The organism is Bradyrhizobium sp. 138 (assembly GCF_023074075.1).
In the GTDB taxonomy this organism is placed as follows: Bacteria; Pseudomonadota; Alphaproteobacteria; order Rhizobiales; family Xanthobacteraceae; genus Bradyrhizobium.
The window spans coordinates 395,576-453,042 of sequence record NZ_JADPKT010000003.1 but is presented as its reverse complement, the minus strand read 5'-3'; the positions used below and the strand labels follow the sequence as shown (position 1 = coordinate 453,042).

Annotated in this window: 48 protein-coding genes (1 of these 48 cut by a window edge); 29 read left to right on the top strand and 19 right to left on the bottom strand. The window is 62.3% G+C overall.

Annotation, left to right across the window (positions count from 1 at the left end):
• Positions 1-274: 274 nt before the first annotated feature.
• Together IVA79_RS03090 and IVA79_RS03085 are read left to right on the top strand one after the other, a co-directional pair.
• Complete coding sequence (locus IVA79_RS03090) at positions 275-1,165, top strand: hypothetical protein (RefSeq protein WP_247550302.1); 891 nt, start codon at positions 275-277, stop codon at positions 1,163-1,165.
• Positions 1,158-4,361: a DEAD/DEAH box helicase gene (locus tag IVA79_RS03085; RefSeq protein ID WP_247550301.1), complete on the top strand. Its 3,204-nt coding sequence runs from the start codon at positions 1,158-1,160 to the stop codon at positions 4,359-4,361. Before IVA79_RS03090 ends, IVA79_RS03085 begins: the two co-directional genes overlap by 8 nt.
• A gap of 982 nt (positions 4,362-5,343) precedes the next feature.
• Here IVA79_RS03085 and IVA79_RS03080 read toward each other — a convergent pair.
• Positions 5,344-6,180: a DUF1259 domain-containing protein gene (locus tag IVA79_RS03080; RefSeq protein ID WP_247550557.1), complete on the bottom strand. Its 837-nt coding sequence runs from the start codon at positions 6,178-6,180 to the stop codon at positions 5,344-5,346.
• An 83-nt stretch (positions 6,181-6,263) separates the two neighbouring features.
• Positions 6,264-6,497: a PepSY domain-containing protein gene (locus IVA79_RS03075; RefSeq protein WP_247550300.1), complete on the bottom strand. Its 234-nt coding sequence runs from the start codon at positions 6,495-6,497 to the stop codon at positions 6,264-6,266.
• Positions 6,498-7,085: 588 nt separating this feature from the next.
• Here IVA79_RS03075 and IVA79_RS03070 point away from each other — a divergent pair.
• The 7 genes from IVA79_RS03070 (at position 7,086) to IVA79_RS03040 (ending at position 15,349) form a co-directional block, all read left to right on the top strand.
• Positions 7,086-8,120, top strand: a complete 1,035-nt coding sequence (locus IVA79_RS03070) for a Cj0069 family protein (RefSeq protein ID WP_247550299.1) — start codon at positions 7,086-7,088, stop codon at positions 8,118-8,120.
• Positions 8,121-8,123: 3 nt separating this feature from the next.
• Positions 8,124-8,720, top strand: coding sequence for an ATP-binding cassette domain-containing protein (locus tag IVA79_RS03065; protein ID WP_247550298.1), 597 nt, complete (start codon positions 8,124-8,126; stop codon positions 8,718-8,720).
• Complete coding sequence (gene fetB, locus IVA79_RS03060) at positions 8,717-9,523, top strand: iron export ABC transporter permease subunit FetB (RefSeq protein WP_247550297.1); 807 nt, start codon at positions 8,717-8,719, stop codon at positions 9,521-9,523. Before IVA79_RS03065 ends, fetB begins: the two co-directional genes overlap by 4 nt.
• Positions 9,524-9,691: 168 nt before the next feature.
• Complete coding sequence (locus tag IVA79_RS03055; RefSeq protein WP_247550296.1) at positions 9,692-10,075, top strand: hypothetical protein; 384 nt, start codon at positions 9,692-9,694, stop codon at positions 10,073-10,075.
• Positions 10,076-10,126: 51 nt separating this feature from the next.
• The gene (locus IVA79_RS03050) at positions 10,127-11,818 is read left to right on the top strand and encodes an efflux RND transporter periplasmic adaptor subunit (protein WP_247550295.1); all 1,692 of its coding nucleotides are present in this window, start codon (positions 10,127-10,129) and stop codon (positions 11,816-11,818) included.
• 9 nt (positions 11,819-11,827) lie between these two features.
• On the top strand, positions 11,828-14,947 hold the full coding sequence (locus IVA79_RS03045) for an efflux RND transporter permease subunit (protein WP_247550294.1): 3,120 nt from the start codon (positions 11,828-11,830) through the stop codon (positions 14,945-14,947).
• A gap of 30 nt (positions 14,948-14,977) precedes the next feature.
• Positions 14,978-15,349 (top strand): hypothetical protein, encoded by a 372-nt coding sequence (locus IVA79_RS03040; protein ID WP_247550293.1) that lies wholly within the window; start codon positions 14,978-14,980, stop codon positions 15,347-15,349.
• A gap of 499 nt (positions 15,350-15,848) precedes the next feature.
• Here IVA79_RS03040 and IVA79_RS03035 read toward each other — a convergent pair whose 3' ends face one another.
• Positions 15,849-16,235, bottom strand: coding sequence for a hypothetical protein (locus IVA79_RS03035; protein WP_247550292.1), 387 nt, complete (start codon positions 16,233-16,235; stop codon positions 15,849-15,851).
• Positions 16,236-17,207: 972 nt separating this feature from the next.
• Between IVA79_RS03035 and IVA79_RS03030 the strand changes: the two genes are divergently transcribed.
• Both IVA79_RS03030 and IVA79_RS03025 read left to right on the top strand, forming a co-directional pair.
• Positions 17,208-18,197, top strand: a complete 990-nt coding sequence (locus IVA79_RS03030; protein WP_247550291.1) for a bifunctional DNA primase/polymerase — start codon at positions 17,208-17,210, stop codon at positions 18,195-18,197.
• Positions 18,197-19,258 carry an AAA family ATPase gene (locus IVA79_RS03025; RefSeq protein ID WP_247550290.1) on the top strand — a complete coding sequence of 354 codons (1,062 nt, stop codon included), beginning with the start codon at positions 18,197-18,199 and terminating at the stop codon, positions 19,256-19,258. Before IVA79_RS03030 ends, IVA79_RS03025 begins: the two co-directional genes overlap by 1 nt.
• Positions 19,259-19,863: 605 nt before the next feature.
• On the opposite strand, the gene IVA79_RS03020 is transcribed toward IVA79_RS03025, so the two are convergent.
• A complete protein-coding gene (locus IVA79_RS03020; RefSeq protein WP_247550289.1) occupies positions 19,864-20,379 on the bottom strand; it encodes a hypothetical protein in 516 nt (171 codons plus the stop codon).
• On the bottom strand, positions 20,376-21,716 hold the full coding sequence (locus IVA79_RS03015) for a site-specific integrase (protein ID WP_247550288.1): 1,341 nt from the start codon (positions 21,714-21,716) through the stop codon (positions 20,376-20,378). The genes IVA79_RS03020 and IVA79_RS03015 overlap by 4 nt, the downstream gene beginning before the upstream one ends.
• 807 nt (positions 21,717-22,523) lie before the next feature.
• Here IVA79_RS03015 and IVA79_RS03010 point away from each other — a divergent pair.
• Together IVA79_RS03010 and IVA79_RS03005 are read left to right on the top strand one after the other, a co-directional pair.
• Entirely contained in the window at positions 22,524-25,037 is a 2,514-nt protein-coding gene (locus IVA79_RS03010) for an Ig-like domain-containing protein (RefSeq protein WP_247550287.1), read from the top strand.
• A gap of 415 nt (positions 25,038-25,452) precedes the next feature.
• Positions 25,453-26,592 carry an amidohydrolase/deacetylase family metallohydrolase gene (locus IVA79_RS03005; protein WP_247550556.1) on the top strand — a complete coding sequence of 380 codons (1,140 nt, stop codon included), beginning with the start codon at positions 25,453-25,455 and terminating at the stop codon, positions 26,590-26,592.
• 42 nt (positions 26,593-26,634) lie between these two features.
• On the opposite strand, the gene IVA79_RS03000 is transcribed toward IVA79_RS03005, so the two are convergent.
• The gene (locus tag IVA79_RS03000; protein ID WP_247550286.1) at positions 26,635-27,360 is read right to left on the bottom strand and encodes an alpha/beta hydrolase; all 726 of its coding nucleotides are present in this window, start codon (positions 27,358-27,360) and stop codon (positions 26,635-26,637) included.
• Positions 27,361-27,495: 135 nt separating this feature from the next.
• Between IVA79_RS03000 and IVA79_RS02995 the strand changes: the two genes are divergently transcribed.
• Positions 27,496-28,476 carry a helix-turn-helix domain-containing protein gene (locus IVA79_RS02995; RefSeq protein ID WP_247550285.1) on the top strand — a complete coding sequence of 327 codons (981 nt, stop codon included), beginning with the start codon at positions 27,496-27,498 and terminating at the stop codon, positions 28,474-28,476.
• A gap of 1 nt (position 28,477) precedes the next feature.
• Here the strand turns inward: IVA79_RS02995 and IVA79_RS02990 are convergent, their stop codons facing one another.
• The gene (locus IVA79_RS02990) at positions 28,478-29,623 is read right to left on the bottom strand and encodes an acyl-CoA dehydrogenase family protein (RefSeq protein WP_247550284.1); all 1,146 of its coding nucleotides are present in this window, start codon (positions 29,621-29,623) and stop codon (positions 28,478-28,480) included.
• Between the two features lie 124 nt (positions 29,624-29,747).
• On the opposite strand from IVA79_RS02990, the gene IVA79_RS02985 reads away from it, so the two are divergent.
• Positions 29,748-30,425: an alpha/beta family hydrolase gene (locus IVA79_RS02985; protein WP_247550283.1), complete on the top strand. Its 678-nt coding sequence runs from the start codon at positions 29,748-29,750 to the stop codon at positions 30,423-30,425.
• Positions 30,426-30,428: 3 nt separating this feature from the next.
• On the opposite strand, the gene IVA79_RS02980 is transcribed toward IVA79_RS02985, so the two are convergent.
• A complete protein-coding gene (locus IVA79_RS02980; protein ID WP_346658142.1) occupies positions 30,429-31,403 on the bottom strand; it encodes a ketopantoate reductase family protein in 975 nt (324 codons plus the stop codon).
• A 152-nt stretch (positions 31,404-31,555) separates the two neighbouring features.
• Between IVA79_RS02980 and IVA79_RS02975 the strand changes: the two genes are divergently transcribed.
• Entirely contained in the window at positions 31,556-32,359 is an 804-nt protein-coding gene (locus IVA79_RS02975) for an enoyl-CoA hydratase-related protein (protein WP_247550281.1), read from the top strand.
• Between the two features lie 3 nt (positions 32,360-32,362).
• Here IVA79_RS02975 and IVA79_RS02970 read toward each other — a convergent pair whose 3' ends face one another.
• Together IVA79_RS02970 and IVA79_RS02965 are read right to left on the bottom strand one after the other, a co-directional pair.
• Entirely contained in the window at positions 32,363-32,635 is a 273-nt protein-coding gene (locus tag IVA79_RS02970; protein ID WP_247550280.1) for a hypothetical protein, read from the bottom strand.
• Between the two features lie 175 nt (positions 32,636-32,810).
• Positions 32,811-33,695, bottom strand: a complete 885-nt coding sequence (locus tag IVA79_RS02965; RefSeq protein WP_247550279.1) for a LysR family transcriptional regulator — start codon at positions 33,693-33,695, stop codon at positions 32,811-32,813.
• A gap of 111 nt (positions 33,696-33,806) precedes the next feature.
• On the opposite strand from IVA79_RS02965, the gene IVA79_RS02960 reads away from it, so the two are divergent.
• The 4 genes from IVA79_RS02960 (at position 33,807) to IVA79_RS02945 (ending at position 37,993) form a co-directional block, all read left to right on the top strand.
• Complete coding sequence (locus tag IVA79_RS02960; RefSeq protein ID WP_247550278.1) at positions 33,807-35,171, top strand: FAD-dependent oxidoreductase; 1,365 nt, start codon at positions 33,807-33,809, stop codon at positions 35,169-35,171.
• Between the two features lie 35 nt (positions 35,172-35,206).
• Positions 35,207-36,211: an ABC transporter substrate-binding protein gene (locus tag IVA79_RS02955; RefSeq protein WP_247550277.1), complete on the top strand. Its 1,005-nt coding sequence runs from the start codon at positions 35,207-35,209 to the stop codon at positions 36,209-36,211.
• Between the two features lie 191 nt (positions 36,212-36,402).
• The gene (locus IVA79_RS02950) at positions 36,403-37,176 is read left to right on the top strand and encodes an ABC transporter ATP-binding protein (RefSeq protein ID WP_247550276.1); all 774 of its coding nucleotides are present in this window, start codon (positions 36,403-36,405) and stop codon (positions 37,174-37,176) included.
• Positions 37,169-37,993: an ABC transporter permease gene (locus IVA79_RS02945; protein ID WP_247550275.1), complete on the top strand. Its 825-nt coding sequence runs from the start codon at positions 37,169-37,171 to the stop codon at positions 37,991-37,993. Before IVA79_RS02950 ends, IVA79_RS02945 begins: the two co-directional genes overlap by 8 nt.
• A gap of 150 nt (positions 37,994-38,143) precedes the next feature.
• Here IVA79_RS02945 and gtdA read toward each other — a convergent pair whose 3' ends face one another.
• Positions 38,144-39,184, bottom strand: a complete 1,041-nt coding sequence (gtdA, locus tag IVA79_RS02940; protein ID WP_247550274.1) for a gentisate 1,2-dioxygenase — start codon at positions 39,182-39,184, stop codon at positions 38,144-38,146.
• A gap of 86 nt (positions 39,185-39,270) precedes the next feature.
• Between gtdA and maiA the strand changes: the two genes are divergently transcribed.
• Together maiA and IVA79_RS02930 are read left to right on the top strand one after the other, a co-directional pair.
• Positions 39,271-39,903 (top strand): maleylacetoacetate isomerase, encoded by a 633-nt coding sequence (gene maiA, locus IVA79_RS02935; RefSeq protein WP_247550273.1) that lies wholly within the window; start codon positions 39,271-39,273, stop codon positions 39,901-39,903.
• On the top strand, positions 39,893-40,405 hold the full coding sequence (locus tag IVA79_RS02930) for a MarR family transcriptional regulator (protein WP_247550272.1): 513 nt from the start codon (positions 39,893-39,895) through the stop codon (positions 40,403-40,405). Before maiA ends, IVA79_RS02930 begins: the two co-directional genes overlap by 11 nt.
• 193 nt (positions 40,406-40,598) lie before the next feature.
• Here IVA79_RS02930 and IVA79_RS02925 read toward each other — a convergent pair whose 3' ends face one another.
• The 5 genes from IVA79_RS02925 to IVA79_RS02905 all read right to left on the bottom strand — a co-directional run bounded on the left by IVA79_RS02925 (position 40,599) and on the right by IVA79_RS02905 (position 45,896).
• A complete protein-coding gene (locus IVA79_RS02925) occupies positions 40,599-42,212 on the bottom strand; it encodes a benzoate-CoA ligase family protein (RefSeq protein ID WP_247550271.1) in 1,614 nt (537 codons plus the stop codon).
• Positions 42,209-43,348 carry an FAD-dependent monooxygenase gene (locus tag IVA79_RS02920; protein WP_247550270.1) on the bottom strand — a complete coding sequence of 380 codons (1,140 nt, stop codon included), beginning with the start codon at positions 43,346-43,348 and terminating at the stop codon, positions 42,209-42,211. Before IVA79_RS02920 ends, IVA79_RS02925 begins: the two co-directional genes overlap by 4 nt.
• Before the next feature lie 193 nt (positions 43,349-43,541).
• Positions 43,542-43,757 (bottom strand): hypothetical protein, encoded by a 216-nt coding sequence (locus tag IVA79_RS02915; RefSeq protein ID WP_247550269.1) that lies wholly within the window; start codon positions 43,755-43,757, stop codon positions 43,542-43,544.
• A 117-nt stretch (positions 43,758-43,874) separates the two neighbouring features.
• Positions 43,875-44,738, bottom strand: a complete 864-nt coding sequence (locus IVA79_RS02910) for a cysteine rich repeat-containing protein (RefSeq protein WP_247550268.1) — start codon at positions 44,736-44,738, stop codon at positions 43,875-43,877.
• A gap of 156 nt (positions 44,739-44,894) precedes the next feature.
• On the bottom strand, positions 44,895-45,896 hold the full coding sequence (locus tag IVA79_RS02905; RefSeq protein WP_247550267.1) for an NADP-dependent oxidoreductase: 1,002 nt from the start codon (positions 45,894-45,896) through the stop codon (positions 44,895-44,897).
• A gap of 211 nt (positions 45,897-46,107) precedes the next feature.
• Between IVA79_RS02905 and IVA79_RS02900 the strand changes: the two genes are divergently transcribed.
• Entirely contained in the window at positions 46,108-47,406 is a 1,299-nt protein-coding gene (locus IVA79_RS02900) for a dicarboxylate/amino acid:cation symporter (protein WP_247550554.1), read from the top strand.
• A 9-nt stretch (positions 47,407-47,415) separates the two neighbouring features.
• A complete protein-coding gene (locus IVA79_RS02895) occupies positions 47,416-48,375 on the top strand; it encodes an amino acid ABC transporter substrate-binding protein (protein WP_247550266.1) in 960 nt (319 codons plus the stop codon).
• A gap of 163 nt (positions 48,376-48,538) precedes the next feature.
• Here IVA79_RS02895 and IVA79_RS02890 read toward each other — a convergent pair whose 3' ends face one another.
• Positions 48,539-49,360: a RimK-like protein gene (locus tag IVA79_RS02890; protein ID WP_247550265.1), complete on the bottom strand. Its 822-nt coding sequence runs from the start codon at positions 49,358-49,360 to the stop codon at positions 48,539-48,541.
• A gap of 20 nt (positions 49,361-49,380) precedes the next feature.
• On the opposite strand from IVA79_RS02890, the gene IVA79_RS02885 reads away from it, so the two are divergent.
• From IVA79_RS02885 to IVA79_RS02870, 4 genes are all read left to right on the top strand, one after another.
• The gene (locus IVA79_RS02885) at positions 49,381-49,587 is read left to right on the top strand and encodes a hypothetical protein (RefSeq protein ID WP_247550264.1); all 207 of its coding nucleotides are present in this window, start codon (positions 49,381-49,383) and stop codon (positions 49,585-49,587) included.
• 157 nt (positions 49,588-49,744) lie between these two features.
• Positions 49,745-50,518 (top strand): ferredoxin--NADP reductase, encoded by a 774-nt coding sequence (locus tag IVA79_RS02880; protein ID WP_247550263.1) that lies wholly within the window; start codon positions 49,745-49,747, stop codon positions 50,516-50,518.
• A gap of 515 nt (positions 50,519-51,033) precedes the next feature.
• A complete protein-coding gene (locus IVA79_RS02875) occupies positions 51,034-52,659 on the top strand; it encodes an FMN-binding glutamate synthase family protein (protein ID WP_247550553.1) in 1,626 nt (541 codons plus the stop codon).
• Positions 52,660-52,747: 88 nt separating this feature from the next.
• Positions 52,748-52,987: a PilZ domain-containing protein gene (locus IVA79_RS02870; RefSeq protein ID WP_247550262.1), complete on the top strand. Its 240-nt coding sequence runs from the start codon at positions 52,748-52,750 to the stop codon at positions 52,985-52,987.
• A 22-nt stretch (positions 52,988-53,009) separates the two neighbouring features.
• Here IVA79_RS02870 and IVA79_RS02865 read toward each other — a convergent pair whose 3' ends face one another.
• The gene (locus IVA79_RS02865; RefSeq protein ID WP_247550261.1) at positions 53,010-54,305 is read right to left on the bottom strand and encodes a hemolysin family protein; all 1,296 of its coding nucleotides are present in this window, start codon (positions 54,303-54,305) and stop codon (positions 53,010-53,012) included.
• A 242-nt stretch (positions 54,306-54,547) separates the two neighbouring features.
• On the opposite strand from IVA79_RS02865, the gene IVA79_RS02860 reads away from it, so the two are divergent.
• On the top strand, positions 54,548-56,623 hold the full coding sequence (locus IVA79_RS02860; protein ID WP_247550260.1) for a HAMP domain-containing methyl-accepting chemotaxis protein: 2,076 nt from the start codon (positions 54,548-54,550) through the stop codon (positions 56,621-56,623).
• 153 nt (positions 56,624-56,776) lie between these two features.
• Here IVA79_RS02860 and IVA79_RS02855 read toward each other — a convergent pair whose 3' ends face one another.
• Positions 56,777-57,467 carry the 3' end of a carbohydrate porin gene (locus IVA79_RS02855; RefSeq protein WP_247550259.1) on the bottom strand. Its footprint extends 1,280 nt past the window's final position, so only the last 691 of its 1,971 coding nucleotides appear in the window; its start codon lies beyond the right edge, outside the window — the gene reads right to left on this strand; its stop codon occupies positions 56,777-56,779.

The window sequence follows — 57,467 nt, the reverse complement described above, 5'->3', positions numbered from 1 at the left end:
GTCCTCAATCGGACCAGTCGAAACCATCAGCTGCGGACCATGTCCATGTCCACGGCCCGGGAAGCCCAGCTCGGAGTAGCGCGGATTGGGCCGACGAAACGCCAGACTTCGTGCAGAGTAATAGAACTAACCGACCGAAGTGAGAAAGCCGGTCGGCGCGACGCCGCACACCGCAGAATAGGTTTTGTGCACTTCATGCTAGCGCAGTATGCGGTAACAAGGTTAGGTTGTGTGTAAGCTTGTTGGCATGTCGCTTTAGGAGACGTCCTGGGAAATGGCAGGTAGTGCGGGAGTTAAAGGCGCAAAAGCAAAAAAAGTAGGAAAGGCGAAAAAAAGCGCCTTGCTTACAGACGTTGTCGTTGTTGATGCGAATTCGACGGGCAGTAGGTGGACGGTACAAGACGCCAACCGGCTCGCGCGACTGATTGCGTTGATTGCGATGGGCCAGGCTTTGCATGCCGCCAAAATCATCGAGGACTTGTCGCCAACAGCTTCTGCTATCAGCGCCAAGAGCCTGACCGATGCCGCGAAACGGCAGCTCCGCATTGTCGGCACGACTCCAGAGCAAAAGGACTCTTCGCGCTGGAGACGAGACGGCTTCCTTTTCGAAGCGATTTCATGGATTGCGGCCCGCCAAGCTGGGACCGCCCGGATCTTTATGAAGGATCCGCACATCAAGGCTACAACACAGGGCATCGATGGCTTGATGATCGAGCTTGCGGCGTCAACGCCGGAAATTACATCTGCAACTATTTTCGAGGATAAATGCTCAGAGAATCCCCGGGCGATTTTTCGGGGGGATGTAATGAAAGCGTTTGCCGATCATCATAAAAACCTTCGCGGGCCTGAATTGGTGTCCGGTGCGTCAGCATTGATTGAGAAAAGTGGCGTAGATGGCACCGCGGCAGTTCAAGCAGCTTCGCGCGTACTCGATCTCGCTTACCGCCGCTATCGGGCAGCCTTGGCGATCTCCGCGGAGCATGACTCCGAAACGGGACGCGTCGCGCTGTTCAAGGGCTACAACAAGCTTAAGGGCATCACCGCGCAGCAACGCATCGGCGCGACCTTTGTCGTGGACGGTGATCTTCGTGATTGGTTCGATGATCTTGCGCAGCAAGCATTGACTGCTTTGGATGCGATGGCCAAGGAGGGCGCCGGTGTTTGATCCCGAAACCTCCGCGATGTTGCGATCGGCGCCGAGCCTTCCCGATCTCGACGCGCAAGACTTGCCGCGTCGGCTCACCCGCCACTACGCTCAGCTGATGTCTCTTCGCTTGCGCGGAGCAGCCGCAAGCGAGGCAAGTGATACCGACAATTGGCCGCTTGAAAGGATCGCCGATACCTATGAGGTAATTACCTCGGTTCACGACGATGCCAGCGTTAGGCGAGCATCCGCATTCGTGGCCGGAACGGCGCAGCAGATACTCGCACGGAAACAGTTACCCGAAGATGCTGTATTAAGACCTCACGTCGACCGCGAGCAAGTTGATCCCACGATTGCAGCGGCTTTGCTGTTTCTTGCTGCAGAGCAATACGCAGATGCCTATGAAGCCGCGACGCTGATCGGACGCGAGCGCCGTGACCAGGTTTACGAAGCGCGGATTATTGCTGATCACGTGCGCGATTTGGCTCGCGGAAATCTCGCGGAAATTATTGCTCGCGCCGGGCGATGGCGTCGGCCGCAGACACTCAACATCGAGCTGCAACGCCAAGCGCTGAAGGCTTTGCTCGAAGCGCTGATTTGTGGAATCGAGCTGCTCGCATCTCAAATTTTGTCGACGCCGGTCCCCGAGGCGACAGGCAGACGTTTCGACAGCCCAGACGCGGCGTTTCGGAAGGTGTTGGAACTTTCATCTCATTCGGCCGAAGGAGACGACACTCTTACGGGCGATCTCTTCACGACCTATGCGGGTCCGCGCCACCTGGCTTCGTTGCTCCTGTCGGCGAGCGACGGGATACGGGATGCGGCCTTAACGCGGCTGACGCCACCGGATGGCGCAGACAGCAATTTTTGGAAGAAGTGGCTACGTCATAGAGCCGACAGCGCGCCTTTCGTTTGGCCTAATCATCGTCAGGCAATAGCGGTTCATTTCTATGAGACTGGCAAATCGGCGGTAGTCGTTCTGCCAACCGGGGCCGGAAAAACCACACTCTCTTCGCTAAAAATTGCTGGTACCCTTGCTAGGAAGAAGAAGGTTGTCTTCCTTGCACCCACTCATGCGTTGGTCGAGCAGTTGACGCGCGATTTGCAGAAGATGTTTCCAAAGGATCTGCTTGGTTCTGTCGTGTCGAGCGACTTCGATCTGCTTATGCTGTCGGATACGCAGCTAAAGGAGATCGAAGTGATGACGCCAGAGCGGTGTCTTGCAATGTTGTCGTTCGCGCCAACCGTATTTGACGACGTCGGTCTGCTCGTTTTTGACGAATGCCACCTTCTCAGCCCGCAGTCCGGGAAGATTAGGAGGGCGCTAGACAGCATGTTGTGCGTGCTCGCGTTCAATCATGTCGTTCCCGGCTCAGACTTTCTGTTCTTGTCCGCCATGCTCAAGAACGCGGCGGAGTTTGCGGATTGGATAGCTGAGCTTACCGCGAGAGATTGCGTGCATGTTGATCTTCTCTGGAAGCCGAGCAGGCAAGCCCGCGGTGTTGTAATTTATCAGGACGACGAGATTGCTGCAGCTATAAGGGGTGCGCTTAAGATCCAGGCAGCGGGCGACAAGCAGGCTGGAAAGCGTGCCAAGGGCCTAAGGACCGCTGCGGCTGACAAACTAGTTGTTCAACCAGCTGCTATTTGGGGTTTGCAACATAATTGGCTAATCGAAAGAAGAGTGTTTTGTTCTTTCACGCCGCTCCTGAACTCGCGAGTGCGACTGACCGGCGAACTTCGTGGTAGCGGCATTCACCTGAAGCCAAACTCCAATAAAGTCGCTGCTGCAATATCGGCGGACGCGGCACGCAATGGTTTGAAAACCATCGTGTTTGTAAACACAAAGAATGATGCTGTGTCGACAGCCTCCGACATAGCGACAGCTCTCGGCAAGACTATCGCGCCGACTGAGGACGAACAATCAAAGTGGGATGCGCTTGAGCTGGAACTAGGTGACTTGAAGCATTCGCTTCTCAGCGGAGCCGTGGCAGCCGTTCCGCACAATGCTGCGATGTTTCGGTTGGAGCGAGAGCTAGCAGAAAGCATGTTCAGGCGCTCTGATGGGGCAACCGTCATCGTTGCGACTCCGACGCTTGCTCAAGGGTTGAATCTTCCGGCGCAACTAGCCGTCCTAGCTGGCGACAAGCGCGCTTCAGAAGAGGGCAGAGAGGATTTAGAGGCTCACGAAATTCTCAATGCCGCTGCCAGAGCGGGACGCGCCGGGCATTTAGCGAACGGTGTCGTTTTGCTGATACCTGAACCGATCATTTCATTCTCCAAAGGGAAGGGCTTGAGTCCTGATGTCATAAAAAAATTGCGCGCGGTGTTGCCAGAGAATGATCGCTGCGTGACTATTACTGATCCGCTGGAGGTTGTGCTGGATCGTTTAGCGGATGGAGAGAACTTAGATCGAGATGTTCGCTACACAATCAACCGCATGGCGCTTTTGCGTGAATCGGAAGACGAGGATAACGAGCCGTCAATGTTTGATTTCAAACGCTCCTTGGCCGCGTATGCGGCGCGCAGGGCGGCTGAGCAGAAGGAGTTCGACGTTAAAGTTGCGCTGATCAAGAAAGCGGTTGAAGACGATGTAGAAGATGGGATAGAGGGCACGGTTTTCGCCCTGGCGTCCAAAAGCGGCTTACCAGCTAACGTGCTAGTCAGGCTAAGGAGTCGAATCTCGAGCGATGCTGGAAAGTTGCCCACGACGATCCGTAGATGGATCGTTTGGGTATTCGCTTGGCTGAAGGACGACGAGGAGGTTCGTACGTTGTTGCTTTTCGACGTCGCGGGAGCCGCCCGGGCCAGTACCGGCAGGAAGAAGGCAGGCGTGGTCGACACCGATGTGCTGAATGATTTGCGTCCCGGAATTATCGCGTGGGTTAGAGGCAAGCCCATCAATGAAATCGAGGTTGTCCTAGGCGGCGATCCACACTCAGGATCAGCTCTGTCCTGCCCAAGGTCGCGCGAGATGATCGGGTCGGTGATCCCTAGGGCAATATCTTTCATTCTCAGCATCGTTTCATACACGGTGCTGGAGCTCGATCCGTTCTCTGAACAGGACGATTTGGATCGCGAGGTTGTTGAAAGCCTTTCCACCGCCGTTCGGCTTGGCTTCGATGATTTGGAAAAATTGAAGTTTGCCACTGACAACGCTGACAGTTTAGGGCGAGTGCAGGCGCATCTCGCTTGGACCAAAAGCAGCAGAGAATAGATTTGCTTACAGACGCCTATCGTCTCCATCCTCCGAAAAAAGCGTCCCGGATTGCCTGAGAAAGGTGGAAAGGTGGTCGGTGAGCGCGAGATCAAGATTTCCTGCGGCCCGCGATCCCGATATCGCTTGCGTCCGTCATCTCGAGCAGTTGCTTCGGATTGAGCAAGCTTGCCGCATGTTCATACGTTACTGGCGCAGATTTCATGCACCCGATTGGCGCCAGCCGACTGTAGAATTCCTCTTGCTCGTTCCGTTTTTCACGAGCTTCGCGGCGGGATCAGCGCTCGGAACTAGGCATTTTTGAACCGTGTAGAACGGCGCTGTCGCCGGAAGCGCGTGTTTCTGAAGACGCACTTGATAGCCTAACGCTCGAAAGTAACGAGCCAAGCGGCGGGCCGCGGCAAAAGTCATAGGTAATACTAGCACTCAACCTAAGATTGATAAAGCGAAATGTCCTATACCCTACCGTTACCCAATCACTTCGTTCCCAACAATTAATTGCGCTTAAACATATACTTGCAGGCATTGGCCAGCGGTTTAGCTAACCGCCGCTCGGGAGCCCCACAGGGCGGTTTTTGCAGGCACGCGGCGCCAGGGCAGCCAATGGGGCTGGTACAAGTTGGCGCCTCTACGGAGTCGCCCAAGGTCCCCTAGGAGCCGCCCAGTAATAGCGGTGACCAGACGACCCCTAGCTCTTCTAAGGTAACAAATTACCGTCAACGCCAAGGCCGGTACGGTTACCTCAAAGGATGGCTACAGCCCACGTCAAGATTTGAACAACTCAACATAGGCACGGCCGGCTTGCTTGGGCTGCAGGCCACGCGATTTTTCCGGCGTAGGGGGGCTCAGTCTCTAGGCTTTCCGACGACCTCTCCCATCATGCTTATTGCGCTTTCGCTGCCGGTCGGCTTGTTGGCATCTTTTCTTTCCCGAAACAGACTTCTCGACTGCGGAAAGTCTGCACGACATCTTTGCCGGCAAGTCAATTCCTAGTGCTGGCAGTTTTGTCGAGAGACGCGCGCAAACCCTCGGCGAGCTTCACGGCGTCGTCATTCGCCCAGAAGTGCATGAAGAAAAGCCGCGGCTGCTCGTCCAGCATGTGGCTGTGCAGCGCCGTCACCTCGATGCCGTGCGTCCGCAGCGCCAGGATGACGGGGTTGACCTCGTCGCTGGTTAGCACGAAATCGCCCGTGATGGCTGCCTTCCCGCCCCCGGTCGGCTGGAAATTGATGCCGATCGCGACGCCCATCGGGCCGACGGGCGTCAACGGCATGCCGTCTTGCGTGATCGGGTCGCGCCGCTTCACGTTGAACTGGTAGACGCCGCCGTTAACTTGGCCTTTGACACCGATGATCTGGTCGAGCTTCGCGGTGTCGAGATCGACGGCCGGTGGTTGGGCCACCGGGGCCGCGACCGTCAATGGCGTCTTGCTCTCGGCCAGCGCATCACGGATCGCCGAGGCCAGCTTGAGGGGGGCACCGTGGCCGGCCACGTGCATGTAGAACGTCGCCGGGCTCGCGCGCAGCAGATGATTGTGCACGGCGGTGATTTCGAGACCGCTCGCGATCATCTTCGCCATCACGGGATTGATTTCGGTATCGAGCAGCACAAGGTCGCCCATGACCATGGCGCCACCGTGTCCAGGTTTGAAGGCGACCCATCCGCCGAGCGCCAGCGAAGGCTTGATCGTCACGCCGTCCAGGGTCACCGAAAGGTCGCTACGTGGAAAGCCGTAGCGGTGGACGTCATCGGAGACCGCGGCCTTCCGGCCGAGGGTCTCGTCGACCTTTTGCCAATCGATCGCTTGCGCGCGTGCCATGTAGACGAAGGGCAAGTAGGCGAGAGCGAGGCCGGTCACGGCCAGGGACCAGATTCTGAGTTTCATCGTGCGCGTCCTCCATCTCAGTTTCGCTCTTTGATTTGGCCGCTGCTGTCGACGACGAGAGTCACCGGCTTGCCGTCCTTCACAGCCTTGGCCGTGATGCCCTCGGCGGTCGATTTGACGTCGGTCACCTGCGAGTAGCCGGCCGCCTGGATCTTGGCGACGAGCTCGTCTTGGGTCAGAGCGCGGGCAGGCGAGAGTCCCGCCGCAAGCGCTACGAAGAGCGCTGCCCGATAAATCGTCGATGTTCGCATGTCTGATCTCCTGGTTGTCCCAGCCCCAGAAGTAGTCCTGCTCCCGGCTGCACCTGACCTTGTTGGCCGGCGCGTCGTGCGATCTCTTGATCCTGTCGCGGCAACATCGGTCGTGTAGGAGGAAGACCTGCGTTCAACTGCGCGAGGGCGCCGTCGAACATGCGCGAAAGGCCACGACGCCGCGGTCAGGCCCGGCGTCGGCCCGGGCGCCGAGCGTACCGATCGACACAGTTTGTCGGGTGAAAGGTAGGTGCTCGATGCTGACACGCTGCGTCCTTGTTGATCAGGACGCGATTCTTGGGCATGACGCCTCGCGGGGAGATCGCATATCCCCGTGACCCGAATAAAATGCTCAGACCGCCGGGCTGTCAACCCGCGATCGCCTGGGCGCGTGAAACCGAACGTCACGAAAATTTCACCGCCGTCCGGAACGAAAGGACCTCACCGCTGGGTCAACGCGACGGGCAGGAAAACCGCCACTTGAAGGATCCGCGCGATCTCACGTAGACTGCCTGGGCGGGATCAAGCAGACTCCCGGCGAGACTTCGGTCCAAGCTCTGCGCAGCACGCAACACGTGGAGCTTGCGCATGGACACTGAAAGACATTCCTCTCCCCGACGTACGGTAGCCATCCTCTCGCGAGGAGACGCCGCCGCGCGTCGAGATGCCACCCCGAAAAGCGGCCGCTTCGTCGACGTCTTCGAAGCGCTTGCCGCCGTCGGCATCGACGGGCGTCCAGTGATCTACGACGAGAGTTTTGCGGACGCCGCGCGCGAACAACTGCTCTCAGCGGATGGAGTGCTCGTCTGGGTCAACCCCATCCAAGACGGCCGGAACCGGGCCGGTCTCGATGCCCTGCTGCGCGACGTCGCCGCGCAAGGCGTTTGGGTGAGCGCTCATCCGGACGTCATCCTCAAGATGGGCACCAAGGAGGTTCTCTATCGCACCCGGTCCATGGGCTGGGGAAGCGACACGGCGCTGTACCAGACCGCGGCGGCGATGCGCGCCGAGCTACCGGCGCGGCTCGCCTCGGGCCCGCGCGTGATCAAACGCAACCGGGGCAACGGTGGCCAGGGCGTCTGGAAAGTCGAGAAGCTGCCGACCTCATCCATGATCAGGGTGCTGGACGCGACCAAAGACACGCCGGAGGAACTGACGCTGGACGATTTTCTCCGCCGCTGTGCGGAGTATTTCGAGAACGGCAGCGTGGTCGACCAAGCGTTCCAGGCCCGCCTGGGCGAGGGCGTCGTGCGTTGTTACATGGCCGGCGATCGCTGCGCCGGCTTCGGTCACCACAAGGTCAAAGCCCTGGTGGAGTCACCGGCCGCACGAGCCGGGGCCGGCCCGCGGCTCTACACGTCGAACGCAGACCCTCGCTTCCAGCGACTGCGGCGGCTGATGGAGAACGAGTGGACGCCGCAGCTGACCTCGTTACTGGATATCGCGCGAAGTGACCTGCCAGCTATCTGGGATGCGGACTTTATGCTCGGCCCTGTCCAGCCCGACGGGAGCGACAGCTACGTGCTCGGCGAGATCAACGTCAGTTCGGTGCATCCGTACCCGACCGAGGCACCGGCGGAGATCGCCCGACGGGTTGCCGATCGCTTGCAGCTCAAGCTTTGACGCATGCTGACGGTCAGCAGGCTCAAGCGCTTGCACATCTCAGTGTCATTCGATCTGCAGGACGGCGAATGCGTCGCCCTGCAGGGGCCATCCGGGGTCGGAAAGACCTTGCTGCTTCGCTCGATCGCGGACCTCGATCCCAACGAAGGGGCGGTCAAGCTTGACGGAACGCCGAGGGAGGCGGTGCCCGCACCCGCCTGGCGAAAGCGAGTGACTTATCTCGCCGCCGAGCCCGGCTGGTGGTCTGACATTGTGCAGGAGCACTTCACGGCCTGGGATGATGCACTACCGCTGGTCATGCGTCTTGGCCTTCCGGACGACTGCGGACCTTGGCCGGTTCAGAGACTTTCGACGGGCGAGAGACAGCGATTGGGGCTTGTGCGGGGGCTGATGCTGCGGTCGCGCGTCCTGCTATTGGATGAGCCGACTTCGGCGCTCGACTCGGTATCCGCCGCCGCCGTCGAGGCTTTGATTGCCGAACGTGTCGCGGATGGAACGAGCGTCATCTGGAGCACCCACGATGACGCTCAAGCCCGCCGCGTCGGGTCAAGGATATTCGCGATGAGCCCCGATGGGAACATCAAGGAAAGCCTGCCGTGACCTACATCCAGCTTTCCTACGGCGATCTGATCCTACCCGCGCTCCTCGTCGTCATGGACGGCGTCCTGTCGCTTGTTCTCCGCCTCAAGCTCGAGAAGCAACTGGCCATCGCGACCGTGCGCATGGTGGTACAGCTCCTCCTCGTCGGATACGTGCTGACGTTCCTGTTTGCCGCGGTCTCGCCGATTTGGACCGCACTCGCCGCGTTCATCATGGTTCTCTTCGCCTCGCGGGAAATCGTCGCGCGGCAGAAGCGGCGTCTTACGGGTGTTTGGAAATACGGCCTGGGAGCCACATGCACGCTACTCGCCGCCGGTACCGTCACGATGTTCGCGCTCCTGACCGAGCTACGCCCCGATCCTTGGTACCATCCGCGCTATGCGCTGCCTTTGCTTGGCATGATGCTGGGCAACACCATGACCGGCATAAGCCTCGGCCTGGACGTGCTCACAAACAGCCTAGTGCGTGAACGAGCCGCCGTGGAAGCCTGTCTTGCGCTAGGCGGCACCCGACACCAAGCCCTTCTGCCGATCATACGCGACGCGTTGCGAAGCGGCTTCATGCCCATCATGAACAGCATGGCTGCCATCGGCCTCGTTTCCTTGCCTGGGATGATGACCGGACAGATTCTCGCGGGCGTCGAGCCGGTTGATGCGGTAAAGTATCAGCTGTTGATCATGTTTCTAATCGCGGGCGGGACCGGGTTGGGAACGCTGGCTGCAGTCCTGGGGAGCGCACACCTGCTAACCGACCATCGGCATCGGCTTCGCCTCGATCGAATATCTGCCGATGGGTCGGGCTGAATGCTGCTCTGTGCCTTCGATGGGAGTTCTAGTATGCGCCCGTGGTGCCGCGGCACGTCCAAGTCACGGACGCGCTGTCGTCTCCTTGAAAAACCTACCAAAATCTCTTAAATGCGGCCCGTGTCGCACGATCGTCTTCAACGCCTTCGCCATATCGCCAGAGCAATCATGTTCCTGGCGATATCGGCGTTTGTGCTTCAGGGCACCTTGATTTCGGTCTCTCAGGCGGAAGCTGTTTTCGGCGCCATACCTGAGCCGGCCGTGTCCTTGAGCGGCTCCGTGCATTTTCACGATCAGCTGGCGGGTCATGTCCATTCGCATGGCGGAGACAATTCGGAAGGCCATGTTCACGACGGTGCTGACCACGATGACGATGGTGGTCCGAGCCTGAGCTGGAACTTGTTCGGCACCTCCATCGCATCACCTGAGCCGCCCGCTCTGCACAGCCCGTTCGAGTTGCTTGGTCTCGTCGAATCGCCTGCCGTGCAGCCGATCAATGGCGTCAGACCCAAAGGTCTGATCCGACCACCGAGTACCCTCAGCATCGCGTAATTCGGGCGGCCCTCCGGCCGCCGCCGTTTCGCATGTCTGAAGGGATTTTCCATGTTGACGATACTATGCTGTCCGAAAGGGCGGCTCGCGCGGCTTGGGCTGGCGGTTCTTGCGTGCCTGGCGAGTTTGATCTTTGGGTGGGCCGGCTCCAGCGCGCATGAGGGGCACGACCACGGAGAGGTCAACAAAGCGCCGGTGGTGTCATCGGCATATCCGAGGGTTGCGGCGCGATCCGAGCTTTACGAGATCGTCGGGATCCTCCGGGACAACCAGCTTTCGATCTATCTTGACGATGCCGTCACCAACGAGCCGGTCTCGGATGCGACCTTGCAGGTGACGGTCGGCGATTCCGCCGCCGTCGAGGCCTCGAAGGCAGGAAGCGGACTCTACACATTTGCCATGCCTGGGCAGCCAGCCGAATCGGTGGAAGTCATCTTCTCGGTGTCAGCCCAAAAGGGCGACGATCTCCTGGTGGATTCACTGGCTGCGCCGCAGCCGGCCAGTCCGGCTCAAGCGCATGAGCGTGGCTGGCTTTCCTCCGGTCGTCTCGTGGCAGCGTTTGCCGTTGCTGCTGCCGGCTTCGGTCTGCTTTTGGGCTATTCACTACGGTCGGGCCGCAGACTTGCGGCAATAGTCTCGGCAGTGGCGTCGACCATATTCGTTGTTCTCGCCGCGACGTCGTTTGGCGAAAGCCAGACCGGTGCGAACTCCGCTGGTCCACCCGAAGCACCGGCGCTGAGCGATGCGCCGAGGCGTCTGCAGGACGGCACCGCCTTCGCCGCCAAACCGACCCAGCGGTTGCTTGATGTACGCACCGCTGTGGCCGAACCGCAGACGATCCGCCCCGCCGTCAACCTGATCGGCCGCGTCATCGCCGATCCAAACCGCAGCAGCATCGTGCAAAGCATCTACGGCGGCCGCGTCATTCCCAATGGCGGCGCGATACCGCGCATCGGCCAAACAGTCGCGAAAGGCGACGTTCTCATCCAGATCGAGCCGCATTTGCCGGTCGCCGACCGCACGACGATTCTCGAAAAGGTTGGCGAGATCGAACAGTTGATGGCGGTCACCGAGAACAAGCTCCGCCGGCTGCGGCCATTGGCCGAGCGCGGCGCGGTGCCACAAGGGCAGGTCAACGACCTTGAAAGCGAATTGGAAGGGCTGCGGGCGCGCCGCGAAACCGTTCGCAATTCCCGCACCGGCTTTGAGGAGTTGCGCGCATCCACCGATGGCATCATCACCGCGGCCAAGGTCGTGCCAGGGCAGGTGATTCAGCCGCAGGACGTTCTCTTCCAGATCGCCGACCCCGGGAGCCTGTGGGCTGAAGCGCTGGCCTATGAGGACATCGGGCTGCAGGCTCCTGAAGCGGCGACGGCGATCGCGCCTAACGGACAAACGATTGCGCTGTCCCATGTCGGAACGAGCCGCGCATTGCGGCAGCATGCGTCCGTCGTTCAGTTTGCCATCCCGGAGCCGCCGGCAGGCCTCAACATCGGCCAGCCCTTGAACGTGATGCTTCAGAGCGGCGCGTCCGTCTCCGGCCTGATCTTTCCACGCGACGCTGTCGCGCGAAGCAGCAACGGGGAGAATATTGTCTGGCTGCACACGGCCACCGAGCGCTTCGAGCCACACCCGGTACGGGTCGTTCCGGTGGACGCAGCACGCGTGATGATTGCATCTGGCCTCAGCGGAGGTGAGCGGGTTGTCGTCCGCGGCACCGACCTCATCAACCAGATCCGGTAGGAGCCGCGCATGTTCAAGCTCATCGTCACGGCGAGCCTGCGAAATCGCCTGTTCGTGCTGGCGGCCGCTGCCGTGCTTGTTGGTTATGGCCTGTTTGTCCTGCCGAGCATTTCCGTCGACGTCCTGCCCGACATCAACCGTCCGACCGTCAACATTCTGACCGAGGCCGAAGGACTGGCTCCTCAGGAGGTCGAACAGCTTGTGACGTTCCCGATCGAGACGTCGATGAACGGTATGCCCGGGGTCATACGGGTCCGCTCGGTCTCGGGTGTCGGACTCTCAATCGTCTATGTCGAGTTCGACTGGGGTGTGGACGTCTACCGCGCCCGACAGTTCGTTTCAGAACGGCTGGCGCTGATACGCGAGCAACTGCCCTCCGCCGTCAATCCGCAGATGGGGCCGGTGACGTCGATCATGGGCGAAATCATGCTGATCGCGCTGACCAGCGACGGCAGAGCTTCCCCCATGGAAGTTCGCGAGATCGCGGACTTCGTCGTCCGCCCGCAATTGCTCGCCATTCCGGGAGTGGCCCAGGTGATTCCGATCGGTGGAGAAGTTCGACAGTATCGGGTCACCCCGAACATCGCGACCATGCAGGCCCTCGGCATCACCCATGACCAGATCGAGCAGGCGGTGGCCAAATTCGGCACCAATAGCGGCGGCGGGTTCGTGGACCAGCACGGCCGCGAATATCTGATCCGCAATGTCGGCCTCACCAAGCAGATCGCGGACCTCGGCAACACCGTCGTTGCGATACAGGACAAGCAGCCAATCCTGCTCAAGCAGGTCGCGCAGGTGGACTTTGCCGCGCGCACCAAGCGCGGTGACGCCGGCTATAACGGGAAGCCGGCAGTCATCGTCAGCGTGATGAAGCAACCGGCGGCGGACACGGTCGCCTTGACCCGGAATATCGAGACGACGCTCGCGGACTTGCAGCGCACCATGCGGTCGGGGATCAGCGTCACCAACGTTCAATTCCGCCAAGCCACCTTCATCGAGACGTCGATCCACAATGTCCAGCGGGTCCTGGTCGAGGCGGCGATCGTTGTTGCGGTGGTTCTCTTCATTTTTCTGATGAATGGACGGGCGGCGTTCGTTTCGCTCACAGCCATTCCACTGTCCATCCTCGTTACCGCGCTGGTGTTCCGCGCCTTCGGGTTCACGATCAACACGATGACGCTCGGTGGCCTCGCCATCGCCATTGGCGAGCTGGTCGACGATGCCGTGGTGGACGTCGAGAACATTCTGCGGCGCCTGCGGGAGAATGCCGCCTCGGCCGCGCCGCGGCCCGTTCTTGAAGTGATCGCCCAAGCGAGCCAGGAAGTCCGCTCCGGCATCGTCTATGCGACGATGATCATCGTCCTCGTATTCGTCCCACTATTCGCGCTTCCAGGAATCGAAGGCCGGCTGTTCACGCCACTCGGCATTGCCTATGTGGTGTCGATACTCGCTTCGTTGCTGACGTCGGTAACGGTAACGCCCGTCTTGTCCTACTATCTGCTTTCCGGGCGAGCTCATTCAGGCGACCGCGAAAGTGCCGTCGTGCGAGGATTGAAGCAGGCGTACCGACGTCTGCTTGGCTGGGCATTCGAGCAGCGCGGACTTGTGCTCGGCTCAGTCGCGGTAGCGGTCGTGATGGCCTTCTACGCAGCGAGCCTCATGCCACGCAGTTTTCTACCGCCCTTCAACGAAGGGACGCTTGTTCTGTCGCTGCAATACAATCCCGGCATTTCGCTCGCGGAATCGCACCGGCTCGGGCTGCTGGCGGAGCAACTGATTGCAAAGGTGCCGGAAGTCAAATCCGTCGGCCGCCGCACCGGCCGCGCGGAGCTTGATGAACACGCCGAAGGCGTCCATTACAGCGAAATCGATGTCGATCTGGTTCGGTCGAAGCGCGACAAGGCAGACATTTACGCCGGCATCCGCGAAGCTGTGTCGGGATTGCCCGCGTCTGTTGCCATTGGGCAGCCTATCAGTCACCGGCTCGATCACCTGCAATCGGGTATCCGCGCCCAGATCGTGCTTAAAATTTACGGGCAGGACATCGAGATATTGCGCCGGCTGGCCGAAACCTCGCGCCAGCGCCTCTCGACGATTCCGGGGCTGGTCGATCTTCAGGTCGAGAAGCAGGTGCTCATTCCCCAGGTGCGGGTCCAGGTCGATTACGCCCGCGCCGCCCTTCATGGTTTGACGCCGGCCGCCATCACGCAGGCGCTCGATACGCTATCGAATGGCCGAAAGGTCTCCCAGATCGTGGACGGCAATCGCCGCTTCGACGTCGTGATGCGCCTTTCAGAGCAGGATCGTTCGACGACGGGACTGCAGAACCTCCTGATCCCGACCGGCCTTGAATTCGTGCCACTGAGCGCGCTGGCCGAAATTATCGAGACGGATGGTCCAAATCAGATTCAACGCGAGGGAACCCAGCGCAGAATCGTTGTTTACGGCAACGGTGACGGCCGCCGCGATATTGCCGACATTGCCGCCGACATTCAAAGAACCGTTTCGCAGCTCGATTTAGCGCAGGGCTACACTACGAACCTCGAGGGCGCATTCCAGGCGCAGCAAGAGGCTTACTGGCGTATCGGCACCCTGTCGCTTGCATCACTCGCGATGATCTTCACCGTGCTCTACAGCCGGTATCGATCGATTGCCCTGGCGCTCATCGTAATGGGCGGGATTCCAATGGCCCTGATCGGCAGCGTGGCTGGTCTGAAGATCGCCGGTCAACCGCTGTCGGTCGCCTCGATGATCGGCTTCATTACGCTGGCAGGCATCTCAGCGCGTAACGGCATCCTGAAGATTTCCCACTATATCAACCTGGCCATCCACGAAGGGGAGCTTTTCGGGACCGGCCTGATCCTCCGTGGCAGCATGGAACGCCTCAGCCCCGTTTTGATGACGGCACTTTGTGCGGGACTTGCGCTGACTCCGCTTCTGATCGGCGCGGACGAGCCAGGCCGCGAAATTCTGCACCCGGTAGCGGTCACGATCTTTGGCGGTCTGCTGAGCACCACGATCCTCGATGCACTCGTGACCCCCATCCTGTTTTCGATGCTCGGCAAAAGACCGCTGGACCGCCTTGTGTCCGAGCACGCCGCAACTCTCACCCATGCGGAAGCCTACTGATTCCGTATCACCCACCAAAGGAGACCAAGAATGCGAAAGTACCTCTTTTCGGCCATGATCACCTTGATCGCGGCCATGCCTCAACTTGCTGCAGCGCAGACCAAGGGCAGCAACGGCGGCCCGGTGGTCAAGTCCCAAGGCCATCCGATCGAGTTCGTTCGGAAAGGGCTGGATATCTTCTTCTACGTGGGAGACGACGACGGATCGCCGCTGTCCACAAAGGAGATGCATGGCCGCGCAACGATCCAGGACAGCGGCAAGACGGTCACAGTTCCGCTCTCTCCGGCCAGCCCAAACATGATGACGGGGAAACTTCAGGCCGAGCTCACGCCAAAAGCGGTCGTTGTCTTTTCCGCCAGTCTGCATGGCCATTCCCTGACGGCCAGATACACTGCGCAATAGAGCGGTTATTCTGAAGGGCCAAGCCCGTGCAGCTCAACATCAGCGGTTCAATTGCCGGGGATCCCATTGGCCCTCGGGTCGGCCGTCCAGCTTGGTATTGCCGCGCGTGTTTCAAAGTTGTTGCTCGCCAGCATCAGCCTATCTTCGTGCCGGCCTGGGCCTGGCCGGCGTGCACTTTTGCGCGGTCGGCCATTGGGCTCTCCGCACCTGAGGCTCCCCAAGACGCCACGACGTGCCTTAACTTGGGGCTTTTGTCATCTTCGGAGGTATCCTCCGTCCGCTGCTATTGATGCTCGCACTCGGCAGGACCCCGGCCGCATCCGGATCGTTGATGCTGAATCTCGAGAGCACCGCAACGATGGGCATTGCGTGGCTTGTCTTTCACAAACGTCGACAGGCGCTTGTTACTCGGCGCGCTGGCGATTGTCCTCGGAGCAATAACCCTGTCGCGAGACGGACAAGGCCTATCGTTGATATAAGCGCGGCACTGATGCGGCACTTAGCTAACCTGCCTCCGAGCAAAATCTGGCTTGTGAAAAGGCGAGGGCACCGGCAGACCGCGTTCTCTTAGTCGTTGGGCAGCTTCATCCGCGGAAAGTACACCTGTCGTTTCCGCTTTATTGCGGAACTGCATCGGCAAAATCCTTTCGAGCAGCCGCCCGAACACCGCAGGTTGTTGTTGTGCGAGACTGGTTAGGAATCCAACCAGACCGTTCGTTCCCTTGCCGTCCTCACCACAGGCTTCAGCTGCGAGGAGGGCAGCCTCCTTCAGGATTAGGGTTGTCTTGTTGCGTGCGCCCTTCGTCCGACCACTATTTGTTGGCTTTCGCGTACCTTTCTTGAAAGACGTTGAACGAGCAAGTGAAGAATTGCCTGAACCGGGCATTCAAAGAATAACCTATGTAGGTTGCTTACACTAACGGCGCTCCGACGTAAGGCAATTGGCCGCTATAAGGCCGCTATTATACAGCAAGGGCGGGTGAATTGCGGTTGCTGTGACCAAAAAGCTTTGGAGCCGTAAAAGGGACAAGTCCGGTTGCGGGATTTGCTTGGTTTGCACGGGTTGTCGCGAGTAACCGGTTGCGCCAGTTGCTTCGGTTGCTTGGATTGCGCCTGGTAGAGCGGTTGCTGCGATTGCCGATATGGCCGCCTGCCCATTGGCGTCCATTTGCTGCAAGACCACACTCATTCCCGGTTGCTGGCATTAAAGCAACCGCAGCAACCATTACGGTGGTTGAGGCGGCCGCTAGCAAATGTAAATTAGCCCTTGCGTGCAACCAGCAGCGCTGGCAAACTTTAGGCAAGCTAAGCGTCGCGCCCCGCACGTGTCATGCTAGATCGGTCCGAATAAGGCGGCTTGTTCCACTACGGTGAGTCAACCGCTGGGCGCTCAAGAACCCGAGAACCATTGCGGTTCTGCATCTTGAGCGCGCGCCGAAACCAAATCCTGCAGATCTTTTGCGCTTGAGTCGTGGCCGCTCTGGTTCTCCTAAACTGGAGAACGCAGAATGCCGAAATCGTCTAGTAGCTTTGCAAGCCGTCGTCTTTCACCAGCCTCTGAAGCGACGCCCATGCCGACAGAATTTCCCAATTCTGCGGTCAGCAAAGGGCGAGCGCTCATCGGCCCGCGTGAGTGCGCGCGCCGCGTTGGCTGTCATCCTGTCACTCTTTACCGGTGGAAGCGCACAATAGCGGACTTTCCGCGACCCATTCGCATCAGTCCTCGGCGCATAGCGTTCTTTGAAGACGAGGTTGCGGAATACATCAACACCCGCCCACGCTCATAACCAAACCCGCTCAGACAGCGCCAACTGTCCGAGCGGGTCAACAACCTGCCTGTTCGTTAGAGGAACAAGCCATGATCAAGTATAGCACTGCGGATTCGGTTGAACCAGCACCAGTCCTCCGTGCGGCGTTGAGCTACGCCCGCCGAGGTTGGTCAGTCTATCCTGTCAGGGTGGATTCCCGTGCAGCGTATCTTTCAGAAAAGGTGACAGGTCGACGGTGGGGGGCTTCAAGTGATCTCAAAGTGGTCGAGCAGATGTTTCGCCGGTTTCCGAGCGCCGGTGTTGCAATCGAGACGGGCTTCACATCTGGCTTTTTCGTTATCGAGATCGATAACAAGAATGGAAAGAATGGGAGCGCGTCCCTTGCCGAACTACTGGATCGACATCGGGGGACGCTGCCGTGGACTGCAATTGCCGAGTCGCCGACTGGCGGACGCCACTGGTATTACAAACATCCAGGTTATCGGGTTCGCACGAGCGCGTCGAATTTGGGGAACGGCATCGACGTTCTTGGCGAGAACTTCAACGTGATTGCACCCCCCTCGCGGGGACGACGATGGATAACAAACGCTGCTGCCATCGCGGCGCCCCCAGCTTGGCTCGTTGATCTCGTCTGTGAACAGCGAGAGCAGCGCCAACCCCGTAGGTCTTGTTTTGCAAACGTTGAACAAGCTCCTTTGGCTCCCGACACACTCGCAATGTGGGTGCGGGACGCCGGTCTAGGTCTATCGAGCGATCCGTCGGACTTGCTGTCCGCAGAGGATGTCGATCTAAAAATTTGGTGTGCGCTCCGGGTCATTCCAGCTGATATCGATTACCTCGATTGGTTTCGAATCGGCTGCGGAATATACGCGGCCCTAGGTGATGCTGGGTTCGAGTATTTCGACGAGTGGAGCCGAGAGGCTCCACACAAGTATCCAGGAAAAGGATGCGCCGATAAATGGCGTGAGTGTGCGAAGATCACTTCTATCGGGCCTGAAACCATATACTTCCTGGCTGATCGCGAGGATCGGCGCTGGCGCGATGCCTATCGCATCATGCTTGCAAAAGGAGCGGCGTAATGGACGCGCCGCAAAAGCGTAGCAAAGAAGCATTCTTGATGGCTCGAATGGAGGCCGAGGCCGAAGCTCGAGAACCCAAGGGATCGCCGAAGGTCAGTTATGAGAGATTGCTCCGATCGACGAAGGAGCTACAGAAGCAGACGTTTGCGGAACTTAAGTGGATTGTACCCCAGATCCTCCCTGAAGGACTTACGCTCTTTGGCGGACGGCCCAAAGTCGGAAAAAGCTGGACTGCTCTCGACATTGCCAATGCGGTCGCGTCCGGTGGGCTCTTTATGGGCGCAGAGTGTGAACAGGGCGCGGTGCTAGCTCTGTTCCTGGAAGACAATGATCGTCGGCTGCAGCGGCGGATGACCAAGATGCTTGGCGCGCTGAAGAACGATTGGCCGGATATCACGTACGCCACCCAATGGCCACGGTTGCATGATGGCGGTATCGAATTCATGAAACGCTGGATTCTGGAGACGAAAGCGGCGAGTCGCAATCCGCGGCTTATCATCGTCGACATCCTGCAGCGGGTGCGGCAGCCCAAGGGCCGTTCTCAGGAGTCGCAGTACGAAGCGGACTACGAAGCGATGGTGCGTATGCAAGCTCTCGCATCCGAAGCCGAAATTTCAATTCTGGTCCTGCATCATCAGCGTAAGATGGGTGCAGAAGATCAGATGGATACACTTTCAGGTACACTAGGACTAGCTGGCGGCGTCGACGGCGTTTTGATTTTGGCCAAAGAGCAAGACGGGTCGCTGTCGTTATGGGGAAACGGCCGTGATTCCGAGAACGGCGAGTTCAAACTTGCAGTAATGTTCGACGAAAATATGCATCTGCAGAATTTGGGCCCGCAGATTCGAGACGCCAAATCTGAGCAACGGATTGCAATCATGGCAGCGCTAGCGGACGGGAAGCGTCCGATGAGCATCGATGCCATCTCAAATGCGGTAAATGGAAAGAAGCTGAACGTTAAGCAACTGATTTACAAGCTTGTCGACGCCGGGCTTGTTGAACGTGAGGCAACAGGTCTCTACCGTCTTCCCAAGTCCCAAGGAGATCTTGCAGGGATTTGACTATGCTCTCTGGGGCGATTTCTGATTGCGTCGCACCCAGATTGCATTGTTGTACAAAGTGCTGATGCGCTGTGACTTCGCGCTCTCAAGGCTATTTTGCTGACTGATTAGATACGCGCGCCACAATGTAGGCTAGCAAAAGTATGGGATAGTCTCTCTCAGCGTATGCACCTCCATAATCGCGCTCGATAAATCGGACGGCTTCGTTAAAAAGTGCCTCAGCCTCTTCAGCTTGCGGAGTAGGTTCTTTGTACATGTCGGTGGCCTAGCTATGTCTGGTCGATTGACGGGCGGTCGCCACGAGAGGCGCGCCAGGCTGCTGGCTATCAAGCGTTGCTGACCGTTGGCGAAGCGCGCCCATGAGCAGCCGTTCCTTGAACGCTTCAATTTCTGTGCGCGATCGGAAGTTCTTCCGTCGTATTTTTATCGCCGGTGGAAAACCTAGATTTGGATCGCGCGACCAACGCCAAAGCGTCATCAAGGTAACATTGAATTCGTTTGCCACGATTCGATCTGGCACGAATTGGTCAGGGAGAGTTGGACTTGGCATATGTCGCTCCAGGAAAGTTAAGAGAGCTGACTTTTGCGAGTCGCTTGCGCGAAATCTACCGCGCAAGATATGCCTTTTGGCGCGGCATCTTCTTGGCTCGCTTGCCGCTGGGCTTGGCCGCAGCCAACACTTTAGCGACCGTCAGGCGAGCTGCGTCCCGGGGGAACCAGCGTTTGCAAATGAGAACCGCAAACTCTTCAGCGCTAATCTGGTCACGGCTTCGGTTCTTCCGGCCATGATGGTCCCACCAAAGCCGCCGGATGCGGCGCGCGAAGTCAGCGGCTAACTTGGCGATACTGAACTTGCTTGCCTTCCATCTTTTCTCTCCTCTTTTGCGGGCCGGCTCGGCAATAAATTCTGCAACGTGAGGGAATTGCTCCTTAAGCGGACCGAGTTCACCCGTACGAGCCAGGGCTTTGCACCAATCTTCGACTGAGACTGAGCCGCCAGACCGACGAATCTCTAGTGCGTTTTGTTCATCGATCTTTTCCTCAAGCCAGCAGAGCATATGTTCCCTCCATTGCTCTTCTTTCCCAGCTTCGGGCTTGAATGGAGGGATTTTATCGGTCATCGGCCGCGCATCGATAGCGTCACAACGTTATCGCGCTCACTATAAACAAGGGCGACTAGGTGCTCAGCCCATTGCCTAAGCGCGTCCTTCTTCTCAGCGCTGTATTGGGCTCGGTTGTATGTGCCTGCCACGCCTGCTTTGGCGCCGCTGACATGATTGAGTGCGGCCTCGACAATGTGAGGAGCGATGCCAAGTTCAGCCATGGCTGTCGCCGCAGTGCGACGCAGATCGTGTAGCCGCCAATCGGGTACTTTCATGTGCCGATCGAGGCGACCTTTGACCTTGGACCAACCACTTACCGGCGAGTATCCTGTGGTGGAAAATGCAAAATCGTTGCGAGCTGTGCGCGGCAGGGCATCTCGAAGAATGTCCGTTGCGAGCTGCGGTATTGGTACCGTGTGTGGAAGCCCGTTCTTGGTTCGGATTCCAGGAATCACCCAAGTCGACAGATCATCCGAGAGCTCGGACAGGCGCATCCCTGCCACCTCGTTCAATCGGCAGCCCGTGATTAGCAGTAGCTTCAGCGGAGCTGAGAAGCTGATCTGTTCACTTTCACACGCGTACCAAAACTTGATGATCTCAGCGTCAGAAAGCACTCTGTCCCGAGGCTTTGGTGTACCTGGGCGGTGCACTTCAGTGCACGGATTCATGCTGACACGTCGTTGCTGTGCGAGCCATGAGAACATCATCGACAGAACGCTCAGCATAGCCCTAGCACGAGACTCCGTAGGGCCTTGGCTCCTTCGAGCAAGGCCAGGGGCTCCGCTGCGCCTGGTTTCGTCGATGACAGAGAAAATGTCGTTCCCGTCAATTTCGATAATGGGACGCTTGGCCCATCGATACGCCAGCCCGTTTGCTATCAGCGACAAATCCTTGGGCAACAAGCCGAGAAGGCGAGCCTGCTCTTTCCACCGCCTCGTTTTCTTTGCTGCATACTCCTCGATAAAGTCGCGTGCCGCGATCTCAAAGGTATGCTTGGCATGTTGCTCGCGAGCCGATCGCGCTAAGTCCCGCTGCGCGAAATGTGCTGCGGCGGGATCGCGCCCCTGGGCGAGCTGATGGCGTAGCTCCGCGACTATACGGCGCGCCCCGGCAAGCGTGAGATGCCCTCCAATGACGGGAGGTTCTTCACAGTCTACTACATCGACGTCATAGACCGACCCGAGCACAAGTTTGGCTGGACGCTTATCCGGTCGGCGGTAGCGGAGAGCCCAAGATTTTGTACCGGTCGGCTGCACAATCAAGTGTAAGCCGGGACAAGCTCCGTCGGGAATCTCCCTTCTAACATTGCTAGGGCGCAGCTTCCTGACTGCTGCAGCCGTAAGTGGCTTTGCCATTGAACCGATCCGGGTAACGTCCGGGTAACAAGCTATGGGTGTTTTGGCTCGTTACGGGGCGCGACATTCTTAGCCAAACATACCCAATAAATTCAAAGATTTATCGAGAAATATGATCGAATTCATCCAGAATGGTTAGGTATGGTTAACGATCGTTAGGCTGGACCGGCTAATTCCTAAACCGTAGGTCGGAAGTTCGAGTCTTCCCGGGATCGCCAGTCTTTGTAGTTTCTTGCCAGCAATGAGTGCCCTGCGGCGCCTCCCCGCTGACTGCAGGCATGCGGTCGCGGGTGTCCTTGAGACGGCACGCGGGATGCCACGGCCGCGTGGCTAGATGACCCTCGGCAGATCTATCGAAAATCCGCGGAAGTAATTCTCGTTCTGAGAGGCGAGGTTCGGGCAGGCGTCCGCAGCGTCGTTGTAGGCGGCGGCGCCGCCTCGTGCGTGCGGCCGCCGTTGGCGATTTGGCGAAGCGGCCTGCGACGTGAGGGCGCAATAAATATTGGGAGGGACGGAGATCACAGGGGCGCCGCCAATTTAAATAGCAGGTCGATCGAAATTAAATCCTAATCATGAGCCTCGCTCCACGATAATATTTAATTTGGGCGGCGGCAGAAACTGCGGCTGGCGCGATTTAAAAATTCCATTCTCGGGTCAATGAATCGTCTCAAAAAAGGCGCGTGCCAATTCGAACACGCTTCTGATGGGGCGGCAAAGAACCGATCGAGTTGGACTGAGCCGCGACATATCGAACCGTACGCGCAAGAAACTCAGTCTGCGCGTGCATTGCTCAGGGGAATAACAAACATGGCAATTGCTGGATTTCCAGACGCGAATAGCACCGGTCTTCCTGATGGCGTTATCCTGACTCCATCGGGCGACGTGACTGTCACTCAGCCAGGTACCGTCATCGACGCTCTCGATGTCAAAGGCACGATTTCGGTCCTGGCCGATAACGTCACGATTCAGAATAGCCGCATCACGTCCAGTGATTGGACAGGCATCTGGATCAAGGATGGCATTACAGGAACTGTCGTCAAGGATAGCGAGATTCTGAACGTTGGAAGCAGCCCAGATGGCGCGAACGGTATTGTCGGGTCCGGCACCTTCCTACGTAACGACATCCATGACGTGGAGAACGGTATTATTGTCACCGGCCCGAGCCTCGTCCAGGACAATTATATCCACGACATGAATGCGCCGGATGTGCGTCTCGGCACGTCATTGGGTGGCCCGCACTACGATGGTATCGAGATCAACGGCGGCGTTTCAGACGTCGTCATTCGGCACAACACGGTCATCAACGAGAACGGCTTCGTCTCGGCCGTGATGATCAATAATGACTTCGGTCCGGTCTCCAACATTCAGGTGGACGGCAACTATCTTGCAGGGGGCGGCTTCACCCTTTACTCCGATGGTAGTTTCAGCAGCACCGACAAGATTTCCGGAGTCTCGTTCACCAACAACGAACTTGGCCAGGGCACGTGGGGTTATTATTACTTCAAGGGCAACACGCCCGTCCTGTCGAACAACGACGAGCTCGGCACGGGATGGAAGACGTCGCCTCCGCCTCCCTCAACCCCCGATGTCCCGGCAGCGCCGACCATCGCATCCTGGTCACCCGATACGGGCAAGATCGGCGACGGCATCACCGATGCGAACAAGATCGCTCTGCATGGGACAGCCTCCGCAGGCAGCACCATCAAGGTTTATGACGGTTCGACGCAGATCGGTACCGCGACTGCGACGTCGACCGGAAGCTGGGACTACATCACGAATGTCTTGACCGATGCGAAGCATACGCTGACGGCGACCGCGACCAACTCGTCGGGGCAGACCAGCGTGGCATCGGCTGCGGTGGCAGTCACCGTCGACACCAAGGCGCCCGCTGCACCGACGATTGCGAGTGACACCGTCAACACTGCCAATCAGGTCGTGATGTCGGGGACTGCCGAAGCGAACAGCACGATCAAGGTGTTTGACGGAACGACCCAGGTCGGCACCGCGACGACCAGCTCGAGCGGTGCGTGGAGCGTCACGACGTCTGCATTGTTGGCCGGTTCGCACGCCCTGACAGCGAAGGCGATTGACGTTGCCGGCAACGTCAGTGCCGCCTCGACGGCCGTGGACGCGGTCGTCGGTTCTGGAACCTCGGGCTCCACCGGCTCGGGCACGTCGGGTACGGGCACCACTGCGCCGGCGGCGCCGAAGATCGCCTCGTTCTCGACCGACAGCGGTGTTGCCGGTGATCACATCACGAGCGACAAAACGGTGACCCTGGCGGGGACAGCAGCTGCCAACAGTACGGTCAAAGTGCTCGACGGTACGACCCAGCTCGGCACCGTCACGGCGGATGCGAACGGCGCGTGGCACTACACGACCGCCGCGCTGCCGGACGGCAAGCACAGCTTCACTGCGACCGACACGGTCTCCGGCGTCACCAGCAAGGCATCGACTGCGCTGGATGTCACGGTGGATAGCGCTGCCCCCGATGCTCCGGTCCTGTTGAGCGATCCGACCACACATAACCGCGCAACGGTATCCGGTACGGCGGAGGCGGGGAGCTTGATCAAGCTCTATGAGGGCACGACCCTGCTCGGCTCGACCACCGTTGCAAGTGACGGCGACTGGAGCGTGACGACCCCGAATCTCAAGCACGGGTCCCACACCTTCACCGCGACCGCCACCGACGCGGCCGGCAACACCAGCGCTCTGTCGCAGCCGATTGATCCGCCGATTGGCTCACACGGCGGCAGCAAGGACACCTCAACCGTCGAAGTTACCAATGTGCGCCCGCACTGGGATCACACCGCGACGATCAAGGGCACTGCCGATCCGAACAGCGAGGTCAAGCTGCTCGACGGCACGACCTCGGTCGGTTCGGCCACGACGGGTGCCGACGGCAAGTGGAGCTTCCAGACCTCCGACCTGTCGGGCAAGTCCCACGCCTTTACCGCGGAGCAGGTCGACACCACAGGCCAAGTGGTCGGAACCAGCTCGGGCGAGGCGATCATCGGCACGGGCCGCAGCGACACGCTGACCGGCACCACCGGCAACGATGTCATGGTGGGTAAAGCGGGTGCGGATACGTTCACATTTGCGTCGAACTTCGGGCAGGACGTCATCAAGGACTTCGCTGCGCGAGGACCTGCTCACGACACGATCGAGTTCAGCAAGAGCGTGTTCGACAGCTTTGCGAGCGTTCTCTCCCACGCGGCCCAGTCGGGCCACGACGTCGTTATCGCGGCGGGGAGCGATACCCTCACGCTGAAGAATACGCAGCTCGACAAGCTGAACAGCCACGACTTCCACTTCGCGTAGGAGACGGGTCAGCCAGCACGAGCTGGTACTCAACAACTGCGTCGGAGGATCTCTTGGGGGATCCTCCGACAAAGGCCGCGCCTGAAGTTGGACGGCGGGATGATCCCCCGCCTGCGAATCTCATTATCGAATCCCACTGCAGCCCACGCGCGCGATCGCGCAGAGCACGCCATGAACGCATGGCAGCGGCCTCGTACGTCCTCGGTCGGAGCGGGCACTCACTATACCCCACCAACGGCTTCCTAAACCGTAGGTCGGAAGTTCGAATCTTCCCGGAAATCCCCATTCTTCATAGGCCGCCGTCGCGCTTTGGCGCGCCATTCGGCGCGAAAATTGCTAGAAGCGAATGGCTTCCTTCCTTCGCGGCCCGGCCGGCATGCCGGTCCCGCCGCGCTGCCCCCATCCGGAGACCATGATGCCTTTCGACCTGATCCTGCGCGGCGGCCGCGTGGTAGACCCCTCGCAGAAGCTCGATGCCGTGACCGATGTTGCCTTCGCCGGCGGCAAGGTCGCCGCCATCGGCAGCGGGCTCAAGATCGATCCCGGCACGGATGTGCGCGATGTCTCGAAATACATCGTGACGCCGGGTCTGATCGATCTGCACACCCATGTCTATTGGGGCGGCACGTCGCTCGGCATCGACGCCGAGGAATTCTGCCGCCTCTCCGGCGTCACCACGGCGGTCGACACCGGCAGCGCCGGGCCCGGCAATTTCGCCGGCTTCCGCAAGCATGTGATCGAGCCGAGCCAGGTCCGCATCCTCGCCTATCTGCACGTGTCGCATGCCGGCATCTTCGGCTTCTCGCACCGGATCATGGTCGGCGAGAGCGAGGAGCTCAGGCTGATGAATCCGATCGAGGCGGCCGAGGTGGCCGATGCCAACCGTGATCTCATCGTCGGCATCAAGGTCCGCGTCGGACTGCATTCTTCGGGGACATCAGGAACGGTGCCGCTCGACATCGCGCTAGAGGTTGCCGACGAGGTCGGCATGCCCTTGATGGCGCATATCGACCATCCGCCGCCGAGCTATGAGGACGTGCTGGCACGCCTGCGGCCCGGCGACGTGCTCACCCATGCGTTCCGCCCGTTCCCCAACACGCCGGCGACCGCGCAGGGCACGGTGAAGAAGGCGGTGCTGGATGCGCGCGAGCGCGGCGTGCTGTTCGACATCGGCCACGGCAAGGGCTCGTTCGCGTTCAAGACCGCGCGCGCGATGCTCGCCAACGGCTTCTATCCCGACACGATCTCCTCGGATATCCACCAGCTCTGCATCGACGGCCCCGCCTACGACCAGGTCACGACCATGTCGAAATTCCTGTGCATGGGCATGGAGCTGTCCGATGTGATCGCGGCCTCGACGGTGAATGCGGCGATGGCGCTGCGCCGTCCCGAGCTCGGCAGCCTCAAGCCCGGCAGCGTTGGCGACGCCACGCTTGTTACGGTCAAGCAAGGCCAGTTCGACTATGAGGACGTGGTCGGCGAGCATCTCATTGGCGACCGCAAGATCGTCTCGGAGGGCGTCGTCATCGGCGGCCGCTGGTGGCATCCGAATTGAGTGGCGCTCACGGATCGTGAGCGCCATCGCGGGACGTTTCGATCAGTCGCGCCCCGCCTCCATGATCGCCTTGGCGAGGCGTGCCGGATCGGAGAAGCACAGTTCGTGGCTTCCCGGCACCTGCACCAGGCGGAATAGGCCGAGCTTCTCCGACAGCCGCGGATGCCAGCCATGGCTGTGCGGAAGCGCGGTGTCCTCGGTGCAATTGATGTAGGATTTGGCGAGCGGCATCTCGGCTGGATTGGTCCTGAGCGCGATCTTGTCGGCAAAGGTCGCCAGCGGATGCGGATTGAGGACGTCGTAAGCGCGCTGTGCCGTCTCCAGATCGGCATCGTTGATGAACGCTTCGCGCCAGATCGGGAAAGGCAGCACCACCGAGCCGTCGCCGCGTTCGGCCGCGATCGCGTCGAATAGCCCGACAAAGTGCGGTGGCACCATGTCGTTGAGGGATTCGCCGTTGTTGGGCACGAAGGCATTCCAATAGACCAGGCGGCGGATGCGCTCCGGCGCCAGGTCGGCGACGCCTGTGATGACCATGCCGCCATAGGAATGGCCAAGCAGGACCACGTCCTCCAGATCATTCTCCGCAAGGTAGTCGGCGATCGACTGGATCGCTTCCTTCAGCCCGGTGGTCTTGGCGTCGCCGGGACGGTTGCCCTTGATGGTGGGGGTATGGACCTGATGGCCGGCGGTGCGGATCGGTGCGGCGACAGGCTCGAACTCGGCGCCGGTATGCCAGGCGCCATGGACGAGAACGTAGGTCGACATGTTGTGGCTCCTCCCGAGGGTATGGTTAGATTGACGCCGCGCCGCTCTGGCCGGCGCCGCTGCGTGTCAATTGTGGACCGGCGGCTGATTGGCCGCTTGGCTGGAAGTGAACCGGATTGGTCTCGGAGTGAACCGATGCAGCAGATCAAGCACGCCGTTCCGTCACGCCAATCGGCCTGGAATACCGCGGGCGTGCGGGCGGACGAGCAGTTCGCCTATTATCGCGAGGCGATCTGCCAGGCGTTCATGAAGCTGACGCCGGAGCCGGCGGCCGTCGCCGGCTTTCCTGCCAGCGTCGAGCACGTCCGTCTCGGCGATGCCGCGATCAATCGCGTCAGCTTTCCCGAACACGTGGTGCGCCGATCTGCGGCAGACATCGCGGCATCCGGCCGCAGTTGCTTTTACCTCAATTTGAAGCTGGCCGGCCGCTGTCGCATCCTGCAAGGCAATCGCGAGATCAGCCTGTCGCCGGGGCAGGTCGGCATCTTCGACAGCGATCGGCAGTTTGCACTTCTGCACGATCGTGGTCCGCAATTGCGGGTCGCCTCGTTCTGGGTGCCGGCAGAGGCTTTGCGCGAGCGGCTGCCGGCCTCATTTGACGTTGCTGCCGCCCGTCTCTCCGACGATCCCTTCGTCGGCCATCTCATTGTGGAGACCGCGCGCACGCTCGGCGAGGGGGCGCTGCGCATGACCGAAGATGAAGGCGTGCGTTTGTTCCGTGCCTTGATCGAGCTGGTCGCTGTGAGCCTGTCGCGGCGCAGCCGGGCAGGCGCTGCGGAGTCGGAAAGTCTCGCCGATGCAACCACGCTGGCGTTGAAGCGTGCCATTCACCGGCGGCTCCGCGAGCCCGGCCTTGCGGTTGCCGACATCGCCGACGCCGTCGGCATCAGCGAGCGCTACGTGCACAAGCTGTTGGCGCGGTCGGGCGCCAGCTTCACCGATTACGTCATCGACCATCGGCTCGACGGCGCCGCCAGGGATCTCAGGAATCCCGCGATGGCGGACCGCGCGATCGGGACCCTTGCCTTCGATTGGGGTTTCTCGGACCTCTCCCACTTCTCGCGCCGCTTCAAGCAGCGCTTCGGCTGCCGGCCGCGCGACTGGCGCGCGCGCTGATCTACAGCGATCTCGCGATCAGCAGCTTCATGATCTCGTTGGTGCCGCCATAGATCTTCTGGATGCGGGAATCGATGAAGATGCGCGAGATCGGGTATTCCTGCATGTAGCCATAGCCGCCGAACAGCTGGAGGCATTCGTCGGCGGTCTCGACCTGCTTCTCCGAGCACCAGTATTTCGCCATCGACGCCGTGACGGTGTCGAGGTCCCCGGCGACCAGGCGCTCGATGCACCAATCGACGAAGACGCGTGCGATCATCGCCTCGGTCTTGCGCTCGGCGAGCTTGAAGGCGGTGTTCTGGAAGTCCATCAGCGGCTTGCCGAACGCCTTGCGCTCCTTGGTGTACTCGACTGTGAGTTTGACCGCGCGCTCCATCGAAGCGACGGCGCCGACCGCGAGCGCGAGGCGCTCCTGCGGCAGTTGCTGCATCAGCTGGACAAAACCCTGGCCTTCCTCCTTGCCGAGCAGGTTTTCGGGCGGCACGGTCACGTTGTCGAAGAACAGCTCCGACGTGTCGGAGGCGTGCAGGCCGATCTTGTCGAGGTTGCGCCCGCGCTTGTAGCCGTCTGCGCCTGCGGTCTCGACCACGATCAGCGAAATGCCTTTGGCGCCAGCTTCGCCGGTGCGCGCGACCACGATGACGAGATCGGCGGCCTGGCCGTTGGTGATGAACGTCTTCTGGCCGTTGATGACGTAGGAGTTGCCCTGCTTCTTCGCCGTGGTCTTGACGGCCTGCAGGTCCGAGCCGGTGCCGGGTTCGGTCATGGCGATGGCGCCGACCATCTCGCCGGAGGCCATCTTCGGCAGCCAGCGCTTCTTCTGCTCCTCCGAGCCGTAATTGAGGACGTAGTGCGCGACGATGGCGCTGTGCACGGAGACGCCGGTGGTCAGCTCCGGCACCGTGCTTTCGAGGTCGTCCAGCACGGCGGCGTCGTAGGCGAAGGTCGCGCCCAGGCCGCCATATTCCTCCGGCACGCTCGCCAGCAGCGCGCCCATCTCGCCGAGCCCGCGCCAGGCGAAGCGGTCGACCATCTTCTGCTCGCGCCATTTTTCGGCATGCGGCGCCAGATCCTTGGCAAGATATTTCCGGAACTGGTCGCGGAAGACATCGAGCTCTTCGGTCATCCAGGAGGAGCGGTAGGACATGGTCACCTCGGTTGATACGGCCTGGGCTTGGTAGGCCAGCCAGCCGCGGCAATTATTGTGTTTTCAGGCTGCGCCGGGGACGCTACCAAGGCGGCCGTAACAGCTTCTGTCGGGATGGTTGATTGTGGCTGGCAAAACAAAAGAGCTCAAGCTCGACATCGCGCGTATCGGCGCGGTCTCCGCGATCCTCACGCAGCCCGACAACGCGCGCGCCTGCTATGTCCTGGCGCACGGTGCCGGCGCCGACATGCGGCATTCCTTCATGGGGAAAGTTGCAGAAGGCCTCGCGGGCCGCGGCATCGCGACGTTCCGCTTCAATTTTCCCTACATGGAAGAGAAGAAAGGACGTCCCGACCAGCCGGCCGTCGCGCACGCCGCCATCCGCGCGGCAGTCGCGGAGGCGGCGCGGCTGTGCCCAGGATTGAAGCTCGTCGCCGGCGGAAAGTCGTTCGGCGGCCGCATGACCTCGCAGGCGCAGTCGAAGGCGCCGCTGCCTGATGTGAAGGGGCTCGCCTTTCTCGGCTTTCCCCTGCATGCCGACAAGAAGCCCTCGTCCGAGCGCGCCGCACATCTGGCCGGCATCGCCATCCCCACGCTGTTCCTGCAGGGAACACGCGATGGGCTGGCCGACCTCGGGATCCTCAAGCCCGTCATCGCAGCGCTCGGGTCGAAGGCGACCTTGCATGAGATCGAAGGCGGCGACCACTCCTTCGCGGTGCTGAAGAAGTCCGGCCGGACGAATGAAGAAGCGCTGACCGAGGTGCTCGACAGGCTCGCGGCCTGGATCGACCAACTTGCCTGAGGCTCACGCCGAATAAAGTCCCTTGTCGCGCGCCTTCTGGATCGCCAGCGCGGCGATCAGGTCGAGCGTTGGGGTCGACAGGCCGGCCGTGCGCGCGAAGGCGGCGGGCGCCCTGACCAGCACGTCGATCTCCATGGCGCGGCCGAGCTCATAATCCTGCAGCAGCGATGGCTTGTGGTTGGGGGCAGGGCCGCTGCGCGTGACGCGCTTGACCTCGGGAATGAAGTGCTGGGCGATGTCGTTGGCTTCGTTCAGCATGCGCGGAATGACCTCGGTGAAAGCCGGGTCGTCGCGCACGCCGCGCGCGGTCTGGCCGGTGAGCAGGCACAGCACCGAGAGCGACATGTTGGTCAGCAGCTTTGACCAGATCGCCTCGCGGATTTCGGCCACCGGCGGCGATTCCAGCCGGGCGTCGTTGAAGACGCCGCGCAGCCTGGTGATCCGCTCGCAATTGCGGTCGTCGCATTCGCCGATGAGCACGCGGTTGCGGTCCGGGGTGAGGTTGTGCACGACGCCGGGCGCGGTCACCTCGTTGGAGGAGAAGACCACGCCGCCGATGATCCGCTCCTTCGGAATGCAGGCCCGCAGGCGCCCGCCGGGATCGAGGAAGGAAATATCCGGCGGGGCCGGGTGCCGCGGCGGCAGGCCGATCCCGTACCACCAGGGAATGCCGTTCTGCGCGAACACGATGGCGGTGTCATCCTGGAGCAGCGGCTTGATGCTGGAAACCAGCCCCGGCAGCGCAGTCGCCTTCAGCGTCGAGATCACGACGTCCTGGGGGCCAAGCTGGGCCGCATCGCCTGAGGCATTCACCTTGGCGCTAACCTCGGAATCGCCGACACGGAGCTTCAGGCCATTGGCGCGCGCCGCCTCGAGATGCGCGCCCCGCATCACGCAGCTGACCTCGTGGCCGGCGCGGGCCAGCCGGACCGCGATGTGGCTGCCGACGGCGCCCGCGCCGAAAATGCAGATGCGCATGATGATTCCGTCCTGTCCCTTGGTGCCATCAGTTGGCAGCATGACACAAGCCGCCATGCGATGGGCGCGACCGCCCCACGCTGGAAAGATATGGATCGGGGCGCGTTGCCTCGGCCATAGTGCGTGCCAAGCAACTGACCGGAGGATCGCCGATGACTGCCAGCCCCGTCCTGTGGAGCCTTGATGAGCGTGGGGTTGCGACCGTCACGTTGAACCGGCCGGAGGTCAACAATGCCTATGACGGCGCGCTGATCGCGGGCGTGCTCGCGGCCATGGACGATCTCGGCAAAAAGCCGAACCTTCGCGTCGTCGTGCTCCGGGGCAACGGCAAGCACTTTCAGGCCGGCGCCGACCTGAAATGGATCAACGGCGTGCGCCCGCAATCGACTGAGGCCAACGAAGCCGCCTCGCGCGCGACCTTCGAGGCCGTGCAGCGGCTCAACACGCTGCCGATTCCGACTGTCGCCTTGGTGCAGGGCGGCTGCTTCGGCGGCGGTACCGGCGTGATCGCGGCCTGCGACGTCGTGATCGCAGCCGACAATGCCCTGTTCTCCATCACCGAAGTGCGCTGGGGCCTGACGGCGGCCATCATCATCCCGCAGCTCTGCGACGCCATTAGCGTACGGCAAGTCCGCCGTTACGCACTCACCGGCGAACGTTTTGGCGCTGAAGACGCGCGCCGCATCGGCCTCGTCCACGAGGTGGTGCCGCTCGCCGAACTCGAAGCTGCAGGTAGCAAGGTCGTCGAGCATCTGTTGGCCAACGGGCCGAAGGCGATGGCCGAGACCAAGAAGCTCGCGCTGGAGAGCTCGTTCGGCGGCATGGCCGTGGACGATGCCGCATATACGCGGCTCGTGCAGCTGCATTCGCTCAAGCGCCCGAGCGCGGAGGCGGCGGAGGGGTTGGCGTCCTTTGCGGAGAAGCGGGCGGCGAAGTGGAGCGGTGGGAACGGCTGAGCGTTAGCAGCCGCGGCAGATGTTGTTGATGCTGCGATAGACGGCGTCGTCGTCCTGCCGCATCTGGCGCAGCGTTTCGAGTGTCTGGCCCTCATTGGCAGGCGCAACGGGCTTGCGCTTCGCGGCGAGTTCGTCCTCCTGCCGCTTGTAGCAGGCCTCGCGCTCGGGCTTGGCCTGGATGAAGCGGCAGTTTTGCTCCACGGCTGCGGCGGGAGCAGCGAACAGCGTGAGCGCGACGAGGGCGGGCAGGGCAAATCTCAAAGCGATCGTATCCATGGCGGCCCTTCTCTCAGGTCCGCCCGGCGAGAGCAACTGCGATCTTGTGACAAGATGCGCGACACGGGGTGCACTCCGTAGCCCGGATGAGCGAAGCGATATCCGGGAATGCCGCGAGAAGTCCCGCATGTCGCTTCGCTCATGCGGGCTACGGCCACCGGGTGCGCAACCATGCCTACAGCGACGGCGCCAGTGACGTTTTCAGCAGCGTCAGCAGCGCCTGCACCGCGGCCGCATTGCGTCGCCGCTCGGGGATCGCGGCCTTCACCCACAGCTCCGGGATCGGAAAGTCGCGCAGCACCGGCTTCAGAGTGCCGTCGCGCAGCGCATCCGCCACGAGATAATGCGAGAGCAGCGCGATGCCGTTGCCGGCGATGGCGCTGCGCGCCAGCACGTGGCCCTCGTTGGAGGAGAGCAGCGGGCTGACCTGGATGCTGATGCGGCCGCGCGGCCCGTCGAAGACCCATTCCGGCCCGGTCGGCAGAAAGCTGAGGCAGCGATGCTCGACGAGATCGCGCGGATGTTTTGGCGTGCCATGCTTCTTCAAATAGGCCGGCGAAGCGCAGAGCAGGCGCTTCAGCGCGCAGAGCGGCTCGTCGACCACGCCACCGAATGAATGCGGGAAGGCGCCGATGGCGATGTCGAAGCCTTCGGTGACGGGATCGACCGGGCGATCGATCAGCACGATATCGAGCTTGAGCTTCGGGTTCTGGGTCTGGAATGCGCTGAAGGCATCGGCGAGCCGTGCCACTGTTAGCGATGTCGGCGCCTTGATGCGGAGATGATCGACGAGATCGTGGCCCTTCTCGCCCATGCGTGAGAGCAGGTCGGTGGCATCCGTCACCACGCCGCGCGCGCGATGCACGTAGCGCTGCCCGGCTTCGGTCAGCCGCAATTGCCGGGTCGAGCGGTGAAACAGCGGCGTGCCGATCCGCGCCTCCAGCTGCGTGACGCGCTTGGCGACGACCGAGGTCGAGACATCGAGTTTTCGCGCGGCGGCGGAGAATCCGGCCGCATCCGCGGTGGCGAGGAAGGCCTGCAGGTTCACCAGGATATCCATGTCGACCTTTCTCGATCCGCGAAAGCTGATCGCGTATTTTGGTGGATTGTACCCTGCCTCGCGTTAATTCATAGTCGCACCCAAGCAAGAGATTTTGGGAAGGAACGCGCCATGCGGGCAACGACGATCGAAGAACCGGCACGCCAGGTGCCGCTCTATGGCGAATACGAAGTCGTCGTGCTCGGCGGCGGCCCGGCCGGTATTGTCGCTGCGGCTTCAGCTGCGCGCGCCGGGCGGAAGACGCTGCTGATCGAGCGCTACGGCTTCCTCGGCGGCATGGGGACGGCGGCCGGCGTCACCAATTTCTGCGGCCTGCATGGCAATGTCTACGGCGAGCATCGCCGGCTGGTACAGGGCATGGCCTCGGAATTGCTCGCGCGGATCGATCGGCTGGGCGGTCTCAACACGCCGCATCTGATCCTCGGCAAGGTCTTCGCCCAGGCCTACGATACCGCCGCCTACAAGATCGCGGCCGACGAGCTGCTCACAAGCCACAAGGTGCACATTCTCTTCCACGCGCTCGGCGCCGGTGTCGTGATGGGCGATGACAGCCGCATCGATGCGCTGATGGTCGAGACCAAGGCCGGCCGGCGGGCGGTGCGATCAGAGATCTTCATCGACTGCTCCGGCGACGGTGACCTCGCGGTCTGGGCCGGCGCGCCGTTCGACATCGGCGACGAGCACGGCCATCCCCTGTATCCCTCGATGATGCTCCGCCTCAACGGTATCGATCCCGTGAAGGCAGGCGAAGCCTGGCGGACCATTCCCCAATTGATGGAGAAGGCCACCGCGGCCGGCACGCATCAATTTCCGCGCAAAAGCGCGATCGTGCGGCCGCAAAAATCCGGTATCGAATGGCGGGTGAACTTTACGCAAGTGGCGCGCGAGGATGGCCATGCCATCAACGGCGTCGAGCCCGACGATCTCACTCGCGGCGAGATCGAGGGCCGCAAGCAGGCGCTTGCTGCGTTCGAATTTCTGCGCACCGTGCCCGGTTTCGAAAAATCCTACATCGTCGATCTGCCGCCGCAGCTCGGCATCCGCGAGACCCGCCGCATCAAGGGCGGCTACCAGCTCAGCGGCGAGGACGTGCTCGGCTGCGCCTCGTTTACCGATTCCATCGGCGTCAATGGCTGGCCGATCGAGGCCCATGTGCCCGGCGACGTCGTCTTCACCTTCCCGCCGATCCCGGACTCGCGCGGCTATAACGAGCTGCCGTACCGGATGCTGGTGCCTGAAGGCGTCGACAATCTCCTGGTCGCCGGCCGCTGCGCCTCGATGACCCATGAGGGGCAGTCGGCGGCGCGGGTGTCCGGGGCCTGTTTCGTGATGGGGGAGGCCGCCGGTTCCGCCGCCGCGCTGGCGCTGTCCGGAAACCGGATCCCGCGTGACATTCCCGTTGAAAAATTGCAGGAAACGTTGAAACAACAGGGCGCCTTCATTGGCCGGGACCAACCCGTCCCTGAGGGCCTGTAATGGACTGCTGAAAGAAACGACGAGGGAGAAACGGGATGATCGGGTTTGCGCGGCTTGCGGCAGCCAGCCTTTTGGCGATGATGGCGGTGGGCTCAGCCCGGGCCGAAGACGCGCTCAAGGCCAGGATCGGCGTGCTTCGCCTGTCGTCCTCCGCGCCCGTCTTCATCGCGCAGGACAAGGGCTATTTCCGCGAGGCCGGCCTCGAGGTCGAGCTGAAATTCTTCGATGCGGCGCAGCCGATCGCGGTTGCCACCACCTCGGGCGACGTCGATTTCGGCATCACCGCCTTCACCGCGGGCCTTTATAACCTTGCCGGCAAGGGCACGCTGAAGGTGATCGGCGGCATGAGCCGCGAGAAGGCCGGCTATCCCCTGATCGGCTATTTCGCCAGCAACAACGCCTACGCGGCCGGGCTGAAGACGCCGAAGGATCTCGCCGGCAAGCGCGTGGCGATGACGCAGGTCGGATCGAGCTTCCACTATTCGCTCGGCCTGCTCGCCGACAAATACGGCTTCAAGCTCGCGGACGTGAAGATCGTGCCGCTGCAATCGCTGTCGAATGCGGCGGCTGCGCTGAAGGGCGAGACCGTCGATGCGGCGCTGCTGCCGATCTCCACGGCGCGAAAGCTGATGGACGAGGGCGGCGCGAAATTCCTGGGCTGGGTCGGCGACGAGACGCCCTGGCAATTGGGCGCGGTGTTCGCCTCGCCGAAGACGCTGGCCAACAAGGCGCTGGTGACAAAACTGCTCGGCGCGCTCGCCAAGGCGGATCGCGAATATCACGACGTCATCCTCGCCGCGATGAAGGACGGCGTTGCGCCGATCAACGACAAGACCAAGCCGCTGCTGGAGATCATCGCCAAATACACCAATCTGCCGGTCGAGCAGGTGGTCGGCAACTGCGCCTATATCGATCCCGACGGCAAGCTCGACGTGAAGAACGTCGACAACCAGATCAAATGGCTGCAGGAGCAGGGATTCGCGGACAAGGGCTTTGATGCCGACGCGATTATCGCGAAGGAATTTGTGAAGGCGGATTGATGCTGCGCGCTCGTCTCTATCCCCGTCATCCTGAGGTGCGAGTGGCGCAGTGCGCTAGCACTGCGCTGCGAGCCTCGAAGGATGAACGGCCGAGCGGCATCCGGGCCGCACATCCTTCGAGGCTCGACTTGCGGCAAGCCGCAAGTCGTGCACCTCAGGATGACGGGTCGAGAGGTGGAGGCGCTTAGCTCATGGACCTGATCGGCAGCCACATCACCCACCGCTTCGGCGACCTCGCCGTGCTCGACGACGTCTCCTTCACCGTCAGCGCGGGTGAGGTGGTGGCGATTGTCGGGCCCTCGGGCTGCGGCAAGAGCACGCTGCTGTCGATCCTCGGCGGCCTGCTGCAGCCGACCTCGGGCGCGCCTGAGCTGCGGGGCTCGCCGCCGGCGGACAGTCTCAATCCGCTCACCTTCGTGTTCCAGGATTTTGCGCTGCTGCCCTGGGCCACGGTCGAGGAGAACGTCGAATTCCCGCTGCTGCATACCCAGCTTTCGGCCGCGCAGCGTCGCGCGCTGGTCGATGATGCCTTGCGCCGCACGGGGCTGACCGATTTTCGCAAGACCTATCCAAAGCAGCTCTCCGGCGGAATGCGCCAGCGCGTCGGCATTTCGCGCGCGCTTGTGGTCAAGCCCGCCATTCTCTTGATGGATGAGCCGCTGTCGGCGCTGGATTCGCAGACCCGCGAGCTCTTGATGGAGGATTTCGTCCGCCTGCTCGCCGATGGCGGCATGGGCGCGGTCTATGTCACCCATAATCTCGAAGAGGCGGCGCGGCTCGCCGACCGCATCGTGGTGCTGTCGCGCCGTCCGGGCCGCATCCGCGAGGTCGTGACCGTGCCGATGACGCGCGCCGCGCGCAGCGAAGCGGCATCGCGTGAGAAGCTGCTGGCGCTGCAGAACCAGATCTGGTCGCTGATCCGCAACGAGGCGATCGATGCCGAGCGCGAGGTCCAGCATGCTTGACCGTGCGGCAACGGAAGCGGCGGCAAAGAACGAAGCGATCCGCCCCGTCCGCTTTCGCGGCGCCGGCTTCGTGCCTGCATCGAGCCGCTTCGGCGGCTGGATCGCGCTCGCCCTCGTCATCGCGATCTGGCAGGCCGCCGGCAGCATTGGTCTCGTCAATCCGCTGTTTCTGCCGCCGCCGTCGGCGATCGCGCGCGCGATCTACCAACTCGCGATCTCGGGCGCACTCTGGCAGCATGTTTCGGCCTCGCTGCTGCGCATCGGCGTCGGCTGGCTGCTCGGCACCGCGGCCGGTATCGCGGTCGGCTTTGCCATCGGCCTGTCGCGGCTGGCGCGCAGCGTCGGCATCACCTTCATCTCGGCGCTGTTCCCGATCCCGAAGATCGCGCTGCTGCCACTGCTCATTCTCTGGCTCGGGATCGGCGAAGAGCCGAAGATCGCGACCATTGCGCTCGGGGTGTTCTTCTCGACCGCGATCTCGGTCTATAGCGGCGTCGACGCGGTGCCGCGCAACCTCATCCGCATGGCGCAGAGCTTCAACGTTCCCTTCGCGACTATCGTGCGCAAGGTGATCTGGCCCGGCGCGCTGCCCGCGATCCTCGCCGGCTTCCGCATCACCGCCTCCGTCGCGCTATTGCTCGTCGTCAGCGCCGAGATGATCGGCGCCCAATACGGCATCGGCGCCTTCGTGCTGCAGGCCGGCAATCTGATGCAGACCGATCAGCTGCTCGCGGGCGTGGTGATCCTGTCGGTGTTTGGGCTGGCGGTAGGAAAGGTGATCGGCTGGCTGGAGACAAGGCTGCTGCACTGGCGGTGAGGCATACTCCGCAGCCGTAGGGTGGGTTAGCCTCACGGGTTGCGCGAAGCGCAAACCGCGAGGCGTAACCCACCTCTACTGTTTCCGCATTTGAACGAAGTTGGTGGATTACGCCTTCGGCTAATCCACCCTACGAGACCTACGAGAGCATCACCCGTTGCCTCTGTCCTCGCGAAACAGATCCAGCTTCTGCTGCACCGGCCGATCCGAGAAGCTGAACAGCACGGCATCCTCATCCGCCTCGTGCGTGACCCAGTGCCAGCTCGGCACCACGAACAAATCGCGCGGGCCCCATTCGAAAACCGCATCGCCAATGCGGCTGCGGCCCTTGCCTTCGATCGGGCAGAACACGGTGGCGTCGGTCGACCGATAGCGCGCGGTCTTGAAGCCCTTGGGCAGCAGCTGGATGAAGGTGCCGATGGTCGGCATCGCAAAATCGCCGGTCTCGGGATTGCTGAACTTCAGCTTCAGTCCGTGACAGGCGTCCCATTCCTGGCTCGTCCTCGCCTTCTCGAGCGCTTCACGGGTGTAGGCATAGGGATAGCTGAAGATCGGCGAGGTTTTCGACGAACGCTTCACATCGACAGGCAAGAGATTGTGGCCGTAGCGCGCAAAGCTGTCACCGGCCGGCCTTGTGATCTTCTGCTGGTCTTCCTGCGATCCTTCCGCGAAGGAGCAATCAAAGAACTGCACGAGCGGAATGTCGAGACCGTCGAGCCAGAACATCGGCTCGTTGGTTTCGTTGGAATGATCGTGCCAGGTCATCGACGGCGTGATGATGAAGTCGCCGGGCTCCATCGCGGTGCGCTCGCCGTCGACGGCGGTATGCGCGCCCTTGCCTTCGAGCACGAAGCGCAGTGCGGACTGGCTGTGGCGATGGGCGGGCGCGACGTCGCCGGGCACCACCATCTGCACGCCGGCATAGAGCGAGGTCGTGATCTTGGACTGACCGCGCAGGCCGGGGTTCTCCAGCACCAGCACACGCCGCTCCGCCTCCTTAGCGGTGATGAGCTTGCCGGCTTCCGTCATGTAGTCGCGGATGACATCGAACTTCCAGAGATGCGGCCGGCAGGCGCTCTTCGGCTCCGGCGTGATCAAATCGCCCATCACCGTCCACAGCGCGGTGAGGTTTTCGCCGTCGATCTTCCGGTAGAACGCCTCGCGTTCCGGCGTCTTGGTCACGGCTTCCATGGCTGCTGCTCCCGATCGTTTTGTTGATTGACAGTATACTGACGATCTAGGTAGCGTCAACGTGACGAACGAGAGGGAGGGTTCCGATGAAGCTGCACGGCTATTTCCGTTCCAGCGCCGCCTACCGGGTGCGCATCGCGCTGAATCTCAAGGGCCTCAGTGCTGCGCATCTGCCACATCATCTGCGCAAAGGCGAGCAATGCGCACCCGCCTATCTCGCCATCAATCCGCAAGGCTTGGTGCCCGCTTTGGAGGACGATGCGGGCGCAGTGCTGACCCAATCGGTCGCCATCATCGAATGGCTCGACGAGACGCACCCCAATCCGCCGCTGCTGCCGAAGGATCCGCTGCGGCGCGCCAAGGTGAGGGCGTTTGCGCTGGCGATCGCCTGCGACACCCATCCGGTGCAGAACCTGAAAGTGCTGGCGCGGTTGCGGGAGCTTGGTCTGCCCGAGGAGAAGGTCCAGGACTGGGCGGCCTGGGTCAACCGCGAGGGACTGTCGGCCTGCGAGACGCTGATCAAGGACGAAGCAGGCCCGTTCTGCTTCGGCGCTGCGCCGACGCTGGCCGATCTCTGCCTAGTGCCGCAACTCGCCAATGCGCGCCGCTTCGGTGTCGATGTCTCCGCCTATCCGCGCCTGCTGAGGGCGGAAGCTGCCGCCAAGGCGCTTGCAGCCTTCGCCGATGCCGCGCCGGAGAAGCAACCCGATGCCGAGTAAGCCGCCCGCTCCGATCACGATCGACGCCGTCTATGCCGCGCCGGGCTATCTGTTCCGGCGCATGCAGCAGATCGCGGTCTCCATCTTCATGGAGGAGTGCAAGGCGTTCGACCTCACCCCAGTGCAATATGCGGCGTTGATCGCGATCCACACCCATCCCGGCATCGACGCCACGCGGCTCTCGGCGGTGATCGCCTTCGACCGCTCCACGCTCGGCAGCGTGATCGAGCGGCTGCAGGCCAAGGACTATATCGAGCGCAAGCCGGCGCCCGAGGATAAGCGGATCAAGCTGCTCTATTTGACGAAATCAGGCGCCGCGATCCTGCGCGAGATCATCCCCGCGGTCGAGCGCGCCCAGGCGCGCATGCTGGAGCCGCTGAAGCCCACGGAACGCAAGACGCTGATGGGGCTGCTGGTGCAGCTCGTCGACCTCAACAACGAAGCGTCACGCGTGCCGCTGCGGGCAGAGGATGCGCTGGAGCATCTGGGGAAGGCGGGGTGAGGGAAGTGTGTGGGGCGACGTTGGCGCCTCGTGCTCATATCTCGTAGGGTGGGCCAAGGCGCCCTTGCGCCGTGCCCACGACCTCTCTCCAACGGATCAGAAGTGGTGGGCACGCTTCCGCCTTCGCTCTTCGAGCTACGGCGGATCGCTTTGCCCACCCTACGATGGCTGCGCGTGTTTCTCCGTCCTCGCTTCACATCCGGAGCAACGCCTGCCGATCAATCTTCCCCGTCCCCGTCTTCGGCAGCTCGTCGATGAAGATCACCTCGCGTGGGTATTTGTACGGCAGCAGCTTGCCCTTCACATAATCCTGCAGCCGCCGCGTCGTGGCACCCTGGTCGGCCGTGCGGTTGTTCATCACCACCACCGCCTTCAGCGTCATGCGGCGGTCCGGTAGCTCGGCGGCGAACACCGCGCATTCGCGGATATCGGGGTGGTCGGCGAGGCAGAGCTCGACCTCGAGCGGGTAGACCCACTGGCCCGAGATCTTGATGAGATCATCGGCGCGGCCGCGGAAGAAGTGGAAGCCGTCGGCATCACGGACGAAGCGATCACCGGTGTAGATCCAGCCGCCCTCGCGAATGGTCTCGGCGGATTTGTCTGGCCGGTTCCAGTACAGCGGCGTGTTGGAATCGCCGCGCACCCACAAAATGCCTTCCTCGTTGTCGCCGACGTCGCGGCCCTCCTTGTCGCGGAGCGCGATCTCGTAGCCGGGAACGCGTAGGCCCGCGGCACCTAACTTCTTCTGCTCGGGCCGGTTGGAAAGATAGATGTGCAGCACTTCGGTCGAGCCGAGGCCTTCGATGATTTCGAGACCCGTGAGTGCCTTCCAGCCGTTGAAGACTTCGGCCGAGAGCACCTCGGCGGCGGAGAGCGACATGCGCAGCGACGAGAAGTCGGTCTTGTCCGCGCCATCGGCCTTGGTCAGCGAGGTATAGAGCGTCGGCAGGCCGAAGAAGACCGTTGGCCTGTATTGCTCGATCGCCGCAAAGATCGATGCGGGCTTCGGCTGGCCCGGCAGCAGCAGCGTCGCAGCTCCAGCCGAGAACGGGAAGGTGATGGAGTTGCCGAAACCATAGGCGAAGAAAATCTTCGGCACCGAAAAACAGATGTCATCAGGCGTCAGCTTCAGCACGCTCTGTGCAAAGGCGGCCTCGCTATAGGCCATGTCGTGCTGGAGATGCACGATGCCCTTGGGCCGTCCGGTCGACCCCGAGGAATACATCCAGAACGCCATCTCGTTGCGATGGGTGTCCGCCTCCGCCAGCTCGGCCGGGAATTGCGCGAGCCATGCTGCGGCAGAGATCGATGCAGGCGCGGCATGCTCGCCTGTCTCGCCGTTGACGACGATCAGCGTGCGCAGCTTCGTGTCCTTGCAAGCCTCCGCATTGAAGCGCGCCGCGAATTCGGCATCTGCTACTGCAACAGCCGCGCCGGAATCGGCGAGATAGAATTGCAGGAGATCCGGCGGCGTCAGCGTGTTGATCAAGAGCGGCACGAAGCCGGCGCGCACCGCGCCGAAGAAGGCAGCCGGGTAGGCCGGGGTGTCGTCGAGAAACAACAGCACGCGGTCGCCGCGCTTGAGGCCCAGTGACGCAAAGCCGTTGCCCCAGCGGCAAGCCTCATTGCAGAGCTCGGCATAGGTTCGCGTGCCCGCGGGACCCAACAGCGCGAGCTTGTCGCCACGGCTTTTGCCGAGATTGTCGAACAGCACGCGGCTGGCGTTGTAGATTTCAGGAACGGCAAAGCCGATCTCGCGTGCCCCCTCGCCGCCCGTGGGCACCTGGTCGCGAATCTCGTTGCTCATGCCTCGTCTCCGTCGTTCTTGGCCGCCTCGTAGCGGGCCATGAAGGCCGGCGACATCGCGCGCAGCCGGGAATCGTCGATACGGCCGGAGCGGGTAATGTAGCTGTAGGCGAAATCCATCAGGTCGAGCTTCATGTGCTGGGCAAAATGCTCGTACCAGAACGCCGACGTGCGCGCGGCATTGACCAGCTTCTGCACCACCGGCTTTCGCGCGGCCTGGTAGCGATGCAGCGCTGTGGCAAGGTGCGCATCCGATTCCAGCGCCTTGACCAGCGCGATGGCGTCCTCGATCGCGAGCCGCGTGCCCGAGCCGATCGAGAAATGCGCGGAGTGCAGGGCATCGCCGAGCAGCACCATGTTCTTGAACGACCAATGCTCGTTCCAGACCCAGGGAAAGTTGCGCCAGACCGATTTGTTGGAGACGAGGCAATGGCCGCCAAGCGTGTCCGCGAACACCTCTTCGCAGACGCCCTTGGACTGTTCGACGTCCTTGTAGGCGAAGCCGTAGGCCTGCCAGGTTGCGTGGTCGCATTCGACCAGGAAGGTGCTCATCGCCGGCGAGTAACGGTAATGATGGGCGTTGAAGGCGCCGCGGTCGGTCTTCACGAAGGTCTGCGACAGCGTGTCGAACCGCTTCGAGGTTCCGTACCAGACGAACTTGTTGGAGGAGTAGGACAGCGAGGTGCCGAAATCGCCCTCATAGGCCCGGCGCACCAGCGAATTCAGCCCGTCCGCGGCGACGATCAAATCATGCCCATTGAGCTGGTCGATGGCGTGGATCGGCGTGTCGAAGCGCGGCGTGACGCCGGCGTCGAGCGCGCGCTGCTGCAGGAATCGGAGCAGTTCGAGCCGGCCGATCGAAGAGAAGCCGACCCCGTCGATGGCGACGCTGTCGCCACCGAGGTTCAGCGTGATGTTCTCCCAGCTCTCCATATGCGGCGCGATCGCATCGACCGTTTCGGGGTCGTCGGCGCGCAGGAATTCCAGGGCCTGGTCGGAGAACACGACGCCAAAGCCCCAGGTCGCGTCGGCCGGGTTCTGTTCGAACAGGTCGACCTGATCCTCGGGGTGGCGCTTCTTCCAGAGATAGGCGAAATAGAGCCCACCGGGCCCCCCGCCAATCACGGCGATCCGCAACGTCTGCCTCCCTAATTGACAGTATACTTACTATCTAGGGGTAGACTAATGTGCTCCGGCGTCCTGCGCCAGCGGAATTTCGGCCATGCGCGGGGCGCGTCGAAGCTTATCTTCGGACACACGTTTTACGCGCGTCCGAAACCGTCAGGTCCGAATCATAACCAAACCGCGCCGGCTTGGCCATCCGCCGCGTTCAGACGCAGCGCTTCACGTAGACGCCGTTGACAAGCACCCGGGTGCAGCGGACCGCCGGAACCGGCTTGCGAACGACGACGGCCGCGTTCGGGCCGGCGCAGCCGGCGCGATAGACCCCGCGGGCGCACACCACCGCATTGGCATCGGTGGCCTCGAGGGTCATGGTCGCTCCGAAGGCGAGGAGCGCAGAAGCAACGAGCAGCAATGAACGCATGTTGTCCTCCCGGCTTGTCGTGATCGAAATCGGATATTTGCAATAGATTTGTCGTTTCCGCGTGCGGCAATTCATTCGCGTACGCCGTCGATCATGTTTGCGCTTTGGCGCGCGATCTCATCGCACCGCGAACGGAGCCAGCACGTCCTTGCACGCGGGCGACAGCGAGGCGGCCCTGTTTGAGATGCACTGAATGATGCGGCCACCGCCGGGCGCGACGCCGGCGCAGAGGGAGCGGATGTCGGCGCCGCAGGCCGACCTTGCGATGAACAGCTCTTCGCGCGGCAGCAAAGGGCGCAAGACGATCACCGCCGGTGCGGCCGTCGGCGCCGCCGCCGCGGGAGCCGCTGCCGCGGGAGCCGCACCTGCGGGCGCGGCCGTCGCTGCGGTGCCACCGCCGGCCGCGGCGCTCACGGCCTTTTCGCAGGCGGGCGAGACTTTTGCCTTGTTCTTCTCCAGGCATTCGAGCGCGGACGCGCCGCCCGGCGGCACGCCGGCGCACACCTTGGGATAGTCGGCGCGGCATGAACTCTTGATCGCAGCAAGTTGTGCGCTGCTCGGCTGCTTGGCGGCGGCGGCCTTCGGCGCCGGCGCGGCCGGCTTTGCAGCGGGGGCGGTCTCGGACTTCGGCGCTGCAGGCGCCGGCTCCGCCTTGGGAGCGGCCTCCTTGGGCGCAGCTTCAGTCTTTGGCGCGGCGGGAGCGGCTTCGGTCTTCGGTGCCGCAGCGGGCTCGACGGCGCGCACCGCGGTCTGGCATCTCGATGACAGGCTCGACATGTTCTTGTTCAGGCATTGATACGCCTCCACGCCGCCGGGCGTGACGCTCGCGCAGTGCGCCATGAAGTCCGAGCGGCACGCGGACCGCATCGCGTCCTTCTGCGCCTCGGTCGGCGCTTGCGCGAACGCGGATGCTGCAGCTGCGAACAGCGCCGCCGCCAGCAACACGGTGCGCGTTGAGACTTGTTTCAACGTGTTGAACATCTGGATGAATTCCTGCCCTGTCGATATTTCTTGACGATCAATCAGAGTCGCGCAGTCGCAGTCGTCGCGAGTGATGCCTCGCGAGCGATATCATTGGCCGCTTCGGCTGCTACCGCAAGTAGATTATGCTGGCGCAGATACGACGTGCCGAAATCGTCAGAGCCTAACCATCCGCTTGCCGCGGTTCTCGCCCGCGAGCAATCCGATCAACGCCCCTGGTGTGTTCTGCAATCCGTCGATGATGTCTTCCTGCACCTTCAGTCTGCCGGATTTGACCCAGGCCTGAAGGTCGGCCAGCGCGCGCGGACTCTCCTTCATGTAATCCATCACGATGAAGCCCTGCATGATGAGCCGCTTCACCACGATCAGCCCCGGCACGCCGCGCGGTCCGTGCGCGGCGGGCGCGCCGTCATACTGCGAGATCGCGCCACAGCAGGCGATGCGGCCGTAATTGTTCATCTGCGGCAGGCAGGCTTCGAGAATGTCGCCGCCGACATTGTCGAAATAGACGTCGATGCCTTTCGGAGCGGCTGCGCGCAGCGCCTTGAACACCGCGCCATCCTTGTAGTCGACGGCGGCATCGAAGCCGAGCTCGGAGGTCAGCCAGTTGCACTTGTCCGCGCCGCCGGCGATGCCGATCACGCGGCATCCCTTGATCTTGGCGATCTGCCCGACGATCGAGCCGACCGAGCCTGCGCCTGCGGAGACCACGACCGTCTCGCCTTCTCTCGGCTTGCCGATCTCCAGCAGGCCGAAATAGGCGGTGAGGCCGGCGATGCCGAACACGCTGAGCAGATGCGTCATGGGCTCGAGCTTCGGCATCTTGGTGAGATGCTTTGCGGCCACCGCGGCAAATTCCTGCCAGCCGGTGTCGCCGAACACGATGTCACCGGGCGCAAGCCCCTCGGCTTTCGAGCTGACGACCTCGGCAATGGCGCCGCCGGCCATCACGCTGTTGGCCTCGACCGCGGAGCGGTAGGTCGCGCCGTGCATCCAGGCGCGGTTGGCGGCGTCGAGCGAAATGTAGCGCACGCGCAGCAGGGCCTCGCCGTCCTTCGGTTCCGGCACCGCGCCGTCCACCATCTTGAAATGCTCGGGGCCGAGCTTGCCGCTGGGTTTCTCCACCAGAAGAATCTGGCGATTGATGTTGCCGCTCATGGCGTTCCCCTCTTCGATTGTTTGACGATTGTTGATGCAGCCGCCGCAAACAAAACGTGCAAGCTGCATTCGTTGTGCACTGCATGAAGGCTAGATCGCCGCGTTCCATTTCACAATGGGAACATCCTGAAAACGCGATCACACGCAAAGCGTGTTGCGTCGCTCTCCCTTCTGCGACATCATGAAGCGCCGGTGTACGTGGGGGTCAATGATGTCCAACAGGTTTACGCAATACATTCTGGCGGCGATGGTGCTTGGCATCGTCATGGGGTCGGCGATCTACAACTTCCTGCCCGACACGCGCGCCGAGTGGGCCTCCTCCATCAACCTGATCGCCATGATGTTCCTGCGCTTGATCAAGATGATCATCGCGCCGCTGGTGTTCGCGACCCTGGTCGGTGGCATCGCCCATATGGGCTCGGGCTCCAAGCTCGGCCGCATCTTCGCCAAGACCATGGGCTGGTTCGTCAGCGCTTCCTTCGTCTCGCTGCTGCTCGGCCTGATCATGGTCAACCTGCTCCAGCCCGGCGCGAACTTCCCGGGCACGCTGCCTGCGGCGAGCCAATCGACCGGTCTGCCGGTCTCGGCTTTCTCGATCGAGAAATTCCTGACCCATCTGATTCCGACCTCGATCGCGGATGCGATGGCGCAGAACGAGATTCTCCAGATCGTGATCTTCGCCGTGTTCTTCTCGGTGGCGATGGGGGCGATGCCCGAGCGTTCCAAGCCGATCCTGGCGCTGATCGACGATATCGGCCACATCATGCTCAAGGTGACGAGCTACGTGATGCTGTTCGCGCCGCTCGCGGTGTGGGCCGCCATCACCGCGACGGTCGCCAAGAACGGCCTCCTGGTGCTCTGGAAGCTGGTCGTCTTCATGGGCGGCTTCTATCTGTCGCTGGCGATCCTGTGGACGATCCTGGTCATCGTCGGCTTCATCGTGATCGGGCCACGCTACAGCCATCTCTTGAAGCTGGTCCGCGAACCGCTGATGATCGCGTTCTCGACCGCGAGCTCGGAGGCGGCCTATCCGAAGACGCTGGAGGCGCTCAACCGCTTCGGCGCTTCGTCGCGGATCTCGAGCTTCGTGCTGCCGCTCGGCTATTCCTTCAACCTCGACGGCACGATGATGTACTGCACCTTTGCGGCCGTCTTCATCGCGCAGAGCTATCACATCGACATGCCGCTCGGGACCCAGCTCGCGATGCTGGCGACGCTGATGATCACCTCCAAGGGCGTCGCCGGCGTGCCGCGCGCGTCCCTCGTCGTGATTGCCTCGACCCTGGCGCAGTTCAACATCCCCGAGGCGGGCCTGTTGATGATCATGGGCATCGACACCTTCCTCGACATGGGCCGCAGCGCCACCAACGTGATCGGCAACACGCTGGCGACCTCGGTCGTGGCCAAATGGGAAGGCGAGCTCGGGCCCGAGCACGCGATGGGCCCCAGTGACGCCGTGCCCGACGACATGGTGCCGGGCGAAGTGCCCGCAATGGCCGGCCATGGGTAGGAGTGAACCATGGGCCAGATATTGGCGAGGTCGCTGACCTCAGGACGGCTGTGGCTGGCGGCCTCGTTGCTCGGGACATCTTTTTTGTTGGCGACCTCGTTGTTCGCGACCTCGGCGTCCGCCCAGACTGGTGGCGAAGGGCTCAGCCCGACGCTGCAGGCCATCAAGAAGGCGCACACTGTGCGGCTCGGCTACCGCGAAAGCTCGCCGCCGTTCTCCTTCCTCGACCAGTCGGGCCGCCCGATCGGCTACAGCCTCGAGCTGTGCGAGGCGATCGTCGAGGAGATCGGCGTCGAGGTCGACGATCCCAATTTGAAGATCGACTACGTCAAGGTCACCTCGGACGACCGCATCGACGCCGTGCTCCAGAACAAGATCGATCTCGAATGCGGCTCGACCACCGCCAACGCCGAGCGCGGCAAGCGCGTCGCCTTCTCGCCCTTGATGTTCGTCGCCGGCACCAAGCTGATGGTGCCGAAGGCATCGAACGTCGCAGGGGTCACCGATCTCAAGGGCAAGACCGTGGTGGTGACCAAGGGCACGACCAACGAGCAGGCGATGCATGCGGCCGACAAGAAGTTCTCGCTCGGCCTCAACATCGTCACCGCCAGCGATCACGAGCAGTCGTACCAGATGCTCGCCGAGGGCAAGGCCGACGCGTTCGCGACCGACGACATCCTGCTGTTCGGCCTGATCGCGCGTCACAAGGCGCAGGACAAGTTTCGCGTCACCGGCGATTATCTGTCCTACGATCCCTACGGCATCATGTTCAGGAAAGGCGAGCCGCAATTGTCCGCATTGGTCGAGCGTGCCTTCCGCAAGCTCGGCTCCAACCGCGACCTCGTCCCGCTCTACAACAAATGGTTCACCGCGAGGCTTCCGACCGGCGAACGGTTGAACGTGCCGATCTCGCTGCAATTGGAGGAGGCGTTCAAGGCGATGGACGATTCCGCCAGCGCGAATAATTAATAATTAGAGGCAATTGCCTCTCTCCCCGTCATCCTGAGGTGCGAGCCCAGCGGTCAATGCACCGCTGAGCGAGCCTCGAAGGATGAACGGCCGAGCTGTCAGACGGGCTGTCGTCCTTCGAGGGCCGCTGAAGAAGCGGCCACCTCAGGATGACGGCGATAGGTCATCGCTCGTGGCGCACGTCCCCAAACACCCGGTCCAGCGCCGCGTCATACGTCGCCTGCACCAGTTCCGGATGCAGCTTGCCCAGCGCCTCCATCATGACGCCGGAATTGATCTCGAGCACGCGCCATTTGCCATCGATGCGCACCAGATCGATTGACGCAAAGATAATGCCGATGGCGCTCGCAGCATCGACCGCGAGTTTCACGCAAGCCGCGCGAGCCTCGCCATCCCTTAGCAACACCGGCTTTGCGCCGGCATCGAGATTGTGTCGCCAATCTCTGCCGCGCTGCTTGCTGTAGACCACGAGCGGCACATCGCCGAGCAACACCACACGGACCTCGTCCTCGATCGCCAGAAAAGGCGAGATCACGAGTCCGGCGCTCATCGCGAAAACGTCGCTGGCCGCGTGGTCGAGTTCCGCCTCGGTCGTCACCTTGAACACCGAGCGGCCCGATGTCCCCTCGTTCGGCTTCACCACCACGCCTTGCGGATGGCCAGCAAGCAGCTCGAGCATGGCGTCGCGCCAGCGGGGGCCAACGACATTCTTGCCGAGCTTCGGGTTGAGGAAGAGGTGATGGGGAATGCAGGGCACGTCCGCCAGCGCCAATGCCTCTGATGTCGCCGATTTGTCGTTGGCGAGGCGGTGCGCGATGGCGCTGTTGAGGCCGATGTCGTAGCCGAAGGCGAAATGGCGCACCTCGCCCCGGCGCATCGCGATCAGCCAGCCGCCGGCGCGGACATCGACGGTGATGCCGTGGTCCGCGCAATAGCGCCGGATCGCCTGAACGAAGATTCGCTCCCCGCTTGCCCAGTCGCCCATGTCGCTGGCCGTGCCTCCCGTTGTTCCTGTCGCCGAAAGCCGCAAAAATGCGGGCGCTGGCGCCAATCGCCTGGAAAATCAGAGCTATTCTTAATGAAATTCTCGCGAGCGCGACGGAAATTAAGTGCTGCAATCGCGCCCTGGAGGGAAAAGAAATTGCCCGCCCCGCACGCTGGGCAGCAGAATCCTTGATGATGCGGCCAATTCCGCCGCAAATGCCGGTTTGATCGGCATCAATTGCATCCGAAACGAGGTTGATTATTGGTCTCAATGGCGTAGATCACACACGCGAAATCCTCCGCCATGGCAATGGTGTCCGCCCCGATTTCAGGGCCGGACAACGCTGTTGCCCGAAAACCGCAATTATTCGGAATATCGAAAATCATGAGCGCGTTTTACCGAGAGAAGGTTCTTTCCGTCCAGCACTGGACCGATACGCTGTTCAGCTTCCGCGCCACGCGCGATACCGGCTTCCGCTTCCAGAACGGCCAGTTCGCGATGATCGGCCTCGAAATCGACGGCCGTCCGCTGCTGCGCGCCTACAGCATGGCGAGTGCCAACCACGAGGAAGAGCTCGAGTTCTTCTCGATCAAGGTGCAGGACGGTCCGCTGACCTCGCGCCTGCAGAAGATCAAGGAAGGCGACACCATCCTGGTCGGCCGCAAGGCGACCGGCACGCTGATCACCGACAATCTGCTTCCCGGCAAGCGGCTGATGCTGCTCTCGACCGGGACGGGCCTTGCGCCCTTCGCGAGCCTGATCAAGGACCCCGAGGTCTACGACCAGTTCGAATCCATCGTGCTGGTGCATGGCTGCCGCCAGGTCTCCGAACTCGCCTATGGCGAGAGGCTCGTGGCTTCCTTGCGCGAAGACGAGCTGTTCGGCGAGCTGCTCGCGGACAAGCTGATTTACTACCCGACCGTGACCCGTGAGCCGTTCAAGAACCGCGGCCGCATCACCGATCTCATCAGCTCCGAGCAGATCTTCAACGACATCGGCCAAGGCCCGCTCGACATCGCCACCGACCGCATCATGATGTGCGGTAGCCCGGCGATGCTGGAAGAGCTGAAGGTGATGTTCGAAGGCCGCGACTTCATCGAGGGCAGCGGCAACAAGCCCGGCCATTTCGTGATCGAGAAGGCGTTCGTCGAGCGGTAAGCGCCGCTCGCGAAGCTCTCCATCGTACTGGACTGCTAGCCCTCAACTCAGTCGTCGTCCCGGACAAGCGCGCCGCAAGCGCGCGCCGATCCGGGACCCCAGCGCTTGCGCTCGTCGCCATTGCCACTGGCCGTGGTCAGGCGAAGACTCGGAGTGACGGCTTTCTCTCACCACAAAATCCTGTGGTTATGGGTCCCGGGTCTGCGCTTACGCTTGCCCGGGACGACAGGTGAATGTGCGGAAGCGCGTGTCCGCTCCAAGTTGCAGCCGGTAGCGGCTGTTCGCCCGGGCCCTCCCGTCCCTTCTCACCCCTTTGCTGCACCGCACCCCGCCCATCGGACTGATTGATTTGTCTCAGCCGAATTCGCTAGCCTGAAACAAGGGCCGCGTCATATCCGTATGACAGGCGAGGGCGTATCGTACCGCCTCATGCTGGCGAGAGGATCGGAATCGTGGCCGACAACAACAAGACGCAGCAATCCCCCAAACGGCTGCCGCTGGCGGAAGAGGGGATCATGGAAACCCTGCTGCTGCCATTCTCGCCGCGCTTCATCGTGCTGACGATCTGCACGGTGGTCACCGCGCTGTTGATCGGCATCGGCATCGTCGACCGCAAGATCTTCGACATCCTGCTGGTCCCGATCCTGATTTTCGGCGCGCTGACGCTGCTCGGTGTCCGCGATCTCCTGCAGAAGAGCCACGCGGTGCTGCGCAACTATCCGATTTCGGCGCATATCCGCTTCCTGCTCGAAGAGATCCGCCCCGAGATGCGGCAATATTTCTTCGAGAGCGAGAAGGACGGCATGCCGTTCTCGCGCGACACCCGCGCGGTGGTCTATCAGCGCGCCAAGATGGAGCTCGACAAGCGTCCGTTCGGTACGCAAGAGGACGTCTATCGCGAAGGCTATGAGTGGATGCATCACTCGGTCTCGCCGAAGACGCATGCACGGGAGAAGTTCCGCATCAGCATCGGCGGGCCCGACTGCAAGAAGCCCTATTCGGCCTCGGTGTTCAACATCTCCGCGATGAGCTTCGGCGCGCTCAGCCCCAACGCGGTGCGGGCGCTCAATGCCGGTGCGAAAAAGGGCGGCTTCGCCCACGACACCGGCGAGGGCGGCGTCAGCCCCTATCACCGCGAGATGGGCGGCGACATCATCTGGGAGATCGGCTCCGGCTATTTCGGCTGCCGTCATCTCGACGGCAGCTTCGATCCCGAAGCGTTTGCCCGCGTGGCCGGCGACGACCAGATCAAGATGGTCGAGCTCAAGGTCAGCCAGGGTGCCAAGCCCGGCCATGGCGGCGTGCTGCCGGCCGCGAAAGTCTCGGAGGAGATCTCCAAGATCCGCGGCGTCGCGATGGGTGAGGACTGCATCTCGCCGGCCTCGCACCGCGCGTTCTCGACACCAACAGGCATGATGCAGTTCATCGCCGAGATGCGCCGCCTCTCCGGCGGCAAGCCGGCCGGCTTCAAGCTGTGCATCGGCCATCCCTGGGAATTCCTGGCGATCTGCAAGGCGATGCTTCAGACCGGCATCTATCCGGATTTCATCGTCGTCGACGGCAATGAGGGCGGCACCGGCGCGGCGCCGCTGGAATTCATGGACCATCTCGGCATGCCGATGCGCGAGGGCGTCAGTTTCGTCCACAACGCGCTGATCGGCATCAATGCGCGCGACCGCATCAAGATCGGCGCTTCCGGCAAGATCGCGACCGCCTTCGACATGGCGCGGGCGATGGCGATCGGCGCTGACTATTGCAACTCCGCGCGCGGCTTCATGTTCTCGCTCGGCTGCATCCAGTCGCTGAGCTGCCACACCGACCGCTGTCCGACCGGGGTGGCGACCCAGGACCCGACGCGTGCGCGCGCGCTCTACGTGCCGCTCAAGATCGACCGCGTGCACAATTACCACCACGCGACGCTGCATTCGCTCACCGAGCTGATCGCCGCCGCCGGCCTCGAACATCCGCAGCAGCTGCGCCCGATCCATTTCAGCCAACGGATGTCGACGACCCAGGTGCAATCCTTCAAGCAGCTCTATCCGGCGCTGCGCCCGGGCGAGCTGCTTGAAGGCACCGAAGACCCGCGCTTCCGCGACGCCTGGCGGATGGCGCAGGCCGACACGTTTCAGCCGGCGCTGTGAGCGTCGCCCCGGCGGCTGGCCCCGCCACGTAATTCTCCGGGGGACGGCTTTTAACGCTTGTTTCAACTTTGGGTGTAGATTGTTCTCCATGGACGAACGGCGCGACAAGGCAAGGCATCGCGTGCTGAAGGCCGGAACCATCGAGTTTGGCGGCGGCGCGATCGACTGCACCGTGCGCAACCTGTCCGACACCGGCGCGGCGCTCGGCGTCACCAGCCCGGTCGGCATCCCCGAGCACTTCACCCTGTTCGTCCAGGCCGACGGAAGCCATCGGCCCTGCACCGTGATCTGGCGTAAGGAGAAGCGGATCGGCGTGAGGCTCGGGTGAAGGGCTCGCCCCTCCGCTCAATTTACCCCGTCTCGACCTCGCTCAATCGGCTCGCCAAGATCTTGTCGATGCGCCGTCCATCGAGATCGATCACCTCGATATGCCAGCCGCCGAAGTCGAAGGCATCGCCCGTGTCGGGCAGCGCGTTGAACTGTTGCAGCACCAGGCCCGCCACCGTGTTGTAGCGGTGCGGCGGCAATTCGACGCCGAGCAACTCGCCGAACTCGTCGACCGGCATCCAGCCGGAGATCAGAAACGAGTCGTCGGCGCGCCTGACATAGGCCGGCTCCGGCGGTCCCGCTTCCGAATGGAAGGCGCCGACGATCGATTCGAGAATGTCGGCGGCCGTCACCATGCCTTCGAAGCCACCATATTCGTCGTAGACGAACCCGACATGCACCGGAGCAGTTTTCAGGATGGTCAGCACGTCGCGCGCGTCTGCCGACGCCGGGATGCCGGGCGCCTCGCGCACGAGCGCGCGCAGGTCGGGGTTGCGTTCGTTCATATAGGCGACCAGCAGGTCCTTGGCCTGTAGCACGCCGATCGGCTTGTCGCGGTCGCCATCGGAGACGGGAAAGCGCGAGTGCGGGCTCTTGGCGATGATCTCCTGGATGGCGGCCACATCGTCGTTCAGGTCGATCTCGTCGACCTCCGTGCGCGGCGTCATGACGGCGCCCACCGGACGGTCGCCGAGCCGCATCACGCCGGCGATCATCTCCTTCTCGCCGGGTTCGAGCACACCTGCGCTCTCGGCCTCGCTGACGAGGTGATGGATCTCGTCCTCCGAGACCTTCTCCTCGGACTTGCCGCCACGGCCGAGCAGCGTGAGGATCAGCCTGCCGGAGACGTCGAGCAGAAAGACCAGCGGCAGCGAGACCTTGGCAAGCATGTGCATGGCTGGCGCAACCCTCACCGCGATGCTTTCGGGATCGCGCAGCGCCACCTGTTTCGGCACCAGCTCGCCGACGATCAGGGTGGCGTAGGTGATGAGTGTCACGACGATTCCGACGCCGACGATGTCGGCAATGCCGGGGGACAGGCCGAGCTCGAGCAGCCATTGCGTCAGCCGTTGTCCGAGCGTCGCGCCCGAGAACGCGCCGGAGAGCACCCCGACGAGCGTGATGCCGATCTGCACCGTCGAGAGGAATTTGCCGGGATCGGCCGCCAGCGTCAGCGCCCGCTCGGCGCCGCGGATGCCCTTGGCGGCGAGCAGCGACAGCCGGGCCGGACGGGACGAGACCACGGCCAGCTCGGACATGGACAAGAGGCCATTGATGACGATCAGGACGACGACGATGACGAGTTCGACCGAGAGCATTGACGTTCCGAGGTAAGTGAGTGCCGCCGTACGAACGGCACATGCCTTGATATAGGTATTCGGCGAGGAAATGCCGTCAATTTTGCCTCATTTGGTGCCCGCGGGAACTGCGGGCGATCGAAGGGGCATCCCGACAAGCTCCCGCATGCGTCCGTGGAACTACGGGACTCCTTGTTTAACGGGCTCTTAGTGGCCGGCGGCTAGGTTTTCGACATTGCAGAAATATATTCGGGGGATCCAGGATGCGGATCGGGAAGCTTTTCGCGTTGTCGATGCTGACGGTGACGGTTTTTGCGGTCATCCTCGGCGCCGAGGTGCTGATACCCCAGACGCGCATCTTCACGAACCGCTCCGACGCGATCAAGACGGTCGATGCCTTCGGTGCGACGCTGATGGCCAGCCAGCACGTTGCGAGTCTCCGCGCTCCCTACATCGGCCCGATCTTCCAGGAAGCCGTTGCGACCCAGGCTCAGCTCGAAGCTGCGGCAAAGGCCGCGAAAGCTGCCGAAGCCGGCTTCGAGGCCGCAAAGCGCGCCATCATGGTGCTGGATGACGGCGCAGCGATCAGTGAAAATCTCGACCGCGCCGTACGGCGGCTGAAGGAGATCACCGCGGCGGCCGATCGTGCAATGGGTCTTGCTCTGGCGGCACGCGACAGCGCCGCGATCAAGGGCTTCCTGCCCGGTGTTGCCGAGGTCCTCGCCAATATAGAACCCGTCATGAACCGGCTCGAAGCGAAGGTGATCAATGCTGATTCCTCGCTTGCGGCACTGTTGAGCCTGGCGCGGACCGCGCAGGACCTGCGGGTTTCCGCCGGCAGCCGCGCTGCCACGCTGTCCCCGGCGCTGTCCGCACGCCGCCCGCTCACGCCGGCCGAATTGTCGCTGATGGATCGCATGCAGGGACGTGTGGAAGCCGACCGCGAGCGCATCGAAGCCGGCATGGAGCAGCTCGGCAATCCGCCCCGCATCGCCACCGCGCTGAAGGCGGCGACGGAATCCTATTTTGGAAAAGCAGCCTCGGCCGTGGAGAAGGAGATGCCTGCGGCGAAGGGCGACGGCAAGTACGGCCTCAACGCCGACGAGCTGGCGAAGGCCATCGTGCCGGCCATCCAGATGTTCTACGGCGTGCGCGACGCTGCGCTGGCGGAAGCCGCCGAGCGTGCCTCGGCCGCGCGCGACGGCGCCTTCGCGATGCTCGCGCTGGCGGGCGTGGCCGTGCTTGCCCTGCTCGGAACGCTCGGCGGCGTGACCATGATGCTGCGCAGCCGCGTGGTGACACCGCTCGGCCGGATCGCGGACGTGATCGGAACCCTCGCCGCCGGACACCACGAGGTCGAGATCCCGGCAACAGGCCGCAATGATGAGATCGGCCAGGTGGCGGGCTCGCTGCAGCACTTCAAGGATTCTCTGCTCGCCAAGAAGGAAGCCGACGCGGCGGCAGCAATCGAGGCCGACGCGAAGCTCCGGCGCAGCCAGCGCATGGACCAGATCGCGCGCGAGTTCGAAGCCATGATCGGCGACGTGATCAACACGGTGTCGTCGGCCTCCTCGGAGCTCGAAGTGTCCGCGGGAACGCTGACGAGCGCGACCGATCAATCTGAAAAGGTCACCGCGACCGTCGCTGCCGCCTCCGAACAGGCCTCCACCAATGTCCAGACCGTCGCCGCGGCGGCCGAGGAGATGGCCTCGTCGGTCGACGAGATCAGCCGGCAGGTGCAGGACTCCGCGCGCATCGCCGGAGAGGCCGTGCAGCAGGCCGGGCGGACCAACGACCATGTCGGCGAGCTCGCCAAGGCCGCGGGCCGGATCGGCGACGTCGTCGAGCTCATCAGCCAGATCGCGGGCCAGACCAATCTCCTGGCGCTCAATGCCACCATCGAGGCGGCGCGCGCCGGCGAGGCCGGACGCGGCTTCGCCGTGGTCGCCTCCGAGGTCAAGGCGCTCGCCGAGCAGACCGCCAAGGCCACCGGCGAGATCAGCCAGCAGATCTCGGGCATTCAGGCCGCGACCGAGGATTCCGTCGGCGCCATCAAGTCGATCGGCGACACCATCTCGCGCATGTCGGAGATTGCGTCCGCGATCGCCGCGGCGGTCGAGGAGCAGGGCGCAGCGACGCGGGAGATTTCGCGCAACGTGCAGCAGGCGGCGCGCGGCACTCAGCAGGTCTCCGCCAGCATCGTCGACGTCCAGCGCGGCGCCAGCCAGACCGGATCGGCATCTTCCAACGTGCTCGCGTCGGCAAGGTCGCTCTCAGGCGAAAGCAGCCGTCTCAAGACCGAGGTCGGAAAATTTTTGGACGCGATCCGCGCGGCGTAGAAATTCGTCATCGAATGGATCGAAGCGAGCCAAGGACTCGAACACCTCTCCCGTAGGGAGAGGTCGGATCGCATCGAAGATGCGATCCGGGTGAGGGGTTACAGTCCCACTGAATACCGCGGCCCATCACCCGGCCATCGCCGGAGCCGCAGCTCAGAACTCCCCGTGCAGCCGCCCCGAGAACACCGACACCGGTCCGCGGTCGGCATTGTAGGCGGGGTTGACGATCAGCTGGTAGTCGGCGGTGAGGGTGAGATTCTTGTTCAGCGCATAGGCGTAATAGGTCTCGAGGATGCGCTCCTTGCGGTAGTTGAGCGCGCCGTCGCCGATCAGGACGCCGAGGCCGCCGGCGGCGAGGAAGTCGCGGTAGTCCTGCGAAATCGCGTTGATGGCGCCGCCGACGCCGATCACGTCGTCGGGCCGGCCCCATGTCGTGCCCTTGATCGACAACCCCGCGGACAGGCTGCGATGAATGTCGGTGAAGGCCAGCGTTTCGAAACGGCCGTCGTTCCAGCTCCAGCGGCCGAACACCCCGACATCGTCCGTGATCGCCTGCTCGAGGTTGAGCACGTAGCCGTACTTCACGCGGCCGCGCCGGGTCTGCGCGATGTCGAGATTGAGCGCGGGATTGTCCAGCGTCTCGCGGAAGCTGCCCATATTGGCGCTGTCGAGCCAGCCCATGGTCCTGAGCTTGCCGGGCTGGCCGAACAGCGAGAAGCGCGTCTCGAGCTCGAGCACGTACTGGCCGCGCTCCCCGACCCTGGTGTCGAAATGATTCGAATTGGACTCGGACACCATCAGGAAATAGCCGCCGCGCAGCGCCCAATGCTTCTGGTTGAGCTCG

What these genes read in the sequence shown, in the direction of transcription:
- maiA (WP_247550273.1), top strand. Translation starts at nt 39,271, where the DNA reads ATGAAGCTGCACGGCTATTTCCGTTCCAGCGCCGCCTACCGGGTGCGC.
- IVA79_RS02910 (WP_247550268.1), bottom strand. Translation starts at nt 44,738, where the DNA reads ATGTTCAACACGTTGAAACAAGTCTCAACGCGCACCGTGTTGCTGGCG.
- IVA79_RS02915 (WP_247550269.1), bottom strand. Translation starts at nt 43,757, where the DNA reads ATGCGTTCATTGCTGCTCGTTGCTTCTGCGCTCCTCGCCTTCGGAGCG.
- IVA79_RS02960 (WP_247550278.1), top strand. Translation starts at nt 33,807, where the DNA reads ATGCGGGCAACGACGATCGAAGAACCGGCACGCCAGGTGCCGCTCTAT.
- gtdA (WP_247550274.1), bottom strand. Translation starts at nt 39,184, where the DNA reads ATGGAAGCCGTGACCAAGACGCCGGAACGCGAGGCGTTCTACCGGAAG.
- IVA79_RS02980 (WP_346658142.1), bottom strand. Translation starts at nt 31,403, where the DNA reads ATGCGCATCTGCATTTTCGGCGCGGGCGCCGTCGGCAGCCACATCGCG.
- IVA79_RS02925 (WP_247550271.1), bottom strand. Translation starts at nt 42,212, where the DNA reads ATGAGCAACGAGATTCGCGACCAGGTGCCCACGGGCGGCGAGGGGGCA.
- IVA79_RS02900 (WP_247550554.1), top strand. Translation starts at nt 46,108, where the DNA reads ATGTCCAACAGGTTTACGCAATACATTCTGGCGGCGATGGTGCTTGGC.
- IVA79_RS03045 (WP_247550294.1), top strand. Translation starts at nt 11,828, where the DNA reads ATGTTCAAGCTCATCGTCACGGCGAGCCTGCGAAATCGCCTGTTCGTG.
- IVA79_RS02875 (WP_247550553.1), top strand. Translation starts at nt 51,034, where the DNA reads ATGGAAACCCTGCTGCTGCCATTCTCGCCGCGCTTCATCGTGCTGACG.
- IVA79_RS03040 (WP_247550293.1), top strand. Translation starts at nt 14,978, where the DNA reads ATGCGAAAGTACCTCTTTTCGGCCATGATCACCTTGATCGCGGCCATG.
- IVA79_RS02970 (WP_247550280.1), bottom strand. Translation starts at nt 32,635, where the DNA reads ATGGATACGATCGCTTTGAGATTTGCCCTGCCCGCCCTCGTCGCGCTC.
- IVA79_RS03065 (WP_247550298.1), top strand. Translation starts at nt 8,124, where the DNA reads ATGCTGACGGTCAGCAGGCTCAAGCGCTTGCACATCTCAGTGTCATTC.
- IVA79_RS03080 (WP_247550557.1), bottom strand. Translation starts at nt 6,180, where the DNA reads ATGGCACGCGCGCAAGCGATCGATTGGCAAAAGGTCGACGAGACCCTC.
- IVA79_RS02870 (WP_247550262.1), top strand. Translation starts at nt 52,748, where the DNA reads ATGGACGAACGGCGCGACAAGGCAAGGCATCGCGTGCTGAAGGCCGGA.
- IVA79_RS03035 (WP_247550292.1), bottom strand. Translation starts at nt 16,235, where the DNA reads ATGCCCGGTTCAGGCAATTCTTCACTTGCTCGTTCAACGTCTTTCAAG.
- IVA79_RS03015 (WP_247550288.1), bottom strand. Translation starts at nt 21,716, where the DNA reads ATGGCAAAGCCACTTACGGCTGCAGCAGTCAGGAAGCTGCGCCCTAGC.
- IVA79_RS03030 (WP_247550291.1), top strand. Translation starts at nt 17,208, where the DNA reads ATGATCAAGTATAGCACTGCGGATTCGGTTGAACCAGCACCAGTCCTC.
- IVA79_RS03025 (WP_247550290.1), top strand. Translation starts at nt 18,197, where the DNA reads ATGGACGCGCCGCAAAAGCGTAGCAAAGAAGCATTCTTGATGGCTCGA.
- IVA79_RS03050 (WP_247550295.1), top strand. Translation starts at nt 10,127, where the DNA reads ATGTTGACGATACTATGCTGTCCGAAAGGGCGGCTCGCGCGGCTTGGG.
- IVA79_RS02890 (WP_247550265.1), bottom strand. Translation starts at nt 49,360, where the DNA reads ATGGGCGACTGGGCAAGCGGGGAGCGAATCTTCGTTCAGGCGATCCGG.
- IVA79_RS02865 (WP_247550261.1), bottom strand. Translation starts at nt 54,305, where the DNA reads ATGCTCTCGGTCGAACTCGTCATCGTCGTCGTCCTGATCGTCATCAAT.
- IVA79_RS02945 (WP_247550275.1), top strand. Translation starts at nt 37,169, where the DNA reads ATGCTTGACCGTGCGGCAACGGAAGCGGCGGCAAAGAACGAAGCGATC.
- IVA79_RS03010 (WP_247550287.1), top strand. Translation starts at nt 22,524, where the DNA reads ATGGCAATTGCTGGATTTCCAGACGCGAATAGCACCGGTCTTCCTGAT.
- IVA79_RS02930 (WP_247550272.1), top strand. Translation starts at nt 39,893, where the DNA reads ATGCCGAGTAAGCCGCCCGCTCCGATCACGATCGACGCCGTCTATGCC.
- IVA79_RS02905 (WP_247550267.1), bottom strand. Translation starts at nt 45,896, where the DNA reads ATGAGCGGCAACATCAATCGCCAGATTCTTCTGGTGGAGAAACCCAGC.
- IVA79_RS02990 (WP_247550284.1), bottom strand. Translation starts at nt 29,623, where the DNA reads ATGTCCTACCGCTCCTCCTGGATGACCGAAGAGCTCGATGTCTTCCGC.
- IVA79_RS02955 (WP_247550277.1), top strand. Translation starts at nt 35,207, where the DNA reads ATGATCGGGTTTGCGCGGCTTGCGGCAGCCAGCCTTTTGGCGATGATG.
- IVA79_RS03070 (WP_247550299.1), top strand. Translation starts at nt 7,086, where the DNA reads ATGGACACTGAAAGACATTCCTCTCCCCGACGTACGGTAGCCATCCTC.
- IVA79_RS02895 (WP_247550266.1), top strand. Translation starts at nt 47,416, where the DNA reads ATGGGCCAGATATTGGCGAGGTCGCTGACCTCAGGACGGCTGTGGCTG.
- IVA79_RS03005 (WP_247550556.1), top strand. Translation starts at nt 25,453, where the DNA reads ATGCCTTTCGACCTGATCCTGCGCGGCGGCCGCGTGGTAGACCCCTCG.
- IVA79_RS03075 (WP_247550300.1), bottom strand. Translation starts at nt 6,497, where the DNA reads ATGCGAACATCGACGATTTATCGGGCAGCGCTCTTCGTAGCGCTTGCG.
- IVA79_RS03000 (WP_247550286.1), bottom strand. Translation starts at nt 27,360, where the DNA reads ATGTCGACCTACGTTCTCGTCCATGGCGCCTGGCATACCGGCGCCGAG.
- IVA79_RS02950 (WP_247550276.1), top strand. Translation starts at nt 36,403, where the DNA reads ATGGACCTGATCGGCAGCCACATCACCCACCGCTTCGGCGACCTCGCC.
- IVA79_RS02860 (WP_247550260.1), top strand. Translation starts at nt 54,548, where the DNA reads ATGCGGATCGGGAAGCTTTTCGCGTTGTCGATGCTGACGGTGACGGTT.
- IVA79_RS02975 (WP_247550281.1), top strand. Translation starts at nt 31,556, where the DNA reads ATGACTGCCAGCCCCGTCCTGTGGAGCCTTGATGAGCGTGGGGTTGCG.
- IVA79_RS02965 (WP_247550279.1), bottom strand. Translation starts at nt 33,695, where the DNA reads ATGGATATCCTGGTGAACCTGCAGGCCTTCCTCGCCACCGCGGATGCG.
- IVA79_RS02995 (WP_247550285.1), top strand. Translation starts at nt 27,496, where the DNA reads ATGCAGCAGATCAAGCACGCCGTTCCGTCACGCCAATCGGCCTGGAAT.
- IVA79_RS03090 (WP_247550302.1), top strand. Translation starts at nt 275, where the DNA reads ATGGCAGGTAGTGCGGGAGTTAAAGGCGCAAAAGCAAAAAAAGTAGGA.
- IVA79_RS02880 (WP_247550263.1), top strand. Translation starts at nt 49,745, where the DNA reads ATGAGCGCGTTTTACCGAGAGAAGGTTCTTTCCGTCCAGCACTGGACC.
- IVA79_RS03020 (WP_247550289.1), bottom strand. Translation starts at nt 20,379, where the DNA reads ATGACCGATAAAATCCCTCCATTCAAGCCCGAAGCTGGGAAAGAAGAG.
- IVA79_RS03055 (WP_247550296.1), top strand. Translation starts at nt 9,692, where the DNA reads ATGTTCCTGGCGATATCGGCGTTTGTGCTTCAGGGCACCTTGATTTCG.